46 protein-coding genes and 17 pseudogenes (2 of these 63 only partly in view) are annotated in these 56,910 nt (G+C 65.6%); 36 read left to right on the forward strand and 27 right to left on the reverse strand.

Translation table 11 applies throughout. The features are described 5' to 3' along the window. From NHF48_RS10470 to NHF48_RS10480, 3 genes are all read left to right on the forward strand, one after another. A protein-coding gene (locus NHF48_RS10470) for an MATE family efflux transporter (RefSeq protein WP_253071068.1) crosses the window boundary here: on the forward strand, nucleotides 1-735 show its 3' portion. 639 nt of this gene lie to the left of the window's left edge; the window shows 735 of its 1,374 coding nt (coding positions 640-1,374); the start codon falls outside the window, past its left edge; the stop codon is at nucleotides 733-735. Between the two features lie 85 nt (nucleotides 736-820). Next, entirely contained in the window at nucleotides 821-1,042 is a 222-nt protein-coding gene (locus NHF48_RS10475) for a hypothetical protein (protein ID WP_136191053.1), read from the forward strand. 37 nt (nucleotides 1,043-1,079) lie between these two features. Further along, a complete protein-coding gene (locus NHF48_RS10480) occupies nucleotides 1,080-1,478 on the forward strand; it encodes an MAPEG family protein (protein ID WP_253071069.1) in 399 nt (132 codons plus the stop codon). Nucleotides 1,479-1,481: 3 nt separating this feature from the next. On the opposite strand, the pseudogene mmsB reads toward NHF48_RS10480, so the two are convergent. The 4 genes and pseudogenes from mmsB to NHF48_RS10500 all read right to left on the reverse strand — a co-directional run bounded on the left by mmsB (nucleotide 1,482) and on the right by NHF48_RS10500 (nucleotide 5,674). Further along, a pseudogene (mmsB, locus tag NHF48_RS10485) lies at nucleotides 1,482-2,353 on the reverse strand (3-hydroxyisobutyrate dehydrogenase). A 133-nt stretch (nucleotides 2,354-2,486) separates the two neighbouring features. Next, nucleotides 2,487-3,264, reverse strand: a pseudogene (locus tag NHF48_RS10490) (enoyl-CoA hydratase). A 103-nt stretch (nucleotides 3,265-3,367) separates the two neighbouring features. Then, complete coding sequence (locus tag NHF48_RS10495; protein ID WP_263816836.1) at nucleotides 3,368-4,360, reverse strand: enoyl-CoA hydratase/isomerase family protein; 993 nt, start codon at nucleotides 4,358-4,360, stop codon at nucleotides 3,368-3,370. A 169-nt stretch (nucleotides 4,361-4,529) separates the two neighbouring features. Further along, nucleotides 4,530-5,674: pseudogene (locus NHF48_RS10500) on the reverse strand (acyl-CoA dehydrogenase family protein). A gap of 111 nt (nucleotides 5,675-5,785) precedes the next feature. On the opposite strand from NHF48_RS10500, the gene NHF48_RS10505 reads away from it, so the two are divergent. Continuing rightward, entirely contained in the window at nucleotides 5,786-6,151 is a 366-nt protein-coding gene (locus NHF48_RS10505) for a GIY-YIG nuclease family protein (RefSeq protein WP_253071071.1), read from the forward strand. 52 nt (nucleotides 6,152-6,203) lie between these two features. Here the strand turns inward: NHF48_RS10505 and NHF48_RS10510 are convergent. Further along, nucleotides 6,204-7,731: pseudogene (locus NHF48_RS10510) on the reverse strand (CoA-acylating methylmalonate-semialdehyde dehydrogenase). A 106-nt stretch (nucleotides 7,732-7,837) separates the two neighbouring features. Between NHF48_RS10510 and NHF48_RS10515 the strand changes: the two are divergent. Beyond that, nucleotides 7,838-8,757 (forward strand): annotated as a pseudogene (locus NHF48_RS10515) (LysR family transcriptional regulator). Nucleotides 8,758-8,834: 77 nt separating this feature from the next. Then, complete coding sequence (locus tag NHF48_RS10520) at nucleotides 8,835-9,203, forward strand: hypothetical protein (RefSeq protein ID WP_263816837.1); 369 nt, start codon at nucleotides 8,835-8,837, stop codon at nucleotides 9,201-9,203. 162 nt (nucleotides 9,204-9,365) lie between these two features. Here NHF48_RS10520 and NHF48_RS10525 read toward each other — a convergent pair whose 3' ends face one another. The 5 genes and pseudogenes from NHF48_RS10525 to NHF48_RS10545 form a co-directional block, all read right to left on the reverse strand. Then, entirely contained in the window at nucleotides 9,366-10,448 is a 1,083-nt protein-coding gene (locus tag NHF48_RS10525) for an acyl-CoA dehydrogenase family protein (protein ID WP_253071073.1), read from the reverse strand. A 4-nt stretch (nucleotides 10,449-10,452) separates the two neighbouring features. Further along, nucleotides 10,453-11,650: pseudogene (locus tag NHF48_RS10530) on the reverse strand (acyl-CoA dehydrogenase family protein). 247 nt (nucleotides 11,651-11,897) lie between these two features. Continuing rightward, the gene (locus NHF48_RS10535; protein WP_253071074.1) at nucleotides 11,898-13,076 is read right to left on the reverse strand and encodes an alginate export family protein; all 1,179 of its coding nucleotides are present in this window, start codon (nucleotides 13,074-13,076) and stop codon (nucleotides 11,898-11,900) included. Further along, nucleotides 12,976-13,437 carry a hypothetical protein gene (locus NHF48_RS10540; protein ID WP_253071075.1) on the reverse strand — a complete coding sequence of 154 codons (462 nt, stop codon included), beginning with the start codon at nucleotides 13,435-13,437 and terminating at the stop codon, nucleotides 12,976-12,978. Before NHF48_RS10540 ends, NHF48_RS10535 begins: the two co-directional genes overlap by 101 nt. A gap of 51 nt (nucleotides 13,438-13,488) precedes the next feature. Beyond that, entirely contained in the window at nucleotides 13,489-14,832 is a 1,344-nt protein-coding gene (locus tag NHF48_RS10545) for a dicarboxylate/amino acid:cation symporter (RefSeq protein ID WP_263816838.1), read from the reverse strand. Between the two features lie 423 nt (nucleotides 14,833-15,255). Between NHF48_RS10545 and NHF48_RS25940 the strand changes: the two are divergent. The 4 genes and pseudogenes from NHF48_RS25940 to NHF48_RS10565 all read left to right on the forward strand — a co-directional run. Beyond that, nucleotides 15,256-15,618: pseudogene (locus tag NHF48_RS25940) on the forward strand (sensor histidine kinase); the annotation flags it as partial. Between the two features lie 184 nt (nucleotides 15,619-15,802). Then, nucleotides 15,803-16,747, forward strand: coding sequence for a sensor histidine kinase (locus tag NHF48_RS10560; RefSeq protein ID WP_253071078.1), 945 nt, complete (start codon nucleotides 15,803-15,805; stop codon nucleotides 16,745-16,747). A gap of 73 nt (nucleotides 16,748-16,820) precedes the next feature. Continuing rightward, nucleotides 16,821-17,099: pseudogene (locus tag NHF48_RS24980) on the forward strand (response regulator); the annotation flags it as partial. A gap of 82 nt (nucleotides 17,100-17,181) precedes the next feature. After that, the gene (locus NHF48_RS10565; protein ID WP_342454624.1) at nucleotides 17,182-18,147 is read left to right on the forward strand and encodes a sigma-54 dependent transcriptional regulator; all 966 of its coding nucleotides are present in this window, start codon (nucleotides 17,182-17,184) and stop codon (nucleotides 18,145-18,147) included. Between the two features lie 161 nt (nucleotides 18,148-18,308). On the opposite strand, the gene NHF48_RS10570 is transcribed toward NHF48_RS10565, so the two are convergent. The 3 genes and pseudogenes from NHF48_RS10570 to NHF48_RS10580 all read right to left on the reverse strand — a co-directional run bounded on the left by NHF48_RS10570 (nucleotide 18,309) and on the right by NHF48_RS10580 (nucleotide 21,325). Further along, entirely contained in the window at nucleotides 18,309-19,298 is a 990-nt protein-coding gene (locus NHF48_RS10570) for an AbrB family transcriptional regulator (protein WP_263817030.1), read from the reverse strand. A gap of 66 nt (nucleotides 19,299-19,364) precedes the next feature. Next, nucleotides 19,365-20,029, reverse strand: a pseudogene (locus tag NHF48_RS10575) (spermidine synthase). After that, nucleotides 20,026-21,325 (reverse strand): annotated as a pseudogene (locus tag NHF48_RS10580) (Hsp70 family protein). Before NHF48_RS10580 ends, NHF48_RS10575 begins: the two co-directional pseudogenes overlap by 4 nt. A 290-nt stretch (nucleotides 21,326-21,615) precedes the next feature. Between NHF48_RS10580 and NHF48_RS10585 the strand changes: the two are divergent. After that, complete coding sequence (locus tag NHF48_RS10585; protein WP_342454625.1) at nucleotides 21,616-22,866, forward strand: CHASE3 domain-containing protein; 1,251 nt, start codon at nucleotides 21,616-21,618, stop codon at nucleotides 22,864-22,866. Next, on the forward strand, nucleotides 22,818-23,441 hold the full coding sequence (locus NHF48_RS24985; protein WP_342454626.1) for a GGDEF domain-containing protein: 624 nt from the start codon (nucleotides 22,818-22,820) through the stop codon (nucleotides 23,439-23,441). Before NHF48_RS10585 ends, NHF48_RS24985 begins: the two co-directional genes overlap by 49 nt. Nucleotides 23,442-23,585: 144 nt before the next feature. Here the strand turns inward: NHF48_RS24985 and NHF48_RS10590 are convergent, their stop codons facing one another. After that, complete coding sequence (locus NHF48_RS10590) at nucleotides 23,586-23,924, reverse strand: lysozyme inhibitor LprI family protein (RefSeq protein WP_253071080.1); 339 nt, start codon at nucleotides 23,922-23,924, stop codon at nucleotides 23,586-23,588. 163 nt (nucleotides 23,925-24,087) lie between these two features. On the opposite strand from NHF48_RS10590, the gene NHF48_RS10595 reads away from it, so the two are divergent. The 4 genes from NHF48_RS10595 to NHF48_RS10610 all read left to right on the forward strand — a co-directional run bounded on the left by NHF48_RS10595 (nucleotide 24,088) and on the right by NHF48_RS10610 (nucleotide 25,999). Beyond that, nucleotides 24,088-24,684, forward strand: coding sequence for a Gfo/Idh/MocA family protein (locus NHF48_RS10595; protein WP_253071081.1), 597 nt, complete (start codon nucleotides 24,088-24,090; stop codon nucleotides 24,682-24,684). Then, entirely contained in the window at nucleotides 24,662-25,027 is a 366-nt protein-coding gene (locus NHF48_RS10600) for a hypothetical protein (protein ID WP_253071082.1), read from the forward strand. The genes NHF48_RS10595 and NHF48_RS10600 overlap by 23 nt, the downstream gene beginning before the upstream one ends. A gap of 255 nt (nucleotides 25,028-25,282) precedes the next feature. After that, nucleotides 25,283-25,501, forward strand: coding sequence for a hypothetical protein (locus tag NHF48_RS10605; protein ID WP_120301177.1), 219 nt, complete (start codon nucleotides 25,283-25,285; stop codon nucleotides 25,499-25,501). A 135-nt stretch (nucleotides 25,502-25,636) separates the two neighbouring features. Next, entirely contained in the window at nucleotides 25,637-25,999 is a 363-nt protein-coding gene (locus NHF48_RS10610; protein WP_342454741.1) for a lysozyme inhibitor LprI family protein, read from the forward strand. Nucleotides 26,000-26,011: 12 nt separating this feature from the next. Here the strand turns inward: NHF48_RS10610 and NHF48_RS10615 are convergent. Beyond that, nucleotides 26,012-26,921, reverse strand: a pseudogene (locus NHF48_RS10615) (LysR family transcriptional regulator). A gap of 87 nt (nucleotides 26,922-27,008) precedes the next feature. On the opposite strand from NHF48_RS10615, the gene NHF48_RS10620 reads away from it, so the two are divergent. The 9 genes from NHF48_RS10620 to NHF48_RS10660 all read left to right on the forward strand — a co-directional run bounded on the left by NHF48_RS10620 (nucleotide 27,009) and on the right by NHF48_RS10660 (nucleotide 34,904). Then, the gene (locus tag NHF48_RS10620; protein WP_253071083.1) at nucleotides 27,009-27,722 is read left to right on the forward strand and encodes an aldo/keto reductase; all 714 of its coding nucleotides are present in this window, start codon (nucleotides 27,009-27,011) and stop codon (nucleotides 27,720-27,722) included. A gap of 46 nt (nucleotides 27,723-27,768) precedes the next feature. Further along, nucleotides 27,769-29,250, forward strand: a complete 1,482-nt coding sequence (locus tag NHF48_RS10625) for an MFS transporter (RefSeq protein ID WP_253071084.1) — start codon at nucleotides 27,769-27,771, stop codon at nucleotides 29,248-29,250. A 76-nt stretch (nucleotides 29,251-29,326) separates the two neighbouring features. Then, nucleotides 29,327-30,094, forward strand: coding sequence for an SDR family oxidoreductase (locus NHF48_RS10630; protein WP_056065312.1), 768 nt, complete (start codon nucleotides 29,327-29,329; stop codon nucleotides 30,092-30,094). A 105-nt stretch (nucleotides 30,095-30,199) separates the two neighbouring features. Continuing rightward, nucleotides 30,200-30,856, forward strand: a complete 657-nt coding sequence (locus tag NHF48_RS10635; RefSeq protein ID WP_253071085.1) for a PepSY-associated TM helix domain-containing protein — start codon at nucleotides 30,200-30,202, stop codon at nucleotides 30,854-30,856. A gap of 11 nt (nucleotides 30,857-30,867) precedes the next feature. Continuing rightward, nucleotides 30,868-31,362: a DUF2271 domain-containing protein gene (locus NHF48_RS10640; protein ID WP_253071086.1), complete on the forward strand. Its 495-nt coding sequence runs from the start codon at nucleotides 30,868-30,870 to the stop codon at nucleotides 31,360-31,362. Nucleotides 31,363-31,372: 10 nt separating this feature from the next. Next, nucleotides 31,373-32,212 (forward strand): DUF4198 domain-containing protein, encoded by an 840-nt coding sequence (locus NHF48_RS10645; protein ID WP_253071087.1) that lies wholly within the window; start codon nucleotides 31,373-31,375, stop codon nucleotides 32,210-32,212. A 24-nt stretch (nucleotides 32,213-32,236) separates the two neighbouring features. Beyond that, nucleotides 32,237-33,211 carry an FAD:protein FMN transferase gene (locus NHF48_RS10650; protein ID WP_253071088.1) on the forward strand — a complete coding sequence of 325 codons (975 nt, stop codon included), beginning with the start codon at nucleotides 32,237-32,239 and terminating at the stop codon, nucleotides 33,209-33,211. A 225-nt stretch (nucleotides 33,212-33,436) separates the two neighbouring features. After that, the gene (locus tag NHF48_RS10655) at nucleotides 33,437-34,174 is read left to right on the forward strand and encodes an NUDIX hydrolase (RefSeq protein ID WP_342454742.1); all 738 of its coding nucleotides are present in this window, start codon (nucleotides 33,437-33,439) and stop codon (nucleotides 34,172-34,174) included. A gap of 1 nt (nucleotide 34,175) precedes the next feature. Next, entirely contained in the window at nucleotides 34,176-34,904 is a 729-nt protein-coding gene (locus NHF48_RS10660; protein ID WP_253071090.1) for an extensin-like domain-containing protein, read from the forward strand. 115 nt (nucleotides 34,905-35,019) lie between these two features. Here the strand turns inward: NHF48_RS10660 and NHF48_RS10665 are convergent, their stop codons facing one another. From NHF48_RS10665 to NHF48_RS10680, 5 genes and pseudogenes are all read right to left on the reverse strand, one after another. Further along, nucleotides 35,020-35,574, reverse strand: a complete 555-nt coding sequence (locus tag NHF48_RS10665; RefSeq protein WP_253071091.1) for a hypothetical protein — start codon at nucleotides 35,572-35,574, stop codon at nucleotides 35,020-35,022. 235 nt (nucleotides 35,575-35,809) lie between these two features. Beyond that, nucleotides 35,810-36,109, reverse strand: coding sequence for a hypothetical protein (locus NHF48_RS10670; RefSeq protein ID WP_056051272.1), 300 nt, complete (start codon nucleotides 36,107-36,109; stop codon nucleotides 35,810-35,812). A gap of 81 nt (nucleotides 36,110-36,190) precedes the next feature. After that, the gene (locus NHF48_RS24990; RefSeq protein ID WP_342454774.1) at nucleotides 36,191-36,373 is read right to left on the reverse strand and encodes a hypothetical protein; all 183 of its coding nucleotides are present in this window, start codon (nucleotides 36,371-36,373) and stop codon (nucleotides 36,191-36,193) included. Continuing rightward, on the reverse strand, nucleotides 36,300-36,536 hold the full coding sequence (locus NHF48_RS24995) for a transglutaminase-like domain-containing protein (RefSeq protein ID WP_342454627.1): 237 nt from the start codon (nucleotides 36,534-36,536) through the stop codon (nucleotides 36,300-36,302). Before NHF48_RS24995 ends, NHF48_RS24990 begins: the two co-directional genes overlap by 74 nt. Before the next feature lie 524 nt (nucleotides 36,537-37,060). Further along, a pseudogene (locus tag NHF48_RS10680) lies at nucleotides 37,061-37,811 on the reverse strand (Bax inhibitor-1/YccA family protein). A gap of 234 nt (nucleotides 37,812-38,045) precedes the next feature. On the opposite strand from NHF48_RS10680, the pseudogene NHF48_RS25945 reads away from it, so the two are divergent. Beyond that, nucleotides 38,046-38,294 (forward strand): annotated as a pseudogene (locus tag NHF48_RS25945) (2'-5' RNA ligase family protein); the annotation flags it as partial. 243 nt (nucleotides 38,295-38,537) lie between these two features. Then, nucleotides 38,538-39,074 (forward strand): superoxide dismutase family protein, encoded by a 537-nt coding sequence (locus NHF48_RS25950; RefSeq protein WP_253071092.1) that lies wholly within the window; start codon nucleotides 38,538-38,540, stop codon nucleotides 39,072-39,074. A 202-nt stretch (nucleotides 39,075-39,276) separates the two neighbouring features. Here NHF48_RS25950 and NHF48_RS10695 read toward each other — a convergent pair. The 3 genes and pseudogenes from NHF48_RS10695 to NHF48_RS10705 form a co-directional block, all read right to left on the reverse strand. Continuing rightward, nucleotides 39,277-40,845: pseudogene (locus NHF48_RS10695) on the reverse strand (spinster family MFS transporter). A 532-nt stretch (nucleotides 40,846-41,377) separates the two neighbouring features. Then, complete coding sequence (locus NHF48_RS10700) at nucleotides 41,378-41,761, reverse strand: hypothetical protein (protein WP_253071093.1); 384 nt, start codon at nucleotides 41,759-41,761, stop codon at nucleotides 41,378-41,380. Continuing rightward, the gene (locus NHF48_RS10705) at nucleotides 41,761-42,969 is read right to left on the reverse strand and encodes a TIGR04063 family PEP-CTERM/XrtA system glycosyltransferase (RefSeq protein ID WP_253071094.1); all 1,209 of its coding nucleotides are present in this window, start codon (nucleotides 42,967-42,969) and stop codon (nucleotides 41,761-41,763) included. The genes NHF48_RS10700 and NHF48_RS10705 overlap by 1 nt, the downstream gene beginning before the upstream one ends. Nucleotides 42,970-43,069: 100 nt before the next feature. Here NHF48_RS10705 and NHF48_RS10710 point away from each other — a divergent pair, with 100 nt between their 5' ends. The 3 genes and pseudogenes from NHF48_RS10710 (at nucleotide 43,070) to NHF48_RS10720 (ending at nucleotide 45,675) form a co-directional block, all read left to right on the forward strand. Then, nucleotides 43,070-43,225, forward strand: coding sequence for a hypothetical protein (locus tag NHF48_RS10710; protein WP_168711666.1), 156 nt, complete (start codon nucleotides 43,070-43,072; stop codon nucleotides 43,223-43,225). Next, a pseudogene (locus NHF48_RS10715) lies at nucleotides 43,218-44,584 on the forward strand (putative O-glycosylation ligase, exosortase A system-associated). The gene NHF48_RS10710 and the pseudogene NHF48_RS10715 overlap by 8 nt, the downstream one beginning before the upstream one ends. Beyond that, nucleotides 44,581-45,675: an acyltransferase family protein gene (locus NHF48_RS10720; protein ID WP_253071095.1), complete on the forward strand. Its 1,095-nt coding sequence runs from the start codon at nucleotides 44,581-44,583 to the stop codon at nucleotides 45,673-45,675. The pseudogene NHF48_RS10715 and the gene NHF48_RS10720 overlap by 4 nt, the downstream one beginning before the upstream one ends. Nucleotides 45,676-45,731: 56 nt before the next feature. On the opposite strand, the gene NHF48_RS10725 is transcribed toward NHF48_RS10720, so the two are convergent. After that, on the reverse strand, nucleotides 45,732-46,295 hold the full coding sequence (locus NHF48_RS10725; protein WP_253071096.1) for a type 1 glutamine amidotransferase domain-containing protein: 564 nt from the start codon (nucleotides 46,293-46,295) through the stop codon (nucleotides 45,732-45,734). A gap of 182 nt (nucleotides 46,296-46,477) precedes the next feature. On the opposite strand from NHF48_RS10725, the pseudogene NHF48_RS10730 reads away from it, so the two are divergent. After that, nucleotides 46,478-47,433 (forward strand): annotated as a pseudogene (locus NHF48_RS10730) (DNA topoisomerase IB). A gap of 11 nt (nucleotides 47,434-47,444) precedes the next feature. Continuing rightward, nucleotides 47,445-48,620, forward strand: coding sequence for a mechanosensitive ion channel family protein (locus NHF48_RS10735; RefSeq protein WP_253071097.1), 1,176 nt, complete (start codon nucleotides 47,445-47,447; stop codon nucleotides 48,618-48,620). A 345-nt stretch (nucleotides 48,621-48,965) separates the two neighbouring features. Here the strand turns inward: NHF48_RS10735 and putA are convergent. Then, nucleotides 48,966-52,051, reverse strand: a pseudogene (gene putA / locus NHF48_RS10740) (bifunctional proline dehydrogenase/L-glutamate gamma-semialdehyde dehydrogenase PutA). A gap of 157 nt (nucleotides 52,052-52,208) precedes the next feature. On the opposite strand from putA, the gene NHF48_RS10745 reads away from it, so the two are divergent. The 3 genes from NHF48_RS10745 (at nucleotide 52,209) to NHF48_RS10755 (ending at nucleotide 54,276) form a co-directional block, all read left to right on the forward strand. After that, nucleotides 52,209-52,643 (forward strand): MaoC family dehydratase, encoded by a 435-nt coding sequence (locus NHF48_RS10745; protein ID WP_253072399.1) that lies wholly within the window; start codon nucleotides 52,209-52,211, stop codon nucleotides 52,641-52,643. Nucleotides 52,644-52,774: 131 nt separating this feature from the next. After that, the gene (locus NHF48_RS10750; protein WP_253071098.1) at nucleotides 52,775-53,953 is read left to right on the forward strand and encodes an acetyl-CoA C-acyltransferase; all 1,179 of its coding nucleotides are present in this window, start codon (nucleotides 52,775-52,777) and stop codon (nucleotides 53,951-53,953) included. Nucleotides 53,954-54,102: 149 nt separating this feature from the next. After that, nucleotides 54,103-54,276 carry an AraC family transcriptional regulator N-terminal domain-containing protein gene (locus tag NHF48_RS10755; protein WP_253071099.1) on the forward strand — a complete coding sequence of 58 codons (174 nt, stop codon included), beginning with the start codon at nucleotides 54,103-54,105 and terminating at the stop codon, nucleotides 54,274-54,276. A gap of 448 nt (nucleotides 54,277-54,724) precedes the next feature. Here NHF48_RS10755 and NHF48_RS10760 read toward each other — a convergent pair whose 3' ends face one another. Beyond that, on the reverse strand, nucleotides 54,725-55,036 hold the full coding sequence (locus NHF48_RS10760) for an ArsR/SmtB family transcription factor (RefSeq protein WP_342454743.1): 312 nt from the start codon (nucleotides 55,034-55,036) through the stop codon (nucleotides 54,725-54,727). A gap of 130 nt (nucleotides 55,037-55,166) precedes the next feature. On the opposite strand from NHF48_RS10760, the gene NHF48_RS10765 reads away from it, so the two are divergent. After that, nucleotides 55,167-55,901 (forward strand): SDR family oxidoreductase, encoded by a 735-nt coding sequence (locus tag NHF48_RS10765; protein ID WP_253071101.1) that lies wholly within the window; start codon nucleotides 55,167-55,169, stop codon nucleotides 55,899-55,901. Nucleotides 55,902-56,242: 341 nt separating this feature from the next. Here the strand turns inward: NHF48_RS10765 and NHF48_RS10770 are convergent, their stop codons facing one another. Then, nucleotides 56,243-56,910, reverse strand: partial view of a carbohydrate porin gene (locus NHF48_RS10770; protein ID WP_253071102.1) — the 3' end only. It continues 718 nt past the right edge of the window; the window shows 668 of its 1,386 coding nt (coding positions 719-1,386); its start codon lies off the right edge, out of view; the stop codon is at nucleotides 56,243-56,245.

Raw genomic sequence — 56,910 nt, forward strand, 5'->3', positions numbered from 1 at the left:
GCGATGGCCACCGTCATCGTCTACGCGAGGCCGTTCCGCCGCTACCGCCTGCTCGGCCGGTTCTGGCGCGCCGACTGGCCGCGATACCGTGCCGTGTGGAAACTCGGCCTGCCGATCGCGATCACGCTCGGGTTCGAGTCCACCGTGTTCATCGCCGCGGTGTTCCTGATGGGGCTGCTCGGCACCGTGCCGCTCGCCGCGCATGCGATCGCGATCCAGATCGCCAGCGTCACCTTCATGGTCCCGCTCGGCATCGCGCAGGCGGCGACGATCCGCGTCGGCCTGGCGTCAGGGCGTGGCGACCGCGCCGGCATAGGGCGTGCAGGTTGGGCGGCGTTCGCGATCGGGGAGACCTTCATGGTGCTGACCGCCGCGCTGCTGATCCTCGCCCCACAAATGCTGATCGGCATCATCCTCGACGTCGACGCGCCCGCCAACGCACCAGTGGTGGCGCTGGCGATCTCGCTGCTCGCGGTTGCTGCGATATTCCAGGTGGTCGACGGCGCGCAGGTAATCGGCGCGGGCATGTTGCGCGGATTGGGGGATACCACGGTGCCGATGATCTTCGCTGCGATCGGCTATTGGGGGATCGGCATCGGGGTCGGCGCGTGGCTCGCCTTTGCCCGCGGCTGGGGCGGCGTCGGTATCTGGACCGGGCTGGCGACCGGATTGGCGGTGGTGTCGGTGCTGATGATGGCCCGGTGGCAGGCGCGCGAGCGGCTCGGCCTTGGTTGACGCTCCGCTGGGCGTGTTTTCGCGACAGGCCGGTACCGTTAACGCGTAGAGCGCGTTAACTTATATTGCATCACGGGAGCCTAACATGTCCGACCCAGACCGTATCGTCGCGATCGGACTTCTCACGCAACGCGACGTGTTTGCGTTGGGCCACGATCTGTCGCGCGTCTATCCGATCGACGATGCCCCCTGCTTCGGCGCATTGCTCGGCGCGATCGACGATGCCGACCGCGCATTTCATCGCGAGCACGATGCCCGCCAATCGCTTGCCGATCAGCAGATCAAGGTTGCAACACAAGCACGCTAGCAGCGTTCGACACCCGCTGCCCTAGCGGAGATCGATCATGACGCATTTGCCTACGGAATTGCTGCTGCTCGGCTGGTCGACGGTCCTGCTGTTCGCCTACGTCATGATCCAGGGGCAGACCGCGACGCGCGACCGTGGGCTCGACTGGAACGCGAGCCCCCGCGACGGCGAGCAGAAGCCGCTTGGCGAAATGGCCGGCCGCGCCGAACGTGCGCTCAAGAATTTCCAGGAAACCTACCCGGTCTTCGTCGCGCTCGCGCTCGGGCTGGCGGTCACCGATCGCACCGGCGGACTGGGTGCGATCGGCGCCTGGCTCTGGTTCGGTGCGCGGATCGCGTACATCCCGCTCTACCTGTTCGGGATCAAATATGTCCGCAGCCTGTGTTGGACGGTGTCGATCCTCGGCCTGCTGCTGATGCTGATCCGCTTCCTCTGAGGCTCAGAGCGTTCGGATGATCGCCGAAAAGTCGAGCCCACCCTGACCAGCCTCGGCAAACGCCTCGTAACGCTCGGCGGCCTTCGCGCCCATCGGCGTATCCGCGCCGGTGTCCTTTGCCGCCGCCATCGCAAGCCGCAGGTCCTTAAGCATCAGCGCCGCCGCGAAACCACCCTGATAGTCGTGATCGGCAGGCGTATCGGGACCGATGCCGGGCAGCGGTGCATAGGTCGTCATCGACCAGCTCTGCCCCGACGACACGCTCGCGATGTCGTAAAACGCCTGCGCATCGAGCCCGAGCTTCTCCGCCAGCACGAACGCCTCGCAGGTGGCGATCATCGTCGCGCCGAGGATCATGTTGTTGCAGATCTTCGCCGCCTGCCCCGCGCCGTTCGCGCCGGCGTGGATCACCGCCTTGCCCATGTCGGCGAGGATGACGCGCGCGCGGTCGAAGGCCTCCGCCGGAGCCACCGACCATGAAGGTCAGCGTGCCCGCATTCGCCGCGCCGATCCCGCCAGAGACGGGCGCGTCGACCGCGACGAGGCCCTTGGCCTGCGCGGCGGCGGCGACCTGCTTGGCGGTGGCGACGTCGATCGTCGAACAGTCGATCAGGATCGCGGACGGCGACGCTACGGCGAACAGCGCATCATAGACCTCGGCGACATGCTTGCCGGCGGGGGAGCATCGTCACGATCGCCTCGGCACCGTCCGCGGCCTCGGCAGCAGACGCGACGGGCAGGCACCCCGCGGCCTTCGCCTTCTCCAGAGCGTCCGCACTCAGATCGAACGCGCGGACGTCATGCCCCTTCTTGGCGAGGTTCGCCGCCATCCCGCCGCCCATGTTGCCGAGCCCGATGAAACCGATCCGTGCCATGTTCTCTCTCCTCAATTCTACTCCCCTCCCGTTCACGGGAGGGGTTGGGGGAGGGCAGTGCCGCAAATATGTCGCGCGTGGTCGCGGCAGGCCCCTCTCCCTGACCCCTCCCGCAAGCGGGGGGGAATTCAGATTATTTCCCCGTCCAGGTCCCGGCGCGCTTCTCGACAAATGCGGCCATGCCTTCGCTCTGGTCCGCGGTGCCGAACAGCCCGTGGAACAACCGCCGCTCGAACTGGACGCCCATCGCGAGGCCAGTCTCGAACGCCGCGTTGACCATTTCCTTGTTCGCCAGCACCGCCAGCGGCGCCATCGTGGCGATCGTCGCCGCGGTCTTCACCGCCTCCTCGACCAGCTCGTCCGCCGGCACGATCCGCGAGACGAGGCCCGCGCGCTCGGCTTCGGCGGCGTCCATCATACGACCGGTCAGGCACATCTCCATAGCCTTGGCTTTGCCGACCGCGCGCGTGAGCCGCTGCGATCCGCCCATGCCGGGCGACACCGCGAGCTTGATCTCGGGCTGGCCGAACTTGGCGGTATCCGCGGCGAGGATGAAGTCGCACATCATTGCCAGCTCACACCCGCCGCCGAGCGCATAGCCCGAGACCGCCGCGATCACCGGTTTGCGCGTCCGCGTGAAATGCTCCCAGCCCGCGAAGAAGTTGCTCGCGTACATCTCCGCGAAGCCCTGCGCCTGCATCTCCTTGATGTCCGCCCCCCGCCGCGAACGCCTTGGCCGAGCCGGTCAGCACCGCGCACCCTTGCGACGGGTCCGCATCGAACGCGGCAAACGCGGCGATCAGGTCGGCGAGCACCTGCGAATTGAGCGCATTCAGCGCCTGCGGCCGATTCAGCGTGACGAGCGTAACGCCACCGCGCTGCTCGACCAGGATCGTTTCGTATTCGGCCATCATGTTCTCCAATTACTACGTCATCCTGGACTCGATCCAGGATCCAGAGCCACACATGTGGTCATCTGTAACCCTGGATCCTGACTTTCGTCAGGATGACGAGTCAGCCCGGCGTCCACGCTTCCGCTTCAGGCAACGGCGCGAAGATCTGGTCGATCACATGATCGGTCACATCCTCGGGCGTCGCCGGATCCCAGCGCGGCGCATTGTCCTTGTCGACGATCACCGCCCGCACGCCCTCGATGAAGTCATGCCGCTGCACGACATGCGCACCAACCGCGTATTCCTGCCGCATCTCGTCCGCAAAACTCGCCATCCCCGCGCCCTCGTGGAGCAGGCGGAGCGAAACCTTCATCGTCTGCGGCGACTTGGTCTTCAGCGTCGCGAGCGTCTGCGTAGCCCACTCCCCACCATCGGCGTCGAGCGCGGCGTAGATCTCTTCCAGGACATCCGACGCGAACAGCCGGTCGATGTCGTCTTTCCACGCAAGGATCTTCGCGTCGGGTGCTGACGTCGCCAACGCCTCCAGAACGCCCGCGATATCCTGCGGCGCCTCCGCAATCCGCGCCTTGGCAGTGTCGAGCGTATCGCTCACGAGAAAATGCGTAGCCAACCCGAGCGCGAGACACTCCGCGCCATCGAGCCGGTGCCCGGTCAGCGCGAGATACTGCCCGATCCGCCCCGGCAACCGCGACAGATACCAGCCGCCACCAACGTCCGGAAACAGCCCGATCCCGGTCTCGGGCATAGCGAACTTCGTGTTCCCGGTCGCAACGCGAAACCGGCACGGTAACGCAAGCCCGACGCCGCCGCCCATCGTGATCCCGTCCATGAAGGCGACGATCGGCTTGGCATAGGTGAACAACCGATGGTTCATCCGATACTCGGCATGAAAGAACGCCCGAGCCTCGACGCCGTCGGTCGCACCGGACGCGGCGAGCATCCGGATATCGCCGCCAGCGCAGAACCCACGTCCCTCGGCATGATCGACCACGATCGCCTCAACGGCCGCATCGCCTCGCCAAGCTTCCAGAGCTTCGAGCACGCCCTCGCACATATCGAGATTTAGCGCGTGAAGGGCTTTCGGACGGTTCAACCGAATCCGGCCGACAGGCCCCTTCACTCTCGACGATCAGATCATCGGTCACGCGGTCACCTCCAAAGCACCATCTCCCCCGCCTCCGCGTCTCCGCGTGAAAAAAATTTTTGATTCACGCGGAGACGCGGAGGCGCGGAGCAGAAGGAATGAGCAAAGCTGCGCGGACTCACTGCCGCGTCAACTCGCGACCCACGATCATCCGCATGACCTGGTTCGTCCCCTCGAGGATCGAATGCACGCGCAGATCGCGCCAGAAGCGTTCGATCGGATAGTCCTGCAGATACCCATAGCCGCCATGCAGCTGCAACGCCCGGTCGACCACCGAAGAACCAGTATCCGTCGCGAGCCGCTTCGCCATCGCCGCAAACTTGGTCTTGTCGGGCGCGTTCGCTGTCACCTTCGCAGCCGCCATGTAAAGCAACGCGCGCGCCGCCTCCAATTCGGTCGCCATGTCCGCCACCATGAACTGCGTGTTCTGGAAGTCCGCGATCGCCTTCCCGAACTGTTTCCGATCCTTGGTATAACCAATCGCCTCGTCGAGACACCGCTGCGCGCCCCCAACGAGCACGCGCCGATGTTCAACCGCCCGCCGTCGAGCCCCATCATGGCGATCCGGAAGCCCTCGCCCTCGCCGCCGACCATGTTCGCCGCCGGCACGCGGACGCCGTCGAAGATCACCTGCCGCGTCGGTTGCGAATGCCAGCCGAGCTTCTTCTCGTTCGCGCCGAACGACACGCCCGGCATGTCCTTCTCGATCACCAGGCACGAGATGCCCTTCGGCCCGTCCTCACCGGTGCGGACCATGGTGACATACACCTCGTTCTCGCCTGCCCCCGAGATGAACTGCTTCGAACCCGTCACGATCCAGTCGTCGCCATCGCGAACCGCGCGCGTCTTCAACGCCGCCGCGTCGGAACCCGACCCCGGCTCGGTCAAGCAATAGCTGCTCAGCCGGTCCATCGTTACCATGCTGGGAAGATACTTGTCCTTCACCGCAGCCGATCCGAACCGGTCGATCATCCACGCAGCCATGTTGTGGATGCTGATGAACGCCGACGTCGACGGGCAGCCGTACGACATCGCCTCCATGATCAACGCTGCCTCGAGCCGTCCCAGCGCGATCCCGCCGCTCTCCTCGCTGACGTAGATCGCCGCAAAGCCGAGCTCGGCTGCGGCCTTGATCGTCTCGCGCGGGAAGATGTGTTTCTCATCCCACTCGGCCGCATGCGGGGTGATCCGGTCGGCGGTAAAGCGGCGCGCGAGGTCCTGGATCTCGCGCTGGTCGTCGGTGAGGTCGAACTGGTTGGTCATAGGTCTCTCTTCCGTCATGCTGGGCTCGACCCAGCATCCAGAGCCAGGAACGCCAAAACTGGTGGCTCTGAATCCTGACTTTCGTCAGGATGGCGACTTGGGGGGAATGGTATGGCTAGGCAACCGGCGGTCTATATCATGGCGAGCTGGCGCAACGGAACGCTGTACGTCGGCGTGACGTCCAACCTGATGGCACGGATCGTTCAGCACCGCGAGGGGACATTCGATGGTTTCTCAAAACGATACGGCGTGAACCAACTGGTGTGGTTCGCGATGGCCGACACGATGGAAGCCGCCATTACCCGCGAGAAGCAGCTCAAGGTCTGGAAGCGCTCGTGGAAGATCGAATTGATCGAAACCGACAATCCTACGTGGCGCGATCTAGCCGAAGATTGGGGTTTTGATCCCCTATCCAGCCCACCCCCCGTCATCCTGACGAAAGTCAGGATCCAGAGCCACGGGCGTAGCGCCTCGTAATTCTGGATCCTGGATCACGTCCAGGATGACGGGAGATGGAGGGCAGCATCCCTCACCCCATCGTCGGGATAACGAACGCGTCGTTATTGCGCGCCGGCCCGCCATCCTCAGCCATCGCCGGCAGTGCAGACCCGTCCGGCCAGCGCTGCGTGATCGTCTTGACCTTGGTCCAGAACTTCACGCCTTCCATCCCGTGCTGGTTGGTGTCGCCGAACGCCGAGCGCTTCCACCCGCCGAACGTATGATACGCCACCGGCACCGGGATCGGCACGTTGATGCCCACCATGCCCACATTCACCCGCGCCGCGAACTCGCGCGCCGCGTGGCCGTTGCGCGTGAAGATCGCGACGCCGTTGCCGTATTGATGCTCGCTCGGCAGCCGCACCGCCTCCTCGAAATCGGCCGCGCGGACGATCTGGAGCAGCGGCCCGAAGATCTCCTCCTTGTACGCCGACATCTCCGTCGTCACGTGATCGAACAGCGACGGCCCGATGAAGAAACCCTTCTCATGCCCCTGCAACGCAAACCCGCGGCCATCGACCACCAGTTCCGCACCTTCGTCGACGCCGGTCTGGATCCAGTTCTCGATGCGGGTGCGATGTGCCGCGTTCACCACCGGCCCGTAATGCGCGTCGTTGTCCGTCGACACACCAACCCGCAAAGCAGCGATCGCCGGGATCAGCTTCTCGCGGAGGGCAATCGCGGTCTTCTCGCCCACCGGCACCACCACCGGCAGCGCCATGCAACGCTCGCCGGCCGAGCCAAACGCCGCGCCCGACAGGTCCGCGACGACCTGGTCGAGGTCAGCGTCGGGCATGACGATGCCGTGGTTCTTCGCGCCGCCCATGGCCTGGACGCGCTTGCCCGCCTCGACGCCACGGCGGTACACGTAATGCGCGATGTCGGACGATCCGACGAAGCTGACCGCCGAGATCGCCGGATGATCGAGGATCGCATCGACCATTTCCCTTGTCGCCGTGGACGACCTGAAAGATGCCCTCGGGCAGCCCCGCCTCGACGAACAATTCGCCCAACCGCACCGGCACCGACGGATCACGCTCGGACGGCTTGAGGATGAAAGCATTGCCGGTGGCGATCGCGACGCCCGACATCCACAGCGGGATCATTGCCGGGAAGTTGAACGGCGTAATGCCCGCACCGATGCCAAGCGGCTGGCGCATCGAATAGACGTCGATCCCCGGCCCGGCGCCCTGCGTATATTCGCCCTTCAGGATGTGCGGGATGCCGCAGCAGAACTCGATCACCTCGAGCCCGCGCTGGATGTCGCCCTTCGAGTCCGCGATCACCTTGCCGTGCTCGGACGAGAGCAGCCGCGCGAGTTCGTCCATGTTCGCCTCGACGAGCCGCTTGAACTCGAACATCACGCGCGCGCGACGCTGCGGATTGGTCGCCGCCCACCCCGGCTGCGCCTTCTGCGCCGCGGCGACGGCCGCATCCAGATCGGTCGCACCCGACAATCGCACGCGCGCCTGCACATCGCCCGAATTCGGGTCGAATACATCACCGAAGCGCTCGGCCGTGCTGGCCGCACCGCTAACGAAATTCTCGATAGTCCGCATGGCATCCTCTTCTTGTTGCACGCACCGTCGGGCATAAGCGTTTCGCAGCCAAGCAGGGTTGTTTGCAGAATCGCTCTGCGAATATGCAGCATAGGGTGAGGCGTTCATGGATTGGGACGACGTCCGGTATTTCCTCGCTTTAGCGCGCACGCACCGGCTTGGGCCTGCCGCAAAACTGCTGGGACAGGACGCGACGACGGTCTCGCGGCGGCTGCAACGGCTGGAGCGGCGACTCCAGACGACGTTGTTCGAACAGACCGTCGCCGGATACGCGCTGACCGAACGCGGCGCGGCGCTGCTCGACCATGCCGAAACGATGGAGGCGTCCGCGCTTGGCATCCAGGAAGTCGTCGGCAACGACGCAGGCGTGCTCGCCGGGCCGATCCGGTTGAGCGTCTCGGAAGGCTTCGGCAGCCGCATCCTCGCGCCGCGTCTCGCGTCGTTCACCAACCAGCATCCTCGGATCGCGGTCGACCTGATCGCGTCGACAGGGTTCCTCAACCCGTCGCGGCGAGAGGCGGATATCGCGGTGATGCTCGCGCGGCCAAAGAGTGGCCCGTTGGTGGCGCGAAAACTCACCGACTATCACCTCGGCCTCTACGCGCATCCCGATCACCTCGCGCGGTCCGGACCGATCGCGACCACCGCGGACCTGATGCGGCACCGGCTGATCGGGTATGTGCCTGACATGATCTACGCCCCCCGAACTGCGCTATCTGGCCGAGATCGACGGGCGGCTCGATGCGTCGATCCGCAGTTCGAGTATCGTCGCGCAGGCCGAACTGATCGCGGCGGGGGGCGGGATGCGGGATACTCCCGTGTTTCATCGGCGACCGTGTACCGGGGCTGGTCCGCGTGCTGCCCGACGCGGTCGACATCCAACGCTCGTTCTGGCTCGTCGTCCACCGCGACGTCCGCCGAATCGCGCGGATCGACCGGTTCATCGCCTGGCTGGACTCGACCATCGCCGATCTGATGCCGCTCATGCTGGGGGCATCTTCCCCGCCGATTGCCGCCCCAGAGTGAGGCCCGTATAGATCGATGTTGCATGGCAGCATCGCCGGGCCTGGAGCAGCGCGTTGATCCCCAAACTCTATCACCAGATGATCGACGCGATCGGCGACGGCACCGGCCTGCCCGATATCATCCTCCATATTCATGCAGGGATGGCGCTGTTGATGATCGCGCGGCTGATCACGCGGCGGTCGTTCGGGACGTTCATTCCATGGTGGGTGGTCGTCGCCGGAGAGGCGTTCAACGAGATCATGGACCGGCTTAACTTCGGGTCCTGGCGTTGGGAGGATACCTCGCTGGACATCGTCAACACGCTGCTGTGGCCGACGGTGATCTGTGTCGGCGTGCGGTTGCGGCCGATGATTGCGCAGCGGGTTGCGATCAAGACGGGTGAGGTGGAGACCAGGTCGGATGCTGTTGTCCCGGTGGAAAGCGTTCCCGTCGAGCCTGAGCGCTAATCTGCCCCCCTCCCTGGAAGGGAGGGGGTTGGGGTGGGTCGGTCGGTTGGCTGGCGTTGAGCATCCCAAGCAGCCTACCACCCTAGCCCCCTCCCTTCCAGGGAGGGGAACGCGTTGTAGGCGGGCTGGCTTGGTCTGCTCCAGCCAGCCAACCGACACGGCTCAACCCAGAGCGATGTAACGCTGCAGGTGATAATCCTCATCGCCCAACTGGTGGTCGATCATCACCAGCCGCTTGGCGTAGTGCGACACCGCATATTCCCACGTCATGCCGATGCCGCCGTGAAGCTGGATCGTCTCCTCCGCGACCAGTGCGCCGGTCCGCCCGATCGTATACTTCGCCGCAGCCAGAGCCCGGTCGCGCGCCTTCGCATCGTCGCCGTCGAACGCCGACGCCGCATTGATCACCGCCGAGTGCGCCTGCTCGATCTCCAAGAGAACCGTCGCCATCCGGTGCTGGAGCGCCTGGAACTTGCCGATCGGCACGCCGAACTGTTTCCGGTCGCGGAGGTAGCCGAGCGTCGCCTCCTTGACGAACTCCATCGCGCCGACCGCTTCGGCCGACAGCGCGAGCAACCCCGCCCCGACCGCCGCATCGACGATCGCCTGCCCCTGCCCTTCGCCACCAACGCGCGCATCCGCGCCGACAGTAACGTTCTCGAACGTCACATCACCGGCCGCGCCGCCTTCGACGACGTTGAAGCTGCGGACCGATACCCCCGCCGTATCCGCCGACACGAGGAACACGAGCGGATCACCGTCCTGCTCGACGGTCACGACGAACACCGATGCCGCACCGGCCTGCGAAACGACAGCCTTCGTCCCATTGAGCGTCCAACCATCGCCGCTCTCCGTCACGGTCACCGGCGTCGCGCCGTCATCATGCGCGAACGCGGCGATCGTCTCGCCGGACACGATTCCGGCGAGCGTTTCGTCATGCCCGCCAGCCTTGGCCAGCGCACGCCCGGCCATCAGCGCGCCCAGGAACGGCTCAACCACCAGCGCGCGGCCGAGCGCCTCGAACACCACCATGATGTCGAACCCGCTGCCGCCGAAGCCGCCCGCCGCCTCGTCGAACAGCGCGGACACGATGCCAAGCTCGGTCAACTGCTGCCAGACCGCCGGGTCATACCCCGCCTCGCCATACGCGCCCGCGTTGCGCGTCTCGATCGGATACCCGTCGCGCAACGCCCGCACGAGCGTGTCGGCCAGCATGCGGCGGTCGTCGGTGTGTTCGAAGTTCATGGTATCACAGACCCAGGATGGCTTTGGAGATGATGTTCTTCTGGATCTCGTTCGACCCGCCGAAGATCGACAATTTGCGGTTGTTGAAATAGCTCGGCGCCGCCATTGCCGCATCCTCCGGCCCGACATCCTCGCCGTTCCACCCGGCCTCCAGAGCTTCGGGTATGTAGGGCGCCGCGTAGGAGCCGTACGCACGACGGGTGAGCGAGGTTATCTCCTGGCGGATCTCGGTGCCCTTGATCTTGAGCATCGAACTCTCCGCGCCCGGCGCACCGCCACCCGCGACCGCCGCGAGCACGCGCAGGTTGGTCGTCTGCATGTTGGCCAGGTCGATCTCGACCCGCGCCATCCTAGCCGCGAACAGCGGATCGTCCGCCAGCGAGCGCCCGCCTTTCTTCTGCATCTGCGCGACTTCCTTCAGCCGCTCGAACGACGCGATCGAGAAGCCGACGCCGGCGATGTTGGTACGCTCATAGGTCAGCAGGTACTTGGCGTAAGTCCAGCCCATATTCTCTTCGCCAACAAGGTTCGCCACCGGCACTTCGACGTCGGTGAAGAACACCTCGTTCACCTCCTGCTCGCCGTCGATCAGCGTGATCGGGCGGACTTCGATGCCGGGCGACTTCATGTCGATGAGCAGGAACGAGATGCCCTCCTGCTTCTTAGCCGTCGCGTCGGTGCGGACGAGGCAGAAGATCATGTCGGCATGCTGGCCGAGCGTCGTCCACGTCTTCTGGCCGTTGACGACATAGACGTCGCCCTTCCGGACGGCAGTCGTCTTCAGGCCCGCGAGATCGGAGCCGGCGCCCGGCTCGGAATACCCCCTGGCACCACCAGTCGGAGCCGTCGAGGATCCGCGGCAGCCACTGCTTCTTCTGCTCTTCGGAGCCGTATTTGATCAGCACCGGGCCGAGCATGTTGACGCCGAACGGCACGACGCGGGGCGCATGCGCGAGCGCGGATTCATTGTCGAAGATGAACCGCTGGATCACGCTCCAGCCGGGACCGCCCCATTCCTCGGGCCAGTGGTTCGCCAGCCAACCGCGTTCGTTGAGGATCGCATGCCACTCCTCCATGTCCGATTTGCGCAGCCGCTTGCCTTCGCGGACCAGCGTAGAAAGACGCGCTGGGAGTTTGTCGCGAAAGAACGCGCGGACTTCCTCGCGAAAGGCTTCTTCCTCGGGCGTGAAGCTGAGATCCATGACCATGTGACTCCTGATGTTCGAGCCCGTGTGCCACAGTCAATCGCGGAATTGAAGGACCGGTATGGTCCGAAACGAAGAAAACGCAGTGTCGAACGACGCAGGTTAATCTGGACGGTATCCAACTTCTTCCCCCTTCCCTGAAAGGGGAGGGGTCGGGGGTGGGTCGGCCAGCTTGGGCCGAGCGCGTGCGTATGCGGAAGCCGACCCACCCCCAGCCCCCTCCCTTCCAGGAAGGGGAGCAGAATCAGAACCGGTAGCTGATCCAGCCGGCGAGGAAGTCGGAGTTCTTGTACCCCGCATTCGTCAGCGCAGGCCCCGCGATCAGATGCTCGTAGCGCCCGGTGAACGACAGCCGCGAGGTGAACGGATACACCGCCTGGAACCGGAGCGTATCGGCGATCTTCTTGCCCCCGAAATTCTGCGTGCCGGCAAACGCCGAGCCGTTCGCGCGGTACACCGCATCGCTCGTCGTATCGCGCCACGAGCGCTGATATTCCGCGGTCAGCCGCAGCTTGTCGAACACGCTGAACGTCACGTTCGGCGCCAGCGCGACCAGGTTGGTTGGCGTCGCGAACAGCTGATAGCTGTAATAGATGTTGTTGCCGAACGGCGCCAACGAGTTGCGCAGCGTGCCGTTACCGTACGCGCCGCCGCCGCTCGCATAGTCCGCGTGGAAACCGACGCGCGGCGCGGACTTGCCCTCGCCGAGCTTGTAGGTCTGCGCCAGCAGGATCAGCCACGCCTTGATCGAGCGATTGTCGTACGAACCGCCCTGGTAATTGATCGTCCAGTCGAGATTGACCGGCCCCGCATCGCCCCAGACGTGCAGGCCATAGAAATTGCGGACTTCACGCGCATTTTCCGTGCCCCAAACCGCCGAACGATTGCGCAGGCGCCAGAGGAACGGATCGACGTACAGCTTCGAACCCCCGAACAGCGTCTCCGGCACGACGATGCCCGTCGAGATGCCCGAGAAGCGCCGCGCGCTCTCCGCATTGTCATCCTGTGTACCGCCATTGCCATACGCGGTCGGCTTGAAGTCGAACACGTCGGCGCGGATGCCGGCGGTGCGCGCCCAGGCGCGGAAGCCGTTGAAACCAAAGAACAACGTGTTGTTGTCGCGCGGCACGACCAGCAGGTTCGGGCCGTCGGCGAACGTCTGGCGGCCATAGCGCACGCCGACATCGACATCGGCGACCGTCCCGGTCAGATCGACGAACGCCTGCTGCACGGCCAGCTTGTTGCGCAGGTTGGGCAGCGCGGTTCCGAGATTCTGACCCTCCAGCGTGCCGTGCGCGAGTTCGCCGTAGAAGCGGAGATGCTCACCGACATGCAGGTCGGCACCACCGAACAGGCGGAGAATGTCCTGCCGCTGTGCCTCGGTATCGCGCAGATTGGGGTTGGTGGTCTGGTTGACGCGCAACCGCGCCCTCGCCTGACAGCGTCAGATAGACGTCACCGTCACCGGCGATCGAGATGAACTTCAACTGGTCGACGATGTCCTTGCGCTTCTTCGGGTCGCGCAGCTTCGACCAGTCCTCCGCCCAGCGCGACTGGTTGTAACCACCCGCCGTCACGCCGTCGCCGATCGCGGCATTGGGATAGCTCTCGGCGATCGGCGAGGCTTCGGCGGTGCTCGACACGTCCTTGGCGCCGGCATTCGCCTGTCGCGAGGGCGGCGCTTCGGCCTGCGCCATCGCCGCGCTCGAAAAGGCCAGGGTGGAAAGTGCGGACGCGGCAAAGCCGGCCGCATACGCCATGCGGCGGATCGTCATCGAGGTCATAAGCAAATATCCGGTACAGGACGCGGGACCGGCGAACCGGCCCCGTACGCGTCAGTGGGCGGTAGCAGCGGCGGGGATCGCCGCCGGCACGAACTCGGGAAGCTTGCCCGACAAGGCGGCATCAAGCTTGTCGCGGTCGAGACCGCCTTCCCAGCGGGCGACGACGATCGTCGCTACCGCGTTGCCGATGAAGTTGGTGAGGCTGCGGCACTCGCTCATGAAGCGGTCGACGCCGAGGATCAGCGCCATGCCCGCGATCGGCACCGTCGGCACGATCGACAGCGTCGCGGCCAGGGTGATGAAGCCCGCGCCGGTGACGCCCGCCGCACCCTTCGAAGAGATCATCGCGACGACCAGCAGCAGCAGTTCCTGCCCGAGCGTCAGGTGCGTGTTGGTCGCCTGCGCGATGAACAGCGCCGCCAGCGTCATGTAGATGTTGGTGCCGTCGAGGTTGAACGAATAACCGGTCGGCACGACCAGCCCGACGACCGACTTCTCGCAGCCGGCCGCCTCCATCTTCTGGATCAGGTTCGGCAGCGCGGCTTCCGAGGACGACGTCCCGAGCACCAACAGCAGCTCGGCCTTCAGATACTTGATCAGCTTGAAGATCGAGAAGCCGGTCAGGCGAGCGACGGTGCCGAGAATGACGACCACGAACAGCGCCGCGGTAAGATAGAACGTCGCGACCAAGGCACCGAGATTGGCAAGGCTGCCGATCCCGTATTTGCCGATCGTGAACGCGATCGCACCGAATGCGCCGAGCGGGGCTGCGCGCATCAGGATGCCGACCAGCTTGAAGACGATCAGGCTGAGGCGCTCGAGGAAGTTCAGCACCGGCTTGGCAGGCTCGCCGACCAGGCTGAGCGAGATGCCGAACAGGATCGCGACGAGCAGGATCTGGAGGATATTGCCCTCGGTGAACGCGCTGACCATCGTGTCCGGGATGATGCTCATCAGAAACCCGGTGATCGTCGTCTCGTGCGCCTTCACGGTGTAATCCGCGATGCCCTTGGTATCGAGCGTGGCGGCGTCGATGTTCATCCCCGCGCCCGGCTGGACGACGTTGGCGACGATGAGCCCGACGATCAGCGCCAGCGTCGAGAAGAAAAGGAAGTAGGCGAACGCCTTGCCCGCGACGCGGCCGACCGAACCGAGCTCCTTCATGCCCGCGATGCCGGTAACGAGCGTCAGGAAGATCACCGGTGCGATGATCATCTTCACCAGCTTGATGAACGCATCGCCGAGCGGCTTCAGCGCCGCGCCGTACGTCGGATAGAAATGCCCGAGCGCCGCGCCGAGCGCGATCGCGATCAGCACCTGGATATAGAGCTGGCCGCTCCAGCGCTTCCGCGCGGGCGTTTCCGCGACGCCATATGTCTGGGTGGGTAGGGTCAACATCGCCTCCTGGTATTCTCGTCCACTCACGCGGGACGTTGTGTGCGACGGTAATGCCGGGCCGGACCGGGGACTACAAGAGTGGGTTCACAAGCCCGCAAAACGTTGGTTTTAAGCCATTTATTGGCATACCGATTATTCTGACGTGTGGAAAATGTCGTGTTTCAGTAATAGCGTGACGGCTGCGTGTGTGATAATCCGCACAAAATGATCCGACTCCGATCTCCCCTTTTCATCACGGCGTTGACGGTGCTGATGGCGTTCGCGGCGCTTGGCACGATCGTCGCGGGAGTCGCCTCGATCTACGGCCAGCGCGCCGCTCAAGACGCGCGCGCAGGCGTGCAAATGCGTGCGGTCCAGCAGACGCGGAGCAACCTTCGCCTGCTCGAAGCCGAGTTGCAGACCTATCGCCTGTTGCCGATCATGCTCGGCGAATACCCCGATGTTCGCGCGGCACTCGCGTCGGGCAAGGTCGACCCGGCGCTCAACACCAAGCTCGCGCTGCTGGCCGAACGCACCGGCGCCCCGGTGATCTACGCACTCGACACGCAGGGCATGGCGATCGCCGCTTCGAACGCCGGGCGCCCCGACAGCTTCCTTGGCCACGACTACCGCTTCCGCGACTATTTCACCAAGGCGATGGCGTCGGGCGCAACCGAGTTCTTTGCGCTCGGCAGCGTCAGCGGGCGGCCGGGCCTGTACCTGTCACGACGGATCGACCGCGCGGGTCGACCGCTCGGCGTGGTCGTGGTCAAGGTCGAGTTCGAGAAGATCGCACGCGCCTGGATCCAGGACCGGATGGCGACCTTCGTCATCGATCCCGACGGCGTAATCCTGATCTCCAGCGATCCGACGCTCGAATTTCGGGCCACCCGCCCGCTCTCGCCTTCACGCCGCGCCGAGCTGGTCGAGACGCGGCAGTTCGGGACGTCACCACTGGCCCCCCGCTCCACTGACACTCGCCGATGGGGTGTCACGGCTGCCCGACGGATCGCCTGCGATCACGGTGTCGCTTCCGGTACCGATCTCGGGCTGGCGGCTGGTCCATATGGAGCCGCTCGACGCTGCCCTGCGCACCGCCGCTGCGCGCACGCGCTGGGCGACCGCGATCGCCGCGATGCTGACGATCGCGACGATGCTCGGCGCGTGGTGGCTGTACGAGCGGCGCAAGCGCAACGTCGGCGCGCGCGCGGAACTGGAGGCGGAGGTCGCACGCCGCACCGCCGAGCTCCGCGCCACCGCCGACCGCCTCCAGATCGAGGTCGAGCAGCGCGAGGCGTCCGACCAGCGGTTCCGCCAGGCCCGCGAGGAGCTGGCGCACGCCAACCGCGTCGGCTCGATCGGCACGATCACCGCCAGCGTCGCGCACGAGATCAACCAGCCCGTCGCCGCAATCCGCACCTTCGCCGACAATGCCGCGGCGTTCCTCGACCGCGGCGAACCGGCGCGCGCGGCAAACAATCTCCAGTCGATCGTCGACCTCACCAGCCGGATCGGCACGATCACCGCCGGGCTCAGGCGCTATGCCCGGCGCGGCGCAGGCTCGATCGGCCCCGTCGCGCTCGACGAAGCGATCGACGGCGTCCGCCTGCTGATCGGCGACCGCTTCCGCGCCAAGGGCGTGACGCTGGACCTGCCGAACGGTCCCGAGGCGCGACTGACGGTGATCGCCGGCCGCGTCCGCCTGGAGCAGGTGCTGGTCAATCTCCTCCAGAACGCCCTCGACGCGGTCGCCGACCGACGAGATGCCCGGGTGAGCGTGACGGTCGGACGGAAAGGCCGCGACGTCGTCCTGACCGTCGCCGACAACGGCCCCGGCATCGAGGCCGACATCGCCGACCACCTCTTCACCCCGTTCGCGACGAGCAAAAGGACGGCCTCGGCCTCGGCCTCGGCATCGCGCGCGACATCATGACCGAGTTCGGCGGCACGCTCGACCTCGTCCCAGCACCCGAAGGCGCCATATTCCGTATGATCCTGGTGAAGGCATGAGCGAGCAAGCAGTTCTCTTGGTCGACGACGACGACGTCCTGCGCGGTGCGCTGGAGCAATCATTCGAACTCGCGGGCATCGCGGTGATTGCCGAGCGCGATCCGACCGTCGCGCTGGCCCGCGTGACCGCCGGTTTCGACGGCGCGGTGGTGTCCGACATCCGCATGCCGAAGATGGACGGCCTCGAACTCTTCCGCCGGATCGCCGCGATCGATCACGAGATCCCGGTGCTGCTGATGACCGGCCACGGCGACGTCGCGATGGCGGTCGCCGCGCTCAAGAACGGCGCGTTCGACTTCATCCCCAAGCCCTTCGCGACGGACCATTTGATCGCGGGGGGCACGCCGCGCGCTCGAAATGCGCCGCCTCGTGCTCGACAACCGCCGTCTCCGCGCCGCCGCCGAGGAAACGATCGGCGCCGAACCGCTGATCGGCGAGACCCCGGTGATGGTACGCCTCCGCGAAACGATGCGCCAGATCGCCCAGGCCGACATCGACGTGCTGGTCGAAGGCGAGACCGGCACCGGCAAGGAACTCGTCGCGGTCCTGCTCCACCGCTGGAGCAACCGCCGCTCGCGTCCGTTCGTCGCGGTCAACTGCGCCGCGCTGCCCGAGGCGGTCGCGGAGATCGAGCTGTTCGGCCACGACGGCGACTCCCGCCTGCCGCGCACCGGCCGGATCGAAGCCTCGAACCGCGGCACGCTGTTCCTCGACGAGATCGAGAGCACGCTGCCTGCGTTCCAGGCGAAACTGCTCCGCGTGCTCGAGGAACGTGAGGTGATGCCGGTCGGTGGCGACCTCCCGCGCGCACTCGACCTGCGTGTGATCGCCGCCGCCAAACCCGGCCTCGAACAGGCGGTAGAAGAAGGCCGCTTCCGCGCCGACCTCCTCTTCCGCCTCGACGCGGTACGCCTGCGCATCCCACCGCTAAGGGAACGCCGCGACGACATCCCGCTGCTGTTCGGCCACCTGCTCCACCAGGCGGCAGAACGGTTCGGCCGCGAGGTCCCGACGATCGACACCGCCACGCTAGCGTATCTCGGCCAGCACGACTGGCCCGGCAACGTCCGCGAACTCGACAACCTCGCCAAACGCCTTGTCCTCCGCGTAGAGGCGGACGAACCTGTCGACGAAGACAGCGGCATCCCCCTCCCCGCCCGCGTCGACAAATTTGAGGAAGCGACGATCCGTGCCGTGCTGCAACAGGTAAGTGGCGACGTGCGGTCTGCACTGGCAGCGCTCGGCATCCCGCGAAAGACGTTCTACGATAAGCTCAAGCGTCACGAGATCGACGTCGAGGCCTACCGCCCGACCAAGGGGTGACTTGTGATCCTCCCCCGCCAGGGGGAGGTGGCACCGAAGGTGACGGAGGGGGAGGACACGGAACCGGGGTTATCTCTTACCTCCCCCTCCGTCTGGCAAGTGCCAGCCACCTCCCCCTTGCGGGGGAGGATCACGAGTTCGCTCCGGCGGCAAGCGCAGCGCTAAGTCGGAATAACCGGCGGCGGCACACCGCCCTGCCGCGTGGCCACGAACTTCGCGAGCGGCGGCCCGATCAGCAACACCCCCAGGAACCGCAACACCTGAAGCGCCATCACGAACGGCACATCCACCGGGCTCGACGCAGCGATGATCGCCACCGAGTCCATCCCGCCAGGGCTGGTCGCCAGATACGCGGTAACCGGATCGATCCCCCACCAGCGCGTCAACGCCGCCGCGATCCCGCCGCAGAATGCGATCAGCAGCGCCACCGACAACAAGATCCGCGGCATAGCCTTCCCCGCCACCCGCAGCGTGTCGCGCGTGAACGACAGCCCGATACGCCATCCGACCACCGCATAGCTGATCGCCAGCAACCACTGCGGCAACACCGGTTGCGCGACGCCAGTGACGTTGAGCGCCGCCCCCGCCACCAGCGACCCAAGCAGCGCCCCCGCCGGCAGCTTCAGCACGACACCAACGCTCGCCCCAACACCGGCAATCGCGATCGTCCGCAGCACGGCGACCGGATCGACCGCCGCAAACCACGTGGCCGCAACATGATGCCCGCTACCACCGCCGACCATTACCGCCGCCAGCACCGACGCGACCACCGCCACGCTCACGACCCGCGTGTACGTCATCACCGCGACCAGCCGCGAGTCCGCGCCATACGCCTGCGCCATCAATACCATCGCGCTCGCCGCGCCGGGCGTCGATCCCCATACCGCGACGGTCCCCGGCAACACCTGCCACCGGCTCAGCAAATACCCGAGCACGCTGCTAGCTGCGAGCGTGACGAAATTGACCATCAGGAACACCGGCCAGTGATCCGCCACCGTCGCGACGATCCCCGTCGTGATCGACCCCGCGATCAGCGTCCCGACCGCCGCCTGTGCGCCCCGAAACGCAGACGTCGGCACGCTCAGCGACCACCCACGCACCGCCAGCACCACCGCCGCGATCATCGGCCCGAGCAGCAACCCGGCGGGCAGCCCTGACCATCTCCAGCAGCCCCGCGATCACCGCCGACAGCGCGATCAAGACGGCCCACCGCCAGATCATGGCTTGGTGGCGAACCAGATCGTGTGCCGCGCGCCGCCCTTCCGCGTCGCCCGCGCGATCACTTCGTCGACTGCGAAACCCGCTTCCGCAAGGCGTGTGGCGAACGGCTTGCTCGGCGCTGACGACCACACGGCGAGCACCCCGCCCGGCCGCAAAGCCGCCCGCGCCAGAGACAACCCACGCGCTCCGTAAAGCCGATCGTTACCTGGCCGCGAAATTCCGTCCGGACCGTTATCGACGTCGAGCAGGATCGCATCCCACCCGCCCCTCGCCGATCGCCGCGGCGACATCGCCTTCGAAAATCCGGGTCCGCGGATCGGTCAGGCTGTCGCCATGCACCGCCGCCATAGGCCCGCGCGCCCATTCGATCACCGCCGGCACGATCTCCGCCACAACTACCTCCGCGTCAGGCCCAAGCCGAGCCAGCGCCGCGCGAAGGGTAAACCCCATCCCAAGCCCGCCGATCAGCATCCGCACGCCCGGCCGCCCCCCGATCCGGTCGCAAGCCTGCTCCGCCAGCGCCTCTTCCGATCCGCTCAGCCGGCTGTTCATCAACTCGTTCGCACCGAGCATGATCGAGAACTCGGCACCACGCTGGAGCAACCGGAGCTCACCCCCCACCCGGCACCTGCGCCGTTCCAAGGAGTACGCGAGGGATCATGCCGACCAAGCCGCGATATCGTCCTGCTCGCCGATCAAGGCCAGCCCATGCGCGATCGAGGTCAGTTCACCACCGCTCATGATCGCCGCCTCGCCGAACCGCTCGACGAAAATCCGCCGGATGCGCGGGATCAGCGACGATCCGCCGGTCAGGAACACCCGGTCGATCTCATCGCCGCCGACGTTCGCCACCTCCAAGGCGCGGTCGACCGCCGCCTCGATCCGCACAACGTCGTCGGCGATCCAGCCCTCGAACTGCGCCCGCGTCACGTCCGCCTCGATCTCAAGCCCCGCGCCTGCGAAGTGGAAATGCGCATCCTCGCCACTCGACAACGCACGCTTGAGCGACCCGACCGCATCGTACAGCGGGTACCCCAGCTCGTTCTCGATCACCGCGATCATCCGCCCGATCGCATCCGGATCCACGGCGGTCTTCTGCAACCGCTCCAACTCGGTCATCGTCTTGCGGTTGCGCATCAGCGCGAGGCGCGACCAATCCGCGAAATCGGCGAAATACGCGCGCGGAATTTCCAGTTCCTTGCCGAACGACTTGTACGCGCCGCCCTTGCCCAGCATCGGGAGCACCAGCCGGTCGAGGATCCGGTAATCGAACCGATCCCCCCGCGATCCCGACACCCGCATGCCCGAGCGGCGTACAGCGTCGCGCAGCCCCCGGTTCGGCCACGCGCACCACCGAAAAGTCGCTCGTACCGCCGCCGAAATCGGCCACCAGAATGGTCGCCGGCTCGGTCAACCGTGTCGCATAGCTGTAGGCCGCGCCGAGCGGTTCGTAGACGTAATGGATCTCCGCGCCGAAGCCCTTGAACATCGCGTCATAGCGCGTGCGGGCGAGCGCTTCGTCGGGCCGCGCGCCGGCATATTCGACCGGCCGCCCGACCACGATCCGGTGCGGCCGCGTATCGAGCTTGCCGTCGGCGTGCGAAATCAGCTTTTCGAGGAACAGCTGGCCCATCTCCTCGAAGCGATAACGCTTGTCGAAGACCGAGGCCTGCTCGAAGGTCTTCATGGCCGCGACCGACTTGAACGACTGGATGAACCGGCTGTCGAGCGGGTACTCCATATATTCCGCGATCGCCCACGGCCCTGCATCCGACGCGAGCCCCTTGCCGCTGTCGTCCTGCCAGAAGCACAGCGCCGAACGGAATACCGGGCTCGTCTCAGCAGGGGCGGCGAAGGTCACGAGTTCGGGCGTCCCGCCGCGCGTCCCCAGCGCCACGACGCTGTTGGTCGTGCCGAAATCCAGCCCCAAAGCGGGGCCGCCAGCGTCCGTCTGCATCGCGTCGTCCTTCAATGAACGCGCGCCTATGCCGATGCGGGGTGCGGGATGGCAACCCCGCGCGTGCTTTGGCGGACCAGTTGAGCGGCTTTGGTTGAGCTTCGATCTATGACTGGATGACCGCACACACAGCGGAAGCCCGTTAAGAGTCGGTCTCCAGCGGTTTGCCTTTTTCCAGGCAAGCCGTTCGCCCAGATTTTATCAGGCACGCCCCTTTTCCCGCGGACGAAACAAGGCCGGTCCCTCGCAGCGTAACCAAACGCTAAGCTCTTCGGGATAAGCATGCCGCGATGTTCGTATCGCTGACAGCGCGTATCACCGCGATCGGACTCATCGTCCTCCTGGCGTTGGCGTCTTTGGCGGGGCTCCTCGCCGATGCGTCGTATCAGGCCAGCCAGAGCGTTCACTGGGCCGCGCATTCCGCCGGGATCATCGAGACGACCGAGGCGGCGCTGGGCGATCTGCGCGAGGCCGAATCCGGCCAGCGTGGCTTCGTCATCACGCGCGATCCAGCCTATGCTCGGTCGTACGCCGAACGTGTGGATAGCGCTGCCCGAACCATCGCCCGAGTCGTTGAACAGACCGACGACAATCCGCTTCAGCACGCACGGGCGAAGGAAATCGCGTTGCTGATGAAGGAACGCTCCGCCTTTTTGCTGCAACCGTTAAATCTTGCCCGCCGGGGTGATTTTTCCGGCGCGGTCGCGGTCATCGCGAGTGGCCGCGGCCGCGAACTGATGGATGCGATCAGCGTGCGCGCGCAGGGCTTTCTCGACGAGGAACGCGCGCTCCAGTCCACGCGGCAGGACGCGGCGGTTCAGCGGCTGGAGAGCGGCAAGAGATTGGCGATACTCGGCGCGATCGCCGTCGCCCTCGTCGTCGTCGGCAGCTTTGCACTGCTCGTCCGGGCGATCCGCCGCCCGCTGGCGACCATGATGCGAGCGATGACCGCGCTAGGCAGCGGCGAACAGGACGCCCGCATCGATACTGCGATGGGATCGCGCGAATTTGCCCGCCTTGCCGTCGGCTACAATGCGATGGCCGACCGATTAAGGGGTGCCGTCGCAGACCAGGGGCACCAGCGAGCGGCAATTACAGATCGTCAACACCGAACTCGAGCAGAACACGAAGTCGCTTCGCGAACGCGGCGAGGTGATCGAACTGCTCGGCGGCATGGCGCATCGCATGCAGGCCGCGCGCACCGACGACGAATTGGCGCAGATCATTCGGGTGTTCGTACCGCAGGTGCTCCCCGACATCCCCGGCGCGCTGTACGCGCACAACAACTCGCGCAATTGCCTTGTCCCCGTCGCGAGCTGGGGCGGCATCACCGTGCCGATCGAAGGCTTTGCGCCGGAGCGGTGCTGGGCGCTGCGTCGCGGCCAGAGCCACTCCGTCGAAGACCCCAGCCGAGAGATCGTCTGCGGGCATGTCGCGGAGAACGAGGTATATCATTGCGAACCCCCTGCTCGCGGGCGGCGAGGTCATCGGCGTGCTCTATCTCCAGGGCCGGATCGGAGCCGAGAACCGCTTCCGGATGAACGTGCTGACCGAGAACATCGCATCCGCGCTGGTCAACCACCGCTTGCAGCGATCGCTGCGCGAGCAGACGATCCGCGATCCGCTCACCAGCCTGTTCAATCGTCGCTACATGGAAGAAACGCTCAAGCTGGAGATCGCCCGATCCTCGCGCGCGGGAACTCCGCTCAGCCTCGTCATGTGCGACATCGATCATTTCAAGCGATTCAACGACGAGTTCGGCCACGATGCCGGCGACTCAGTGCTGCAGATGGTCGCGGCGGAGATGCGCAGCCGGTTCCGCGACGGCGATGTTATCTGCCGCTTCGGCGGCGAGGAGTTCACGATCATCGCGCCGGGCACGACCGCGGAAGCGCTTGCCGGTCGCGTCGAGACCGTGCGGCGCGCCATAGCGGAACTGGCAGTCCGGCACGGCAACCGCACGCTGGGCTCGACCAGCATGTCGTTCGGCATCGCGACCTGGTCCGACGCCATGGACCGGGATGGCGCGACCCTCATCCAGGCGGCGGACATGGCATTGTATCAATCCAAGCGTGACGGCCGCAACCGCGCCACCATCAGCATGCTAGCGGCTTGACCCGGCCGTTCGGACCGGTCCCGGCGCGCCGTCGACTGGAACAGCGTCGCATTGAGAACCGGATTGCCCGGATAGAGGATCTCACCGGGTTCAAGACCCTCTCCGACCCCGCTCCGCTTCCAAACGGCTGTGGCAGGGACCACATCAGCGGTAGCGCGCAAGCCACGCGGTGCGCCGATCGGTCTGCTTGGTCAGGCAGGCGGGATGGTTCAGGCGTTCAATCGTGCCGACGCCGTCGCCTTGATCGAGCGGGCAGGCAGCGTCGCGCTGCTTGATCCAGGCGCGCTGCGACGTGCGCAATGCGGCGCGACGCGCAGACGGCAACCGTTTCATGGTGGCGGCATAGGTCCTGTTCAGTCGCCCATCGGCCCGCTTGTAGTCGGCGCCGAAACAGGCCGCCATCGCTGGGGTGATACCCTGTGCGGCCTCCCCGGTGTTGAGGCAGCGGTCGAGATCGGACGAGCCGGCTAGGGTGAGGGGCAAGTGCTAGGATCAACATTTCAGGTCTCCTTTCCCTGTCCAACGTCGCAAACCCGGGTCGGTTCTGTGGCGCCTGCGTAAATCGTCAGCCACGCGGGAGCGACGTATCGGCACGAAGCGCGATTGCGGTATCTAGCGCACCGGAATTGACAGTTCGGAGGTCGCGATGCGCGTATTGGTGACGGGATTGGGCGACATCGCTCACAAGGGATATCTGCCGGTGCTGGCGGCCAACCCCGAACTGGAGCTGCATCTGGCGACGCGCGACCAGCGGGTTCTCCGTGAAGCCGGACATTCGTTCCGCGTGCCTCACCTTCATGCCAGCGTAGAGCATGCATTGGCGGCGGCGACCTTCGACGCGGCCTTCATCCACGCCACGACCGGGGCGCATCCGGCGCTCGTTCGACTGTTGCTGGAGCGGCGTATCCCCACCTTCGTCGACAAGCCGCTCGCCGACAATCTCGCCGAAACCCAACAGCTTGTGGCACTGGCCGAACGCCAGGAAACCCTCCTGACAATCGGGTTCAACCGCCGGTTTGCGCCGGACTATGCCGCGCTTCGTGGTACCGGCGCGAGCTTGATCGTGATGGAAAAGCACCGTCACCGCCAGGCCGACACCGCGCGTAAAGTGGTGTTCGACGACTTCATCCATGTCGTCGATACGCTGCTGTTTCTAGCACCTGCCCCCCATCCTGCGCCGCACGATCGAGACTCATGTCGAGCATGGACTGCTCAAGGCGGTGACGCTGATGCTGGCGGGTGACGGCTTTACGGCCATCGGCACAATGCACCGGGATAGCGGACTGGATGAGGAACGACTGGACGTGATCGGGAACGGCGTGCGGCAGTCGGTGCGGAACATGGCGGAACTGGTGCGCTCGGCAGGTACGGAGTGCCACCACCGGCGCGGTGACTGGACCTCCGTCGGCCGTCAGCGTGGCTTCGAGGCCATGTGCGCGGACTTTCTGACGGCAGCACGCGAGAAACGCCCCACCCCGGCTGCAGACATCCTGGCGACGCACGCGCTCTGCGAAGCCATCACCTTCCATGCGGATGCGCACGGGAGAGCCGACCGACGACCTTATGCAGATAATTCAGGTAATTAGGACGCCTCCCGACACATACGCACTATATTACAAGTATATTGAAGCCAAAGCAGTTGGATTTGAGCGTCTAATTCTCCTTCTCGTGAGCAACTAATCCGCGTCGATACAGGACACCATTATCTGTCCGATCCGGACATGTTATCATCAGGAACCCACTCGGCCTGGAATCGTTGGTGCCCCGCAGCCGCCACGGCTGTTCCATGAGAAGAGTGACTTATGATTAAAACATTGATTCTCGGCGCGTCCGCCGTCGCCATGACTGCCCTGCCAGTTGCGGCCAGCGCCGCGCCTGTCGCCAATTCGGCACAGTCGCTCTCGGTCGCGTCGCCGGTTCGTGCGGGCACGTCGTCGAAGAAGGCGAGCAATCTCACGGGCGTGAGCATTGTTCCGCTGATCATCGGCGTCGGCATCGTCGCTGGTGTGACGTACCTGATCGTCGACCATGAAGACGACAACAACTCCGACAGCAACTAGGTGAAATGGGTCGGGTAACACCGGCCCATTTTTCTATCGAACAGGTTGCCGCGGATCGACCCGCATCGAGGCGAACCAATGACCCGCGCATGGCTTCTCCTGACGCTGCTGGCATCGCCCGCCCACCTTGCCGCAATGCCGTCGGCCGATCCTACCCGCGCCAGATTGGCGCGTTGCCTGGAGCGCGAAGCAAACGCCTCCACCGCCGGCCAGACCGAATGCGAGACCAAGGCGCTGCGCGACTATGATCGGCGCATGAACCTTGCGTACGCGGCCCTGCTGCGGCGGCTCCCTGCCCCGGCAGCGCAATCCCTGCGCCGATCGCAAAGGGCCTGGATCACCTTCCGGGATGCCGAGGACAGGGCGCGAACTGCTATCTACGCCACCCGCAGCGGCACGATGTACGTCCCGATGGAGGCGGCTGCCGGAACAATCCTGACGCGAGACCGCGCGCTGCAACTGGAAGGCTATGCGCGCATACTCTCGATCGAGAGCTGACCGTCCGATCGCTTAACTGGCCAGTCGGGCGACGAGAAAGTCGACGAACACGCGCACGCGCGCCGGCGTGTTCGTGCCGCCGACGAACACCGCGTGGATCTGCTCGACATCGCCTGGATTGAAGTCCTCCAGTATCGGTACGAGCCGTCCCGCGGCGATGTCGTCGACGACGCTGAAAGCCCCGACACGCGCGATCCCGACCGCCGCACATGCGAGCTGACCCAGCGTTTCGCCGTTGTTCGCCTCGATATTGCCCCCTCACCGACAACGCGATATCCTGCCCGTCGCGGCGGAATGGCCAAACCGGTTCGACGCGGCGGAAGTTGAAGTTCAGGCAATTGTGCGCGTGCAGGTCTTCGGGGACCATCGGCGTCCCGCACCGTGCGAGATAGTCGGGCGCCGCGACGATGACGCGCCCGCTTTCGCCCAGCTTGCGCGCGGTCAGCAGGCTGTCGGCCAGCGGACCGAAGCGCACCGCGACGTCCGCTTGCCCGCCCGCGACATCGACGAGCGTATCGGTCAGCGCGAAATCGACCAGGATATGTGGGTACGAACGCGCGAACTCGCCCAGCAGCGGCACGATGCACAACCGCCCATGCGATAGCGCGGCGCTGATCCGCAGCCGCCCGCGCGGCGCGCCCTGATCCGCGATCTGCTGTTCCGCGTCGTCCAGGTCGGCGAGGATCCGACGCGCGGTCTGCAGATAGACCTGCCCCTCGACGGTCGGCGTCAGGGCCCGCGTCGAGCGCAGCAGCAACCGCACGCCAAGCCGCGTCTCGATCCGGTCGATCGACCGCGCCACCGCCGATGGCGTCAGCCCCAGCGCGCGCCCAGCACCCGAGAAACTGCCCTCGCGCATCACCGTCGCGAAGATCTCCAGCGCACGAGCCCGGTCGGCGCCTATCCCGATCTTTGCGTCCACGTCACAAATCCTTCGCCGTCACATCGTCTAATAAGGGGGCACCATACCGTCCATCTATGCACCAACGCGAACATCGGGGATACGCACATGGACTATCGGCAATTGGGATCATCGGGCTTGCGTGTTCCCGTGTTGAGCTTCGGCACCGCGACCTTCGGCGGCACCGGGCCGTTGTTCGGCGCGTGGGGACGCAGCGACGAGACCGAAGCACGACGGCTGGTCGATGTCTGCCTGGAGGCGGGCGTGACATTGTTCGACACCGCCGACGTCTATTCCAACGGCGCCTCGGAGTCCGTGCTCGGCGCGGCGATCAAGGGGCGGCGCGACCGGGTGTTGATCTCGACCAAGACCGGCCTGCCGATGGGTGACGGCCCGCAGGACTGGGGCGCGTCGCGGTCGCGGCTGATCCGCGCGGTCGAGGATTCGTTGCGGCGGTTAGGGACCGATTACGTCGACCTTCTCCAGCTTCACGCCTTCGATGCATCGACCCCGACGGAGGAGGTGATGGGCGCGCTCGACACGCTGATCGCTGCGGGCAAGGTCCGCTATGTGGGCGTGTCCAACTATCCCGGCTGGCAGCTCATGAAGGCGCAAGGCATCGCCGACCGCAACGGCTCGCCGCGGCTAGTCGCGCACCAAGTCTATTACTCGCTGATCGGCCGCGCGTACGAGGCGGACCTGATGCCGGTCGGCGCGGACCAGGGAGTCGGCGCGCTGGTGTGGAGCCCGCTTGGCTGGGGTCGCCTGACCGGCAAGATCGGGCGCGACCGGCCGATCCCCCGCGGGCAGCCGCCTGCATGACACCGAACAGTTCGCACCGCCGGTCGAGGCCGAGCACCTCTACCGCGTGATCGACGCGCTCGAGGCGGTCGCGGCGGAGACGGGCAAGACCGTGCCGCAGGTCGCGATCAACTGGCTGTTGCGCCGCCCGACCGTATCGTCCGTCATCATCGGCGCACGCAACGAAGCCCAGTTGCGCGACAATCTAGGGGCGGTCGGCTGGGAACTGACGGCCGCACAGGTCGCTGTGCTCGATACGACCAGCGATGTGCTGCCGCCCTACCCCCCATACGCCCTATCGCCAGCAAGAGGGTTTCGCCCGGCTAAACCCTGCGCTGGTCTGAGGAATGACATCATGAAACTCAATCCCGGCCTGCTGGCCCTCGCCGTCGGCGCGTTCGGCATCGGCGTGACCGAATTCGCGCCGATGGGGCTGCTTCCGGTCATCGCGACCGATCTCGGCGTGTCGATCCCGACCGCGGGATTGCTGATCAGCGCCTATGCGCTCGGCGTTGTCATTGGTGCGCCATTGATGACGTTGACCACCGGGCGGGTGCCGCGGCGGACGCTGCTGATCGCACTCGCCAGTATTTTCACCATCGGCAATTTGCTCGCGGCGGTATCGACCGGCTACGGCATGCTGATGGCCGCACGCATCCTGACCTCGTTCAACCACGGCGCGTTCTTCGGCGTCGGGTCGATCGTGGCGGCCAGCCTCGTACCGGCGGAACGACGCGCGGGCGCGGTGGCGGCGATGTTCATGGGCCTGACGATCGCGAACGTCGTCGGCGTGCCGCTCGCGACCTGGGCAGGCGACCATCTCGGCTGGCGCGCGTCGTTCTGGGGCATATCGGCGCTCGGCGTGGCGACGATGGCGGCACTGCGGCTGACCTTGCCGGCTCTGCCCGCGCCCGAGGGCAGCGATGCGATGGCGGAACTGCGTGTGCTGACACGGGGCCCCGTGCTCGGCGCGCTGGGCCTGACCGTGGTGGGCGCGAGCGCGATGTTCACCGTGTTCACCTACATCACGCCGATCTTGCGCGAAGTGACCCACGCCTCGCTCGGCTACATTACCGCGATGCTGGTGACCTACGGCCTGGGGCTGACGCTCGGCAACTGGCTCGGCGGCCGTTTCGCCGATCGCTCGGTCGACAAGACGTTGATCATCACACTCGCCTCGCTAACGATAATCCTGATCGTGTTCGCACTGCTGATGCCATTCAAGATTCCGACCGCGGTTCTGATCTTCCTCTGGGGTATTGCGAGTTTCGCGCTCGTTCCGCCGCTGCAGATCCGCGTGATGCATGCCGCGGCGGACGCGCCCAACCTCGCATCCGCCATGAACATCGGCGCGTTCAACCTGGGCAACGCGATCGGCGCAGCAGTCGGCGGTGGCGTGATCGCGGCAGGGTTCGGGTATCCGGCGGTGGCGATGGCGGGTGCCGTCTCGTCGGCACTCGGGCTGATCGCGGTGGTCGTCAGCGTTCGTAGGGAGGCCACGCACAGTCGCCGCCATCCTGCGTCGGTGGGCACGGTCGAGGCTATGTAGAAGCCGACCCCCTGATCGATGGGGACCGAACGCGCATGGCCTGCGTTGTACGGCCGCTATCATCAGGAGACGCACCATGAACCCAACCGGCAACACTATCCTCATCACCGGCGGCGGGTCGGGTATTGGCGCCGCGCTGGCGCAGCGTCTCCACGATGCGGGCAACGCGGTGATCGTTGCCGGCCGACGTCAGGAAGCGCTCGACGAGGCGATCGCAGGGCGGGAGAACATGAGTGCGATCACGCTCGACATCGACGACCCCGCCGCGATCGAGGACTTTGCCAAGCGCGTCGTCGCCGAACATCCCGCACTCAACGTACTGGTCAACAATGCCGGCATCATGAAGCTGGAGGACGCCGCGACCCGCCGTGATCTGACCGATGCGGAGGCCACGATCGTCACCAATCTGCTGGGTCCGATCCGGCTGACCAATGCGCTGGTCGATCATCTTGCGGCACAGTCCGGCGGCACGATCGTCAACCTGACGTCCGGGCTTGCCTATGTCCCACTGACCGCCGCACCCACCTATTCGGCGACCAAGGCGGCGATCCATTCCTACACCGTGTCCTTGCGTCGCGTCCTGGACGGCAAGGTCGAGGTGGTCGAGATCGCGCCCCCCGGCGTGCAGACCGGTCTTACCCCCGGGCAGGAAACGCGCCCCGGCTACATGCCGCTGGAGGCGTTTGCGGATGAGGTCATGGCGCTTTGGACGCAGCAGCCCACGCCTAACGAGATACTCGTCGAACGTGTTCGGCCGTTGCGCAATGCCGAAGCCGATCATCGCTTTCCGGAAGCCGTCGTGCAGTTGAACGAAATGGCCGAACGCGCGCGCCGCGGGGGCTGATCGCTGGTGCCTCGACGTACGAAACGTCGAAGCACCACCCGCCTTTTCTGCTAACTATTCTCAATAGCCTTGATCTGCCTGTTGCGAGCCGATAGGCGGATCAGCGTGAACGCGTCCCAAACTTCCCCGTCGCCCGCGACGATCGCCAAGCGCAAACGCAAATGGCGAAGCTGGTGGCTCAAGCAATTGCACAGTTGGCACTGGATCAGCGCGGCGCTGTCGCTGACCGCGATGCTGTTGTTCGCGATCACCGGCATCACGCTCAATCACGCCGCGTCGATCGGTGCCAAACCGGTGGTCGTGGAGAAAAGCGGGACGTTACCGCGCTCGCTGCTCCACATGCTCAGCGCACCGCATACCGCCGACGCGCCGCTCCCCGTTCCCGTCGCCAAGGCGGTCGCGAACGCGGTCGGGCTCGATCCCGCCGGCAAGCCCGTCGAATGGTCCGATAGCGACGCCTATGTCGCCTTGCCCCGCCCCGGCGGCGACGGCTGGGTCAGCATTGCGCGCGCGACCGGCGCGATCACCGCGGAAACCACCGATCGTGGCTGGATCTCGTATCTGAACGACCTGCACAAGGGTCGAAACGCGGGCGCGGCGTGGTTCCGGTTCATCGACGTCTTCGCAGGGGCGTGCATCCTCTTCACGCTCACCGGGCTCCTGCTGCTGCAACTCCACGCGCGGCACCGGCCCTCGACCTGGCCGATCGTCGCGGCCGGACTCGCGCTTCCCGTCTTGCTCGCCATACTGTTCATCCATTGAGGGGTTTCGCCATGCGTCCTACCGCGTTCCTGTTGCTCGGCGGGGCGATCACCGCGCCTGCCCTGTTGTCGCCTGCGGTTGCAGCGCCGCCCGGTGCGGTGACGATCACGGTTCCGCGGCTCGACGTCGCCGAATATCATCGCCCCTATGTCGCGGTATGGCTGGAGCCGGTCGGCGGCGGCGCGCCGCGGACGCTGGCGGTCTGGTACGACCTCAAGAAGCGCGGCAACGATCCCGGTACCAAATGGCTCGCGGACCTGCGCGCATGGTGGCGCAAGGGCGGCCGCAGCATGACGATGCCCGCCGACGGCGTCAGCGGCGCGACGCGGACGCCGGGCCAGTACACCATCCCCCTGCCCGCCGACGTCAAACCCGGCCAGTATGTCCTCAATGTCGAGGCTGCGCGCGAGACCGGTGGTCGCGAACTCGTCTCCGTACCGCTTACCGCCGGAGCCCGCACCACGGGTAAGACCGAGCTCGGCGCCGTCGCCATCTCCGCCCGCTAAGGATCACAGCATGAAGCCTTTTGTCGCACGCCTGATGGCCGCCGCCGCGCTGTTGTCGATCCCCGCCGCGCTGTCGGCGCACCGCATGTGGCTGTTGCCGTCGGCCACGGTGTTCTCAGGGACCGACGGCTGGGTGACGGTCGACGCCGCCGTCTCGAACGACCTGTTCTTCTTCGATCACCAGCCGCTCCGCCTCGACGGCATGAAGGTGTGGCAGCCCGACGGTAGTGAAGGCGCACTGCAGAACGGCGCGACCGGGCGCTATCGCTCGGTGTTCGACGTGAAGCTCGACAAGCCGGGCACCTGGAAGATCGGCACGCAAATGTCCGCCGTCATGGGCAGCTTCAAGGTCGATGGCGTCGAGAAGCGCCTCGGCGGTCGTCGTGGTCCGCCGCAGCCGAACGCGCCTGCCCCGCTGACCGTCGCCGACATCCCCGCCAACGCGACCGACGTTAAGGTCACCGAGGTATCGGGCCGCAACGAGATCTTCGTGACCGCGGGCGCGCCGACCACCAACGTCTTCAAGCCGACCGGCAAGGGCCTAGAGTTCGCACCGATCACGCACCCCGACGAACTGGTCGCGGGCGAGACCGCCAAGTTCCGCTTCCTGGTCGACGGCAAACTCGCGGCGGGGTTGAAGGTGACAGTGATTCCAGGCGGCAAGCGCTATCGCAACGACGAGGGCGCGCGCGAGTTGACCACCGGCGCGGACGGCGTGTTGAGCGTCTCGTGGCCGACCGCCGGGATGTACTGGCTCAACGCGACGCTGACCGACGCCAAGGCGACCTCGCCACGCGCGACAGAGCGCCGGATGAGCTACGTCACGACGCTCGAAGTCCTCACGCCCTGAGGCGTTCGGCATGAGTTTGGCGGCATGAGGATCGCGCTGCCACCGACGATCGACGCCGCGGCGTTCGCGGCGCGCGATCCGTCGGCGGTGGTGCTCGATCTACACGGCGAGACGATGGGGACGTCGTGGAGCGTGCGCTTCGCTGCGCCCGCCGGTACCGACGCGTCGTCGATCCGGTCCGCGATCGTCGCGCGGCTGGCCGGGCTCGTCGCGGAGATGAGCCACTGGGCACCGGACTCGCTCCTGTCCCGCTTCAACCGGTCGCCGGGCGGCACCTGGACGACGCTCCCGCTCGACTTCGCGCATGTCATGACGCGCGGCCTGGCGATCGCCGAGATAACCGGCGGCGCGTTCGATCCGACGATCGGCAGGCTCGTCGATGCCTGGGGTTTCGGCCCCGTCCCCGTCGCTTGCCCCCCAGGCATACTCGAAATCGAGACGGCTCGCGCGACATCGGGCTGGTCCCGACTCTCGTTCGCCCCCACCGGCGCGCATCTTCGCCAACCCGGCGGCACCAAGCTCGACCTGTCGGGCATCGCCAAGGGCCACGCGGTCGACGCCGTCGCCGACCTGCTGCACGACGCCGGTATCACTAACGCGCTGGTCGAGATCGGCGGCGAACTCGCCGGTCACGGGATCAAGCCGGACGGCGATCCCTGGTGGGTCGACCTCGAAAGCCCGCCCGGCCTGACACTCCCCCCGCTCCGGATCGCGCTGCACGGCCAGGCAGTAGCAACCTCCGGCGACTACCGCCGCGGCGCCCACACGCTAGATCCACGCACCGGACGCCCGATCGATACCGGCGTCGTGTCCGCCAGCGTCATCCACGAGACCGCGCTCGACGCCGACGCCTGGGCGACCGCACTCACCGTGCTGGGGCCGCTACAGGGCATCGAGCTCGCAAACGCCAACGGCATCGCCGCACGCCTTATCACCGAGATCGACGGCACTGCGCAGGAGTACCTGTCGCCTGCTCTGTCGGCGATGCTCGAAGACTGACCACCACCGTCATTCCCGCGGAGGCGGGAACCCATATCGGCAAGCCTCACGATACGATCATGAACTTTCCGAGGGTAAGCAATTCCGTCGGCGCAGCAACCAAGCGCGCACGAGACCAGCCTTCGCAAAGTTGGGACGCAGGAGCATACCCACTTCACCCCACGACGCTACCCGATCCCGCCCTCGCGCGTTACCAAAGCCAATGACCGACGCGCTTCCCCCGCCATCCCCGCCGCGACGCTCGTCATCTTCCGCGACACGCCGGCCGGCCCCCCGGAACTGCTGATGGTCGAGCGTGCCAAGGCGATGGCGTTCGCGGGCGGCGCACTGGTATTCCCCGGCGGCCGCGTCGATCCCGGCGACCACGCGCTGGCGGCTTTGCTCGGCCGCCCCAACGACGAAACCGCCGCGCGTATCGCCGCGATCCGCGAGACGATCGAGGAGGCTGGGCTGCCGATCGGCCTGTCATCGATGCCCTCAATCCAGGCCTTTGAGCGGTTGCGCGCCGCCCTCCACACCGGCACCGCGTTCGGCGAAGCATTGGCGGACGCAGGCACATCCCTCGATCTCGATGCACTGGAATATTTCGCCCGCTGGCGACCAGCACACGCCCATGCGCGCATCTTCGACACGCGCTTCTATCTGGCGCGCTTGCCCGTCGACGCCCCCGCGGCGCGGGTCGACGAGACCGAAAACGTCAGTCTGTTCTGGGCCACCGCGGCGCACATTCTCGCCGAGACCGACGCCGGACGCGCGACGATCATCTTCCCGACCCGCCGCAATCTCGAACGTCTCGCGCAGTTCACGGATTTCAGTGCCGCGGTCGCTAACGCCCGCGCGCATCCCATCCGCACCGTCACGCCGTGGTCAGAGATGCGCGACGGCGTCGAGCATCTCTGCATCCCCGACGACCTCGGTTATCCGATAACGTCGGAGCCGATGTCGGACGCGGTGCGCGGCTGACATGCGCGCGGTGCGAAGGACGATCGGGTGGCTGGTGGCGCTGGTCGTCATCGCGACGCTCGCGCTGATGCTGTGGGCTAGCCTGCGGGGACGGCCGCAGGACGTACCTTGGGCGCCGCTTGATCTCGGCCAGCCGGTCGGCCTGTTCACGGGCCGCAAGCTCACCGCGCTGACTGAGGATTTCCCGCAATGCCGCGCGCTGCTCGACCGCGCCGGCGTCCGCTACACCGTCCTGCCGCCGCTCAAGGGCGAGGGGCAATGCGGCTATGCAGACGGCGTGCGTCTAACCGGCGGTGCTCGGAAAATCGCCTTCGCGCCTGAGGGGTTAGGCGTTGCCTGTCCCGTCGCAGCGGCGCTGGCGATGTGGGAATGGGACATCGTCCAGCCTGCCGCCGAACGTCACTTCGGCGCACGCGTCGCGACGATCGATCATTTCGGCAGCTATAGTTGCCGCCGCATCGCCGGCAGCCATTCGAACAACTGGAGCGAACACTCGACCGCCGACGCGGTCGACATCGCGGGATTCCGCCTGACCGACGGCACCCGCATCACCGTCGCGCGAGACTGGAAAGGCGACGATCCCAAAGCCGCATTCCTCCGCGACGTCCGCGACGGCGCCTGCCAGCTGTTCGCGACGACGCTGTCCCCCGACTACAACGCCGCGCATGCAGACCACCTACATCTCGACCAAGCGAACCGCGGCGCCAGCGGCTGGCGCGCGTGCAGGTAACGCCAAGCCCCTTTCCGTTCGCTCTGAGCGCAGTCGAAGGGCTTGTCCCACACCCAGGTGCTTCGACTTCGCTCAGCACGAACGGAAGGTAAAGCGGGCGCGTACATTGCCGACCTCAGCTCGCCAAGGTCGTCCCCGAATCCACCTTCTCGACCCAATACGGGAAGAAAGCGGGCTGCCGGTTCGACCAACCCGACGCGGTCGCAGCCGCCTCGCTGATCGACTGGAGCAGCTTCCGTCGCAGTTCGGGATGCAGATGCGGCAACGCCGCCGCCGCGCAGAACGCCGACGGCAGCCAAGGCCGGACCTCAGCCCCGATCAACCGCTCGTACAGGAACCGCAACGCCGAGAAACTCGTCAGCCGTCCCTGCCCCAGGTCGAACGCAACCAGCGTCATCAACGGCGCCAGGAACGGCTCGATCGCATCGAGACCACTATCGTCCGGCACCATCGCGCGCAGATCGGGAAGGTTGTTGTACAGCCGCGCCTGCGCCCGGATGCTTGCCGCCTCGACCACGTCGCGTGACCAGCGCTGCATCGCGTCCTCGCGGTCCAGGCCCACGTCGAGCGAACGCCGGATATACCGCTGCGTCGAACTCGGAAAAGCCGCGAATTCCTTCATCTCCGCGAGGGTCATCGACCCCTTTGCCGGTTTCATTCTGGAAGCCATGTCGTCACCCCGCTCTCGTCAAGGAACCGGCAGACTATGCGCTCGGATGGTTAACAACGACCCTATCGCGCGTCATCTTTCCGTAACACCAAGCGACCATGAAAGCTGTTGCGCTGCAACAAGGCTGCGACGAACCGAACGAAACTAAGCGATTTGATCGTCTTGCGAGGTGTTTGGGCAACAAAAAGCGCCGGTCGTTGCCGACCGACGCCTGTTCGTTGAGCAGATGCGAGGATTACGCCTGCTTTTCGCGCAACGCGCGCTCGGCATCCTCGTCATAGCCCGACGACTTCGCCGGCTCGGTACCAGACCCCGGCTGCGTCGCCGAAATCGGATCGCTGCCGTCCATCGACTCGTCGAGCCCGTTGTCGAGCCGTGCGTCGGCGCTATCGGGATTCTTCTGCAGGCGCTTGCCGATCGACTTGTCCTGGCCCGCCTCCTGACGCGGATCGCGGCCCGAGCTCTTGCCCTCCGCATCCTTGTCGTCGGGCGCTACGGACAGGCTATCCAACGCGCTCTTGTCTATGTCGGTCATTGCGACGTCCCTTTTTAATCTTGGCGATGACCAACGGTCGAAGTGCGCTTTGTTTCCCCGCGAAGGGCCCCGGGAAGCGGCTCAATCGAGCGGCGTCACCTTCACCGTCTGCTCCCACAGATATGCCTGCCCGAACACCGTCATGAACGCGATATCGGTCGCATCGCGCCCCACACAAACGCGCGCGATGTCACTGCACGTCGCCATCTTGGTCGCATCGATCAGCCGCCAGTCCCCCCGCCAGCCACAGCTCCGCGACCGCATGGAAATCAGGCGGATCGACGCCCGGCGCATAGGCCGACACGCACCGCGCCGGGATCCCGCCCGCTCGCGCGAGCGACACGAGCAGATGCGAATAATCCCGACACACCCCCGAGCGCGACGCGAACGTATCGAGCGCGGTCGTCTCCGCCGCTGCTCGATCCACAGCGGTAGTCGAGCGACTGGTACACCCACTCGGTCAGCGCCGCCGCCAGCGGACCGCCTTCCAGCCCGCCGAACTCACGCGCGACGAAGCCCTCGAACCGGTCCGACGGACAATAGCGGCTCGGCATCAGATACGGCGTCAGCTCGCCATCGAGCATCCGCGGCGGCGTCGCCGGATACAGCTCGAGCTGGACACGCTCGCGATTGACCGCGACGATAACCTTATACTCGGCCGTGAACCGCCCATGCCCGCGCGACCAGCACCGCTGGCCGATCCCGTCCTCGCCGCGCACTGCCCGGATCGGGCTGTCGGACCACAAGGTGAGAGACTCGGACTCGATCGTCTGATCGGCCATCGCCGCAGCCTCGATCTGGAGGAGCACATCGGCATCCCCCGTAATCCCGTAATCCAGACGCACGTCGATCGAGAGCCGCATTGCGCGTCCCATTCCTGTCCCGAGGCCAAAAGAAAAGGGCCCGGCGGTGTCCCGCCGAGCCCTGCGTTCGTCACACCCTTAGCGGGAGTTAGTTGCGGCTGCTACCAAACAGACGCAGCACGAACATGAACATGTTGATGAAATCGAGGTACAGGCTCAGCGCCGACATTATGACGACCTTGCCGACCATGTCCGTGCCAGCGACCTGCGCATACAGGCTCTTGGTACGCTGCGTGTCGTAGGCGGTGAGGCCCGCGAACAACAGCACGCCGACACCGCTGATGACCAGCTGCATGACTCCCGACTGCAGGAACATGTTGATCAGGCTCGCGACCAGCAGGCCGACGACACCGATGATCAGGAACGTCCCGAACGCCGACAGGTCGCGCTTGGTGGTGTAGCCGTACAGGCTGAGACCCGCGAAACCGGCTGCGGTGGCGAAGAACGCGCCCGCGATCGACGTGCCGCTATAGACCAGGAAGATGGTGGACATCGACAGGCCCATCAGGACGGCAAAGCCCCAGAAGAGCATCTGCATCGTGCCGGTCGACATCTTGTTCTGGCCGTAGCTCATGCCGAACACGATCGCGAGCGGCGAGAACATGATGACGTACTTCAGGATGCCGCCGCTCATGAACACCTGTGCGGCAGGCGACTCTGCGCCGCCCCATGCGAACAGCATCGCGACGATGCCCGTCAGCAGGACAGCCGAGCCCATGTAGTTATACACGGACAGCATGTACGACCGGAGACCAGCGTCATAGGCCTCGGTACGCTGGCCCGTGGCCGTCGTTCCGAACGGCGCGGCGCGGGGCCGGGGGGTCAGACCAATTAGCCATGGTGAAATCAGCTCCTTTGTCCGGCATGGTGCCGGTTACGGTGAATATCGTCTTTTACAGGACGCTTTTCAAGCAGAGTGGTTGCATCGGCATGGTGGTTCGCGGTTAACCTGTCGCAATCCATGATCCGCCTTTTCGTCGCCCTCCGCCCGCCGCCCGCTATCCGTCAGACCTTGCTCGACATAATGGAGGGGCGTGCCGTCCGCACGATGGCAGGACGGGGAGCAACTGCACGTGACGCTCCGCTTCATCGGCGCGGTCGAACGACCGGTCGCCGAGGACGTCGCCGTCGCTTTGAGCCAGATCGTCGCGCCGATCCCGAGCGTCGCGCTTACCGGAGTCGGCCGCTTCGAGAAGCGTGGGCGGACCGATACGCTATGGGCTGGCGTGACGCCGCACGAGGCGCTCGCCGCGCTCCACCGCAAGGTCGACCAGGCTTGCGTTCGTGCCGGCCTCCCACCCGAACATCGCGCGTATCTCCCGCACATCACGGTCGCGCGGCTGGCGCGGTCGGCGGGCGTCGGGTTCGCTATCGAGGACTGGCTTGCGACGCATGCCGCGCTGACAAGCGCGCCCCTTCCCGCTACCGCATCTCGTGCTGTACCAGAGCCATCTCGGCCGCGACGGCGCGACGTACGAACCGGTCGCACGCTGGACGCTCGATACCGGGGGGTGGAACCTGAGCCACGGCGAAGGGTTCGCCAAGAGACAACAGGGAGAGACACTATGCGGATTGCGACACTGGCACTGCTCGGCGCCGCGACGATCGGGCTGACCGCCTGCGAGAAGACCGGCATGGAGACCGGCGCACCTGTCTCCGGCGGCCAGCGTGCCACCGCGACGCTCCAGACCGCGACCGGCACCGAAGTCGGCCGCGCCACCGCCACCGAAGTCGCGGGCGGCCTCCGCTTCACGCTCGACGCCAAGGCGATGCCCCCCGGCACGCACGGTGCGCACATCCACATGGTCGGCCGCTGCGACGCCCCCGACTTCACGACCGCGGGCGGTCACTGGAACCCGACCAACATGAAGCACGGCAGCATGAACCCACAGGGCCCGCATGAAGGCGATCTGCCCAACCTCGTCATCGGCACCGACGGCCGCGGCACGATCGGCATCACGATCCCCGGCGCGACGATGGCGGGCCTGATGGACACGGACGGCTCGGCATTCGTGGTGCATGCGGGTCCGGACGATTTGATGACCGACCCGGCCGGTAATAGCGGTGGGCGGATCGCCTGCGGGGTGTTCCAGGCGGGGTGAGTGCGTGGCCCCTCCCGCGCGTCGGGAGGGGCGCCTTCGCGTGTATAATTTACGTTCGTGCTGGACCGAGTAGTCGTCGAAGACGGCATATCGAGGGCTCGTATCGAAGCACAGGTTCCGTGCACCAAACTGTCCTTCGATACGCCGTCTCGATACGCTGCTAACGCAGCTACTCGACGACTACTCGGGACGAACGGAAGAATTAAATGTCCTCTCCCGCGGCCCGCGCCCGAGCCTCTCGCGTAGCCTCGGCCCCCGGCGCAAGCCGGTACGCAGCAACCGCACACGCCAGTGTGATCGGCGTCACCACCAGCAACGACAACATCCCGATCGACAAGCTCCCGGTCAGCGTCGACACCCGCCCCGCCATGTACGGCCCCAGCGCCAACCCGATCAGCGTCGTCCCGATGAAGAACGTCGCCGTCGCCGTCCCGCGCATCCGCGGCAACACCATGTCCTGCGTGGTCGCCGCCGCCGCCCCGAGCGCACACGACGCGGTCAACTGCGCGAGGAAGATCCCCGTGTAGAACGCTGCCGGCGACGACGCGGTAAAGGCGAGGATCAGGAACGGCACCGGCACTACCGCGCCGAAGATCACCACCCACAACCGCCCCGCCGGATTACCCTGCCGCAACCGATCCGACACCACGCCGCCGATCGTCAGCCCCAGGAACCCAGCGGTCGCGCCAAGGCTGCCGATCATGAACCCCGCCGACGCCGGCGTCGCACCCAGTTCGCGCAACGCATGGGGCGCCGCCCAGAAACTCGCGGCATAGCTGAGGGAATGCGTTCAGCCCATACGCCACCACCGTGCAGAGGAACGCCGGCGTCCCGACGATCAGCGCGAAGGTCGGCGGATCCCGCCGCTTCAGCGCCGACGCCCATGAGAACACCGCGTACACGCCGATCCCAATCGCCACCCATTGCGGCCAGGGCTCGCCGACTGCGATCAATCCCGACACCGCCGCGGCCACCACCGCCAGCGCGACGAGGTTATACCCGAGCGCCCGAGCACCACCCATCGCCGCGCCGATCAACGTCAGCGGCGGCACGATCGTCACCAGCTCCGCACCGAACGCGCGGAACGGCGCCGGATGCTTCTCTGGCTCGGGCAGCCCCTCGACCATCCCGCGGATCGGCTCCTTCAGCGTCGCGATCCAGACCGCGAGCAACAGCCCCGGCACGCCGACCGCCATGAACGCCGCCTGCCAGCCGACCAGTCCGAGTGCCCCCCGCCGGGATAGGCCTTGTTCCAGCCCTGTACGATCAGCCCGCCGATGAACAACGAACAGCCGCCGCCCACGTACAATCCGGCCGAGTAGATCGACAAAGCCGTCGCGCGAAGCCGCTTGGGGAAATAATCGGAGATGATCGAATACGCCGACGGACTCGCGGTTGCCTCGCCGATCCCGACGCCGATCCGCGCGGCGGCAAGATGTCCGCCGGTCTTCGAAAAGCCCGATAGCGCGGTCATCACCGACCACAGCGACAACCCGATCGTCATCAGCCTGACGCGGTGCCAATTGTCCGCCAACCGCCCCAACGGAATACCGAAAAGCGAATAGAACACGCCGAACGCGGTGCCGTACAGGAACCCGAGATCCTGGTCCTTGAGCCCCAGGTCGCGCTTGATGTCCTCCGCCAAAATCGAGATGATCTGCCGGTCGACGAAGTTCAGGACGTAGACGAGGAACAGGATCGACAGCACGTACCAGGCGTAGCGGGTCGCGCCTTTCTCCGGCTCGCCCATAACGGTTTCGGCGTTTGCCATGATCCCTCCCGATGTTTTCGAGCTATGGGTATCAGAGACAAGAAGAGAGAAACAGTGCTTTCGGCAGGCTCGGGTACGCCAGAGCGAGCGGTGCACGCCTACCTCAGTGCGAACCGATCCGCCCGCGACGAAGCGCGCCCTGTTCCAGTCGCTGCAGCAGCGTTTCGATCGTCGGCGGCGTAGTCGGCTCGGCCTGGCCTGCGCACGCAAAGGCCGAGCGATCGGCGTCGGCGCGCTGACCTCCTCCACCGGTTCGGACGTTTCGACGACCGGCGGCTCAACCGGCTTCGGCACAGGCGCGGTCACGAACGTGTCCGGCTCGGCGGTCGACGCCGACTCGATCACCGGCGCGACCATCGTCGGCTGCGCCAGCGGCGCGACCGGCCGGGCCGGCTCCATCGGCACCGGCCGCATCGCCTTCGGATCATAGGCAGCCAGCGGCAGATCGAGATCGGCGGGAATAGCCCGCTCATCGCGCGCGGCCCCGTCGGCCGCGCCCGCAACGCCGACCTCCATCAAGGGCGTACCGAGATCAGCTGCCGACATCGGCTTGCGCGGCGGTGCGTCGGGATGTGCGTCGGCGCGGCGGATTATCGGCACGCCGTCCTCTCGCGGATGTGCTCCGGCGAACACCCCACCCGGCCCGAACAGCAGATACAGAGAGGGACCACAGGATCGCCGCGACCAACGCCCCCGCCCCCAGCGCGAGTATCGCGCGCGCAGTGGCGCCGAGTGGCGGTGCCGCCATCGGGATCAGCGCCGCGATCCCCGTGTCCGACACGAGCGCCTCCAGCGCATCGCCCGACGACAGCATCACGCCTGCCGCCGCGATAACGCCCCCGGCAATCGCACCGACGATCGGCACCAGACGATTCAGATTGACGCGCTGCAAAGTCCGAAGAGCAAACTCTGCCATTAATTTTCCCGCACCGCGGCCGCGATCAGCCGTTCATAGACTGGAGCATAACGGCGAATGTTTGACGACCAGTTACGCTCTTCCTGCACGAAAGCACGCCCCCGCGCACGCCGCTCGTCCCACCCCGAGCGATCAGCGAACATCCCCGCGAGCGCCTCTGCGATCGCGCCCGGATCGTCGGGCGGAAACAGCGTTCCGGTATCGCCATCGCGGATCAACTCGCGGTGCCCGCCGACGTCCGAGGCCGCGACCAGCCGACCCTGCGCCATCGCCTCCAGCGGCTTCAGCGGCGTGACCAGATCGGTCAGCCGCATCCGCTTGCGTGGGTAGGCGAGGATATCGACCAGCCCGTAATAGCGCTCGACCTCCTGATGCGGCACGCGCCCAACGAAGGCGATCGCATCCGCCACCGGCGATGCCCCCGCCTGCGCGCGCAAAGCCGCCTCCATCGGCCCGCCGCCGACCATCAGCAGCCGAGCTTTGGGCCGCAACGCCACTAGGGCAGGCATCGCCGCGATCAGATCGTCGAGCCCTTCGTAATCGTAGAAGCTGCCGATGAACCCGACGACATCCGCGCCATTAAGCCCCAGCTCAGCCCCAAGCGCATCGTCACGCGGCGGCGCGTTGCCGAACAGGTCGAGGTCGACGCCGTTGGGCGAGACCATGATCTTGTCACCCGAGATCCGCCGCGCGATCAGGTCATCGCGCAAGCCCTCGCAGATCACCGCGACGGCATCGGCACGCCGCACGGCCCACGTCTCCAGCGCCCGCGTCGCCCGATACCGCATCGAGGTGGCGGTTCCAGTCCCGTTGCCGACCGCCGCGTCCTCCCAGAACGCTCGGATCTCGTACACCAACGGCAGCTTGCGTTTCCGCGCGACAATGAGGGCAGCAAGCGCGTCGATCACCGGCGAATGCGCGTGGAGGATGTCGGGCTTGAAGGCATCCACCGCCGCCTCGATCCGCTTGGCAAACGCCGCGATCCCGACGACCTCGCCGACCGGCCCCGGCTTCAAGCCCGCATCCGTACGGTGGAAGGTCAGCCCGTCGACCGACTCCACCGAAGCAGGCGCGACACCGTGCCGCGGCCCCGTCACCGCAGCGACGGTCCAGCCGAGCGCCTCCTGCGCCTTGAGGATCGCCCGCGTGCGAAACGTGTAGCCACTTTGCAGCGGCAGGCCGTGATCGAGGATATGAAGGATACGCATCGTGCTATCCCCCTGCCACAGATCGCTTAACGGCGCGTCAACCGACTAGACGTACAGACAATTCCACGAAGCCCGCATATCCGGGAAGGAGGCCGTAACCATGATCGACAATCTCGCGCTCGGCCTCAGCCACGGGTTGATGATGCTCGCCGCGTTCCTGCTACTCAAGCGGCCCGACCTCGATCGCGAGCCGAGCCCGCACGACGCGCCTGAAAAGAAGCCCGCGCCGATAGAGAAACCCCGCCGCGATGCGTGATCTCGCGTTCATCGCCTTCCTGCTCGCGTTCTTCGGAATGGGGTTCAAGCGGCCATTCCTGCTCGTGCTCGTCTATGTCTATATCGACATCGTCTCGCCGCAGCGGCTGACCTACCTGCTGCTCAACTCGGTGCCGATATCGCTGATCGCGGTCGCGCTGGCGGTCGGCGGCTGGATCCTCGCCGACGACAAGCGCGATACGCGGGTCGGTGGGCGGCAGGTGCTCATCGTCGTCCTGCTGCTGTATTGCTGGGGTACGACGATCGCCGCGGACTTCCCGGTCGAGGCCAAGGAGAAATGGGACTGGGTGTGGAAGGCGCTCGCTTTCGCGGCCTTCCTCCCCTGACGCTGCGCACGCGCGTCCGGATCGAGGCGCTGCTGCTGTTCATGATCCTCGCCGCGTCGTCGATCATCGTCGTCGGCGGCATCAAGACCATCGCCAGCGGCGGTGGCGGCTATGGCCAGTTGAACCTGATGGTCGACAATAATTCAGGCTTGTACGAGGGTAGCACGATCAGCGCGGTGGCGATCGCGATCGTCCCGATCATCGTCTGGTTCATGCATCACGGCACGATCTTCAGGCCGGACTGGCGCGTGAAGGCCTATTGCCTGGCGCTCGTCTTCGCCTGCCTGCTGATCCCGGTCGGCACGTCGACGCGCACCGGGCTATTGTGCATCGGCCTGCTCGCGCTGCTGTCGATCCGCAACGTGAAACGCAAGGTCGCGTATCTGGCGATGCTGGGTGTGCTGGGGCTGGCGGCGATCCCGTTCCTGCCCTCGACCTTCACCAATCGCATGAACACCATCAAGACCTATGACGCGGACGAGTCCGCCTCGACGCGGCTCGCGGTGTGGAAATGGACGATCGAATACGCAAAGGCGAACCCGTTCGGCGGGGGCTTCAACGCGTATCTGGGCAACCACATCCGCTATGATCTGAAGACCACACCCGGCGCTGCCGAGGCACCCAAGGTCGAAGTCGACAAGGCGCGCGCGTATCACAGCGCCTATTTCGAGATGCTCGGCGAGCAGGGCTATCCAGGCTTGGCGATATGGCTCGCGATCAACCTGATCGGCATCGTCCGCATGGAGTTCATCCGTCGCCGCTACCGCGATCCGGACGGGGAATTCGCCTGGGCCGGCCCGCTCGCCGCCGCACTCCAGAGCGGACACATCGTCTACCTGCTCGGCGCGGGGTTCATCGCGATCGCGTTCCAGCCGTTCATCTACATGCTGATCGGCGCGCAGATCGGCCTCGATACCTATCTGGCGCGCAAGCGGAGCGAGCAATCGTTCCGGCCGATGCGCCGTGAGCCCCCTGCCTCCCAACCTGTAGCTACCGGCGTAACCTCCACGTGATCGACCGAGCGCCGGTCCACGAACTGCGCGCGCTCACCGGCGTTCGCGGAATCGCCGCGTGGTTCGTCGTCTTCTACCACATCCGCCTGTCTATCGCGGGACTACCTACCAGCCTGCGCGACGTTTTCGCCAAAGGGTATCTGGCGGTCGACTTCTTCTTCCTGCTGTCCGGCTTCGTGATCTGGCTGACCTGGTCCGACCGCATTCGTATCGGCGGCGCCCATGACGGTGGGACAAGCATTCCACGCTTCCTGCAAAAACGCATCGCCCGTATCTGGCCTTTGCATCTTGTCACGTTGGGCGGCGCCGTCGCACTGGCCCTGCTGCTCCGCGCGACCGGCCGCAGCGATCTGCAGTTCGTCTTCCCGGAATTGCCGCTCCACTTCCTGCTGCTCCAGAACTGGGGCTTCACGCATCATCTTGCCTGGAACGACCCGGCCTGGTCGATCAGCGCGGAACTGGGTGCGTACCTTCTGTTTCCGTTGCTGGTTATGGCGGTGGACTGGCGGCGTTTGCCGAGCTGGGCATTGCTGGCGATCGTCGGCGGCTTGCTGGTCGGCCTACACGTGGCGATGGACGCGCCGACGCTCGGCACCGACATCCCGCGCTACGGCCTTCTTCGCTGCCTGGTAGAGTTTACGACCGGCAGCATCGTCTGCGCGCTATGGTTGCGCTGGCGTGGCGTCTTGCGCGCCCCGGTATGGGCGACACTGTTGGCTGCGCTTTTCGCAGGAGGCTGGATCGCCGGCGCGCCGGAAACGTTGATCGTGCCGGCACTGTTCGCAGCGGTCCTGCTCTTGCTGGCACTGACCGCCGGTAGGCCTGGAAATCCGTTCGAACTCAGATGGACGCATTATCTCGGCGAGATCAGCTACGCGACCTATCTCAGCCACTTCATTCTTTGGAAGGCATTCAAACTCGCATTCGTCAGCGACGCGACCGCAGTCTCGCCAACCAGGATCGCGCTCTATCTCGTGATGGTACTGCTTACCTCTATAGCGCTCTATCATCTAATAGAACGCCCCGCCCAACACTGGCTCAACAGGCTCCCCTCCCGCTCGCGGGAGGGGGTGGGGGAGGGGCGTCCGTAACAGGTCGGTGCCCACTCCCCTCCCCTAACTCCTCCCGCAAGCGGGAGGGGAACAGGTCAATCCACCGGCTCGTCGGCCAGCTCTTCCTCAAGCGCGGCGATGATCGCCTTGTTGAACGCGGGGATATCGTCCGGCTTGCGGCTCGTGATCAGGTTGCCGTCGACCACGACCTCCTCGTCCACCACGTCCGCGCCCGCATTCTCCAAGTCCGTGCGGATCGACGGGAAGCTCGTCACGCGGCGACCGTCGATCACGTCCGCCTCGGCGAGCAGCCACGGGGCATGGCAGATCGCGGCGATGATCTTGCCGTCCTCCATGAACTCGGTGATGATCTCGATCGCGCGCTCCTGCAGGCGCATCGTGTCCGGGTTGGCGACGCCACCCGGCAGCACCAGCGCATCGTAATCGTCGGTATCGACTTCGTCGAGCGTCAGGTCGGGCGTCGCCGTCTCGGCCTTGTTGATGTCGCCCTTCATACCCTGAATCGGGTCGGTCTTGATCGACGCGAGCGTCACCTTCGCGCCCGCCGCCTCCAGCGCCTTGCGCGGTTCGAACAGTTCGACGGTCTCGAAACCATCGGCAGCGAGCATCAATACGCGAGCTTGGGAAAGATCGGCCATGTCATGTCTCCAGTGAAATCCCGTGCCCCCTCAACCAAGCGCAGCCCGCCTCGTTCCGGAACGATGCGCCTTCCCGAACATTTGCAGAGATAGTCAGAATCAGACGCCCCCAAGGGACCACCGCATTGCCCACCAAGATCGTGTATTCCGACGACTCCAAGCCCGGCATCACCCGCAAGAAGATGCGGAACGGCTGGGGCTATTGGGATGCGAAGGGCGAACGCATCACCGACCGCGACGAGATCGACCGGCTCAACGCGGTCGGCCTGCCCCCGCCTACCGCGACGCCTGGTTCTGCCCCAAGCCCAACGGTCATATCCAGGCGGTCGGCTGGGACGAGAAGGGGCGCAAACAATACCGGTATCACTTGGGTTTCCGCGAAGCGCAGGAGGCCGCCAAGTACGAGCGTTGCGCCGACTTTGGCCACGCCCTCCCCAAGATCCGCAAGGCGGTCGAGGCCGACCTCCGCAAGCGCTCGCTGACCCGCGAACGCGCGGTCGCCGCGGTCATCCGCCTACTCGACGGCGGCCATATCCGCATCGGCAATGAAGCCTATGCCGAGGCGAACGAGAGCTTCGGCGCCACCACGCTGCGCAAGCGCCACGGCGAAGTGAAGGGCTCGACGCTGAAACTCCAGTACAAGGGCAAGTCCGGCAAGATGCGGACACTCAAGATTACCGACCGCTCGCTCAGCAGCTTCGTCAAGAAATGCCAGGACCTCGACGAACAGCATCTGTTCGCGTGGCTCGACGATGCCGGCGTCGCGCACCCGGTCACTTCGACCGACGTCAACTGCTACATCCGCGACGTTACCGGCACCGATTTCACCGCCAAGAATTTTCGGACCTGGGCTGCCAGCGTCGCCGCGTTCGAGGCACTCGCGTCGGCCGAGCGGGACCTCAGCCTCAAGACGATGCTCGAACCTGTCGTCGCCCGGCTCGGCAATACGCACGCGATCGCGCGAAAAAGCTACGTCCACCCGTCGCTGATCGCGCTCGTGAAGACCGGGCAATCGACCTTCCGCAAGGCGCTCCGCCTCCCCCGCGCCAAGCGCTACATGAGCCGCGAGGAATGTGGCCTGATCGCCTTTCTCGAAGCCGGCACGCCCGCTGTTGCGACACTGGCAAAAGCGGCCTGACGAGTATTCCCATGACCAATTCCACTGCCGCCGCCAAGCAACCGATCTTCGACGCGGGCGACGTCGGCGACCAGGCCCAGGGCTTCGTCACCGCAAGCTTTGCGTGGGTGCAAGCCTATTGGCTCCAGATCCTGATCGCGTTCGGAATCGGTGCGGTGATCGTCGTCGCGCTCCACACCGCGCGCCGCTTCGGCAGCAAGCTCTGCGAGCGCCCGCGTGCGCTGAACGGCTGGGGCATCGTCGTCGGCAAGGCGATCGCCCGCACCGGCAATTTCTTCATCGTCATGCTCGCCGCCAAGCTGGTCGCCGGCTATTCCGCCGCCCCCGGCGAAGTCGCGACGACGATCAACTTCCTCTTCACCGTCGCTGCGGTGTTCCAAGCGGCCGTCTGGGTCCGCGAGATCATCCTCGGCGCGATCGAGCACCGCACGCAGTCCGAACATTATTCGGGCGAAGCGCTGCTCTCCGCGATGGGCCTGATCCGCCTGCTCGTCACGTTCGTCGTCTTTGCCGTCGCGCTGGTGGTGGTGCTCGACAATCTCGGCGTCAACGTCACCGGCCTCGTCGCGGGTCTGGGCGTCGGCGGCATCGCGATCGGTCTGGCGGCACAAGGCATCTTCGCCGACCTGTTCGCCGCGCTCGCGATCATTTTCGACCGTCCGTTCCGCCGCGGCGACTCGATCAGCTACGATACAGCTTCGGGCAGCGTCGAGGCGATCGGCCTCAAATCCACGCGTATCCGCGGCATCGACGGCGAGGAGCGCGTGATCTCGAACAAGAACCTCCTCAACAAGGAGATCCTCAACAACACGCAACGCAACCACCGCCGCGCGAAGTTCGTCATCGGCGTCACCTATTCGACGCCCCCGGAGGTCTGCTCGCGCATCCCTGCGATGCTGAAGGAGATCGTCGAAGCCAACGACAAGATCTTCACGCGGGCAGGCTTTACAGGCTTCGGCGCGTCGAGCCTCGATTTCGAGGTCCAGTTCGACAGCAAGGGGCCGGATTACGCGAGCTTCTATGACGGCCGGACGGCGGTGGGGATTGCGATCCTGAAGCGGTTCAACGACGAGAAGATCGAGATCGCCTTCCCGACCCAGGTGAATATGTTGGCCGCACCTGACGGCTCGGTGGTGATGCCGTATCCCGAAGGGCGACGGACGGAGGCGGAAGCAACGCCCGCCTGATTATCTACCCGGCCGCTCGACGCCCTTCGCCTTCGCCTTCGCCTTCGGATATGCATGCGCCGGTTAGGGTAGCCCCTACCCTACCTTGTTCCCCCGCGAAGGCGGGAGCCCAGTCTGGGTCCCCGCCTTCGCGGGGAAACAATGCTTGCTAGGGTAACGCGAAACCACAGCTACTAAGACAAGCTGGACGTGAAGAACTCGCCGCGACGCCCCAACACCACCCCCGCGAAGGCCGGGGCTCAATTGGCAAGGTCGCAGTAACGAAGCGCAACGGTTGTCAGCACCGTTTCCCCATTGGACCCCGGCCTCCGCCGGGGTGGTGCTCTATGATGTCGGGGACTCGCCTTATAAAACGAACGAAGGCTGAGTTCGGTCGGGCGGCAACCAAATCCCACCCTCATCCAACGACAGCAAAGTCGCATTCCCGCCCGCACTCGTCGTATCCACAGAAACAGCCCGCTCAGCACAGAACCGATACAGATACCGCGGCCCACCAGCCTTCGGCCCAGTCCCCGACAACCCCTCGCCGCCAAAAGGCTGAGACCCCACGACCGCCCCGATCATCGACCGGTTGATATACAGATTCCCCACCGCAGCCTCGGCCTCGATCACCTCGGCCGCCCGCGCGATACGGCTGTGCAGCCCCATCGTCAGCCCATACCCCTTCGCGTTGACCCGAGCGATCGTCTCGCTCAGCTTCCCCGCCTCCCACGTCGCGACGTGCAGGATCGGCCCGAACCACTCCTGGTTCAAATCCTCGATCGCGCCGATCCGCACCAGAGTCGGCGGCACGAACAGCCCATCCGCCGGCGCGTCGAGCGTCTTGACGATCTTCGTCTTCACGCTCTCGCGATACGCCATCAGCCGGTCATACGCGGCCTGGTCGATCACCGGCCCGACATCGGTCGCGGGATCGCCCGAGCGCCCGATCCGCAGCGTCTCCATCGCCCCCGACAGCATCTCGACCACGCCGTCGGCGATATCCTCCTGCACCAGCAGCAAGCGCAACGCCGAGCAACGCTGTCCCGCAGACCGGAACGACGACGCGATAACGTCCGCCACCACCTGCTCCGGCAGCGCGGTAGAATCGACGATCATCGCGTTGATCCCGCCGGTCTCCGCGATCAACGGCACGATCGGCCGCGTCTCGTCGTCGAGCAACGACCGCGCGATCTTCCGCGACGTCGCGGTCGACCCGGTGAACGCGACACCCTGGATCCGCACGTCCGCGGTCAGCGCTGCGCCGACCTCCGGCCCGCCGGTCACGAGCACCAGCGCATCGACCGGCACGCCAGCCTCATGCGCAAGCTCAACCGCACGCGCCGCAATCCGCGGCGTCTGCGGTGCAGGCTTGGCGACCACGGTGTTGCCGGTGACGAGCGCCGCCACCGTCTGACCAAGGAAGATCGCCAGCGGGAAGTTCCACGGCGCGATCGTCGCCCAGACACCGCGACCCTCGATATGCAGCGTGTTCCGCTCGCCCGTCGGCCCCGGCAGTTCGATCGGATGCAGGTTCAGCCGCGCCTGCTGCGCATAATAGCGACAGAAGTCCGCCGCCTCGCGCACCTCGCCGATCGCGTCGCCAATCGTCTTGAACGCCTCCTGCACACAGATCGCCATCAGCTCGTCGCGATGCTTCTCGAGCAGGTCGGCTAGGCGTTCGAGGCAAGCGGCGCGATCGTCGACCGGCGTGGTGGACCAACCCGGAAACGCCGCATGTGCACGCGTAATGGCGGCCGCAACGGCACCCCCGCCAAGCCCATCTGTACCCCCCGGCGAAGGCCAGGGTCCAATTGGGAAGTCTGTCGTGACGACGCGCCGTCCTCAGCCAATCCACCGCCCCCAATTGGGCCCCGGCCTTCGCCGGGGTGGAGGTTAGGCGACAACGGCGCATTAACGGCAGCAACCGTCGCCTCCAGCGTCCCGACATCACTCAAATCCAACCCAGCAGAATTCCGGTGCCCCCGAGCCCCGAACAAATCCACCGGCAACGGAATGCTAGGATGCCGCTTCCCCCCCACCGCAGCGATCTTCGCCACAGGATCCGCCAGAATCTCCGCCTCGGTCAGCCGCTCGTCCGCCAACTGATGCACGAAACTGGAATTCGCCCCATTCTCCAGCAACCGCCGAACCAGATACGCCAGCAGGTCGCGGTGTCCGCCAACCGGCGCATACACCCGGCAATGATAGCCGTTCTCCTGCACCAGCCGCTCGTACAGCCCGTCGCCCATACCGTGCAGCCGCTGAAACTCGAAATCGCGCGAGTTGCCAGCCCACTCCATGATCGTCGCGACCGTCAGCGCATTGTGGCTCGCGAACGCCGGCCGGATATTCTCCGCGGCCAGCATGTCCTTCGCCACGGCCAGGTACGACACGTCGGTCGCCGCCTTGCGCGTGAACAGCGGGTAGTCCGCCAGCCCCTCGACCTGCGTCCGCTTGATCTCGCTATCCCAATACGCGCCCTTCACCAGCCGCACGTTCATCACGCGGTCCAGCCCGTTCGCCCATTCGATCACCGGCCGCGCGCGCTTGCCATACGCCTGCACCGCCATGCCGAACCCGTCCCAGCCCTTCAGCGACGGCAAACCCGCGACCGCGCCGATGATGTCCAGGCTCATCTCAAGCCGTTCGGATTCCTCCGCGTCGACGGTCAGCGCGATGCCCTTCGACGCCGCCTGCACCGCCAGCGCCTCCAGCATTTCGGTCAGCGCGGGCACGCACTCGCTCCACCGCGCCACCTCGTACCGTGGATGCAGCGCCGACAGCTTGACCGAGATCGAGTGCCCGGCCGCCGGATCGCGCCCGACCGCATCGACCGCACCGACATACGCCTGGAAGTATCGCTGCGCGTCGGTATGCGTCCGCGCCGCCTCGCCGAGCATGTCGAAGCTCGCCGTGAAGCCCTTGTTCTCCGGCCGGCGCATCCGCTTCATCGCCTCGTCGATGGTACGACCCATCACGAAGATCTCGCCCATCATCTTCATCGCCGCGCCGACCGCCTGCCGCACGAACGGCTCGCCTGCGCGGCTGATCAGGCGACGCAGCGGCCCGGTCGATCCCTCGCCGACCAGCACGCGGCCGACCACCAGACCCCAGGTCGCCGAATTGACCAGCTTCGAGTTCGACTTGCCCGCATGCGCGCGCCAGTCGGCATCGCCCAATTTGTCCGCGATCAGCAGATCCGCCGTTTCCGGATCGGGCACGCGCAGGAACGCCTCCGCCAACGACAGCAGCGCGACGCCTTCCGACGAATTCAGCCGATATTCCTGGAGGAACTGGTTCACCCAGCCCTTGCTTTGCGCCGCCCGCAGGTCCGCGAGCAGTCCCAGCGCGTGCCCCATCACCCGCTCGCGCGAATCCGAATCGAGCGCGGCGCGGTCCAGCAACGGTTTTAGAACATCGGGTTCGCTCGCGCGGTACAGCTTCGCCATGATATCACGGGCATTGGACGTTACGGCAGTCGACATTTTCCAGCTTCCGGTTGGGTGAGGCTTGCGATCCGCTTGCCTGTACGCCTAGAGACATTTCAGCGCTTAGCGCCAAATGAGCTTTGAGGGGAATGCCGTGGCGACGATCACCACCGCGCAGATGCAGCAGCGCATCGGCACCGAGACGGTCTCCGACTGGGTCGAGGTCACGCAAGAAATGATCGACAAGTTCGCCGACGCGACCGGCGACCACCAGTTCATCCACATCGATCCGGTCCGCGCGGCACAGACTCCGTTCGGCGGCACGATCGCACACGGCTTCCTGACGCTATCGCTGATGCCGCTGCTATCGTCGAAGGTCCCCGACGCGCCGACCATCGAGGGCGCGAAGATGGGCGTCAACTACGGCGGCAACTCGGTCCGCTTCCTGACGCCCGTCCGCTCGGGCTCGAAGGTACGCGGCCGTTTCAAGCTGCTCTCGTTCGACGAAAAGCGCCCCGGCCAGTGGCAGCAGACCAATTCGTTCTCCGTCGAGATCGAAGGCCAGGAAAAGCCCGCCCTGATCGCCGAATGGATCAGCCAGGTCTTCGTTTGAAACCAATTCCCCTCCCGCTTGCGGGAGGGGTCAGGGAGGGTCCGAGATAGCCGCGATTGCGCCGGCTGCTCTGGCCACCCCTCCCCAAACCCCCTCCCGCAAGCGGGAAGGCAGCAGATAAGGATAACATCATGCGTTCAGCCGTCATCGTCTCCACCGCCCGCACCCCCATCGGCCGCGCCTACCGCGGCGGCTTCAACAACACCCCCGCCCCGACTTTGGCGTCGCATTCGATCAAGGCCGCGGTCGAGCGCGCCGGCATCGACGGCGCCGAAGTTGACGATGTAGTCTTCGGCTGCGCCCTCCAGCAAGGTCACCAGGCCGGCAACATCGCCCGCACGTCGTTGCTCCGCGCCGGCCTCCCCGTCACCGTCTCGGGCATGTCGGTCGATCGCCAGTGCGCCTCCGGCCTGATGGCGATCGCCACCGCCGCCAAGCAGATCATCACCGACAACATGGACATCACGATCGGCGGCGGCGTCGAGAGCATCAGCCTCGTCCAGACCCCGCAGATGCGCGTCGCCCCCGATCCCCAGCTGATCGCGATGCACAAGGACGTCTACATGCCGATGCTGCAGACCGCCGAGGTCGTCGCCAAGCGCTACGGTATCAGTCGCGACGCGATGGACGCCTACGCGCTCCAGTCGCAGCAGCGCACGGCCGCCGCGCAGGCCGCCGGCTATTTCGATGCGGAGATCGTGCCCGTCGATGCCAACATGGCCATCGTCAACAAGGAAACGAAGGAAGTCACGTACAAGGATGTGACGATCACCAAGGACGAGGGCAACCGCGCCGACACCACACTGGAAGGGCTCCAGTCGCTCAAGCCAGTCATGGGTCCCGACTTCACGATCACCGCGGGCAACGCATCACAGCTATCGGACGGCTCGTCGTCGTCGGTGTTGATGGAAGAGAAGATCGCCTCGCAGCGCGGTCTCCAGCCGCTCGGTCGCTATGTCGGCATGGCGGTCGGCGGCACCGAGCCCGACGAGATGGGCATCGGCCCGGTCGTGGCGATCCCCAAGCTACTCAAGCGCTTCGGCCTCAAGATGGACGATATCGGCCTGTGGGAACTGAACGAGGCGTTTGCGGTGCAGGTCCTGTATTGCCGTGACCATCTCGGCATCCCCGACGAGCTGCTCAACGTCAGCGGCGGCGCGATCTCGATCGGCCACCCCTACGGCATGACCGGCGCCCGCGCGACTGGCCATGCGTTGATCGAAGGCAAGCGTCGCGGCGCGAAGTATGTCGTGGTCACGATGTGCGTCGGCGGCGGCATGGGCGCAGCCGGATTGTTCGAGGTGCTGTAAATTCGAAATGCAGCGCCGGTGTAGCCCACGTACTACACCGGCGCTGTCCCCATCGTCTTGCCTATATGGTCCCCGGCCGTGTTAGCAGCTCCGTTCAATATTCTGGAACCGCACGCAGTCGGGTCCCTACAACGCATTACGAAACTAAAATGCCGCCCAGCCCTTCTGTTACTGAACTGCTCGACGCCTGGCTACGCCTGCTGCGGCTACTCGACGCGCCGCAGGACATCACGGTATTGGCGCCGCTTTGCGAGCGTAAATCCTTTGCTGCCTATTTCAGGGCCAGCAAGGAGCATCGTCCGCCAGATCGCGCGTGCGGATAGCCGCCTTTCGCAGGTACGCCCCGCAATTACGCTACTCCATGAGCAGTTCGACCAGCCTTTACGCGTCGAAGCGTTGACCGATGAGGCAGGCATGAGTTCGGCTTCGCTACACCGGCATTTTCGAACGGCAACGACGATGAGCCGCTATAGTATCAGAAGAGCTTGTGATTGCAGGAGGCTCGTCGACTAATCCTCAGCGGCCGCGACGTTGCCGCGGCCGGCTATGCCGTCGGGTACGAAAGCGTATCGCGATTCAGTCACGAGTATGCCCGGCTCTTTGGCTCCACCATCCTCTCGCGATACCAAGAGCGCCAAGGCCACAGACCAAGTCAGCGAGGTTTTCGCGGAACGAGGCAACCCGGCCCAATTCCGGACACTCGGACTGCCTTGCGGCACCGCCAGCTTCGGTCCCGATACGGCGCCGGATCTGTCTGCGTCGCGGTATGCGTCAGGCAATGCTGTTGGCGAGCACCACGTCGAGCAGGCCCGGGAAACGCCGGTCGAAATCGGAGCGTCGCAGCGTGTTGATCATCTCGCGCCCAGCCTGCGTCGTCTCGATCAGCCCGGCGGCGCGAAGCAGCTTCAGGTGATTGGACAGCGTGCTCTTGGGGATCGACTCGCACGGTGCCGCGTCGGTACAGCTCAGGCGCTCGGTCGCGGCCAACCGTGCCACCATTGCCAGCCGATTGGGATCGGCCAGCGCGTGGAGAGCGAGATCGAGCGGAACGTCCTCAAGACGGGGATGCGTGAAACGGGGCATCGAGCTCATATAATGGAGCGGCTCCTCTTTAATAGTTCGGATATGTTGAACTGTGGAATCGTAAGCTTATGTTCCGTCTTGCCGACAGCACACGACGGCGTGATCGCGGGCCACATTTCGGAGAGTTGGTATGTCACTTCAGGGCAAAAAAGCGCTCGTCACCGGTGGATCACGCGGCATCGGCGCAGCAATCGCCAAGCGACTGGCTGCCGACGGTGCGGCCGTCGCGATCACCTACGCCGGCAACAAGGCTGCCGCCGACGCTACCGTGGCGGCAATCGAGAGTGCCGGCGGCACTGCCTTCGCATTCCAGGCAGACGCTGCCGACCCTGCATCGCAGCGCGCGGGCGTCGAGCAGGCCGCCGCCGCGCTCGGCGCGATCGACATCCTGGTCCACAATGCCGGCGTGGCGGAATTCTCTGCCGTCGCCGACGATACGGACGAGACCTTCGATCGCCAGTTCGACGTCAACGTGAAGGGCCTCCACGTTGGCACGCGCGCGGCGCTGTCGCACCTGAACGATGGTGGGCGGATCATCCTGATAGGCAGCGTCTCGGGCGAGCTCGCCTTCCCGGCGACTGCGGTCTACAGCGCGACCAAGGCGGCCGTTGCAGCGTTGGCACGAGGCTGGGCGAAAGATCTCGCATCGCGCAATATTCTGGTGAACACGGTGCAGCCCGGCCCGATCGACACAGACATGAACCCCGCCAACGGCGAGTTCGCGCAGCAGATGATCGGATTCATTCCGCTTGGCCGCTACGGCAAGGTCGAGGAAATCGCGGGTGCGGTCTCGTTCCTCGCCGGTCCCGATGCGAGCTATATTACGGGTACCACGCTCAACATCGACGGAGGCGCGGCTGCCTAACGCTACCGGTCAGCCCCTCCGATAGATTGGAGGGGCTGATCGCGCTTGGGCGAGGGTGCGATCGAAGGGAGCACGGCTGGGCTGGAGTATCTCAAGCTGATCGCATCACCCGGGCTTGGCGTATCCTTCGTCTTGGTGCCAAATATGCTGTTTCGACACTTTCGAACTCGAGGAAAATCTGTGCGGAAATAGCGTGATGAGCGACTAGCCGGCCATGACATCGGCCCCTTGCGAATGGCAAGTGGACGTTGGCGAACACCCCTTGGACGGTCCAGATTGCTCCAGGAAATTGATGGGCATCTTGGCGATATGCAATCGCCCTTGCAGCGCTGGTGGAGGACTTAGAACAGCGTGATCAGGCTTAGGTAGCCGTTCAATGCTGGCCCGAACCTTGGGCTGAAGATCGGATGCACCGTTACTCCCAAGCCCGGCTGGATATAGATCCCCGCCGCAGCGCGATAGGCGTAGCTGGCCGTGGCAGCCGAGGTACCTTTGTAGAATGATTGGTTTGTCGGGACGCGAGCGAGCAGTCCCTCCGGACTATATACGTTATACGTTGTTACCAACGATGCCAGATCGAACGGACGACTTTTGATGAGACCGACGCCATAGACTCGGCCTTCGTAATATTGAGTGAAGAAGTTCTGTTCGGGTGGTGCGTAGTTGAATGTCGCTCCGGCATAGATTCCGCGAAAGGGTTTCGCCGGATCGGTCTGCGTCAGCTGTCGATCGGCAGCGACGAAAACGGCCCAATTATCTTTTTGCGCACCATCAGAAAAGCGAGTGTAGCGCGTCGAATTATGAATGCCGCCGAACCGTACCCAGGCAGATTTCGTTCCGGGCGCCGATGCCCGAATGAAACCGATTTCGTCGATCAATAATACGCCAGTCCCTGGAGGGGAGAATCGGAAACCTCCTGGGTTTACAGCGTTTTCCGCTGTCGCGCCCCCTGGTGGCAAGCTGCGCTGAATACCGAATTTGTTATAGAAGCCGGTCTTGGATCGTACCC

Source organism: Sphingomonas sp. H160509, assembly GCF_024124765.2.
Lineage (GTDB): Bacteria > Pseudomonadota > Alphaproteobacteria > Sphingomonadales > Sphingomonadaceae > Sphingomonas.

Bases quoted from the DNA above. Each gene is read 5' to 3' on its own strand.
- NHF48_RS10475 (WP_136191053.1), top strand. From the start codon at position 821: ATGTCCGACCCAGACCGTATCGTCGCGATCGGACTTCTCACGCAACGC.
- NHF48_RS10480 (WP_253071069.1), top strand. From the start codon at position 1,080: ATGACGCATTTGCCTACGGAATTGCTGCTGCTCGGCTGGTCGACGGTC.
- NHF48_RS10505 (WP_253071071.1), top strand. From the start codon at position 5,786: ATGGCTAGGCAACCGGCGGTCTATATCATGGCGAGCTGGCGCAACGGA.
- NHF48_RS10520 (WP_263816837.1), top strand. From the start codon at position 8,835: ATGATCGACGCGATCGGCGACGGCACCGGCCTGCCCGATATCATCCTC.
- NHF48_RS10525 (WP_253071073.1), bottom strand. From the start codon at position 10,448: ATGAACTTCGAACACACCGACGACCGCCGCATGCTGGCCGACACGCTC.
- NHF48_RS10540 (WP_253071075.1), bottom strand. From the start codon at position 13,437: ATGACCTCGATGACGATCCGCCGCATGGCGTATGCGGCCGGCTTTGCC.
- NHF48_RS10565 (WP_342454624.1), top strand. From the start codon at position 17,182: ATGCGCCGCCTCGTGCTCGACAACCGCCGTCTCCGCGCCGCCGCCGAG.
- NHF48_RS10585 (WP_342454625.1), top strand. From the start codon at position 21,616: ATGTTCGTATCGCTGACAGCGCGTATCACCGCGATCGGACTCATCGTC.
- NHF48_RS10595 (WP_253071081.1), top strand. From the start codon at position 24,088: ATGCGCGTATTGGTGACGGGATTGGGCGACATCGCTCACAAGGGATAT.
- NHF48_RS10605 (WP_120301177.1), top strand. From the start codon at position 25,283: ATGACTGCCCTGCCAGTTGCGGCCAGCGCCGCGCCTGTCGCCAATTCG.
- NHF48_RS10610 (WP_342454741.1), top strand. From the start codon at position 25,637: ATGCCGTCGGCCGATCCTACCCGCGCCAGATTGGCGCGTTGCCTGGAG.
- NHF48_RS10620 (WP_253071083.1), top strand. From the start codon at position 27,009: ATGGACTATCGGCAATTGGGATCATCGGGCTTGCGTGTTCCCGTGTTG.
- NHF48_RS10630 (WP_056065312.1), top strand. From the start codon at position 29,327: ATGAACCCAACCGGCAACACTATCCTCATCACCGGCGGCGGGTCGGGT.
- NHF48_RS10640 (WP_253071086.1), top strand. From the start codon at position 30,868: ATGCGTCCTACCGCGTTCCTGTTGCTCGGCGGGGCGATCACCGCGCCT.
- NHF48_RS10645 (WP_253071087.1), top strand. From the start codon at position 31,373: ATGAAGCCTTTTGTCGCACGCCTGATGGCCGCCGCCGCGCTGTTGTCG.
- NHF48_RS10650 (WP_253071088.1), top strand. From the start codon at position 32,237: ATGAGGATCGCGCTGCCACCGACGATCGACGCCGCGGCGTTCGCGGCG.
- NHF48_RS10660 (WP_253071090.1), top strand. From the start codon at position 34,176: ATGCGCGCGGTGCGAAGGACGATCGGGTGGCTGGTGGCGCTGGTCGTC.
- NHF48_RS10665 (WP_253071091.1), bottom strand. From the start codon at position 35,574: ATGGCTTCCAGAATGAAACCGGCAAAGGGGTCGATGACCCTCGCGGAG.
- NHF48_RS10670 (WP_056051272.1), bottom strand. From the start codon at position 36,109: ATGACCGACATAGACAAGAGCGCGTTGGATAGCCTGTCCGTAGCGCCC.
- NHF48_RS24990 (WP_342454774.1), bottom strand. From the start codon at position 36,373: ATGCGGTCGCGGAGCTGTGGCTGGCGGGGGGACTGGCGGCTGATCGAT.
- NHF48_RS25950 (WP_253071092.1), top strand. From the start codon at position 38,538: ATGCGGATTGCGACACTGGCACTGCTCGGCGCCGCGACGATCGGGCTG.
- NHF48_RS10700 (WP_253071093.1), bottom strand. From the start codon at position 41,761: ATGGCAGAGTTTGCTCTTCGGACTTTGCAGCGCGTCAATCTGAATCGT.
- NHF48_RS10705 (WP_253071094.1), bottom strand. From the start codon at position 42,969: ATGCGTATCCTTCATATCCTCGATCACGGCCTGCCGCTGCAAAGTGGC.
- NHF48_RS10710 (WP_168711666.1), top strand. From the start codon at position 43,070: ATGATCGACAATCTCGCGCTCGGCCTCAGCCACGGGTTGATGATGCTC.
- NHF48_RS10725 (WP_253071096.1), bottom strand. From the start codon at position 46,295: ATGGCCGATCTTTCCCAAGCTCGCGTATTGATGCTCGCTGCCGATGGT.
- NHF48_RS10735 (WP_253071097.1), top strand. From the start codon at position 47,445: ATGACCAATTCCACTGCCGCCGCCAAGCAACCGATCTTCGACGCGGGC.
- NHF48_RS10745 (WP_253072399.1), top strand. From the start codon at position 52,209: ATGCAGCAGCGCATCGGCACCGAGACGGTCTCCGACTGGGTCGAGGTC.
- NHF48_RS10750 (WP_253071098.1), top strand. From the start codon at position 52,775: ATGCGTTCAGCCGTCATCGTCTCCACCGCCCGCACCCCCATCGGCCGC.
- NHF48_RS10755 (WP_253071099.1), top strand. From the start codon at position 54,103: ATGCCGCCCAGCCCTTCTGTTACTGAACTGCTCGACGCCTGGCTACGC.
- NHF48_RS10760 (WP_342454743.1), bottom strand. From the start codon at position 55,036: ATGCCCCGTTTCACGCATCCCCGTCTTGAGGACGTTCCGCTCGATCTC.
- NHF48_RS10765 (WP_253071101.1), top strand. From the start codon at position 55,167: ATGTCACTTCAGGGCAAAAAAGCGCTCGTCACCGGTGGATCACGCGGC.